At 68.7% G+C, this 54,752-nt stretch carries 56 protein-coding genes, 1 tRNA gene and 6 pseudogenes (1 of these 63 running past the window's edge); 28 read left to right on the forward strand and 35 right to left on the reverse strand.

The features are described 5' to 3' along the window. A pseudogene (locus ABT009_RS41185) lies at window positions 1–84 on the forward strand (transposase); the annotation flags it as partial. A gap of 8 nt (window positions 85–92) precedes the next feature. On the opposite strand, the pseudogene ABT009_RS41190 reads toward ABT009_RS41185, so the two are convergent. The 3 genes and pseudogenes from ABT009_RS41190 to ABT009_RS41200 all read right to left on the reverse strand — a co-directional run. Further along, window positions 93–389 (reverse strand): annotated as a pseudogene (locus ABT009_RS41190) (endonuclease); the annotation flags it as partial. A gap of 37 nt (window positions 390–426) precedes the next feature. Further along, window positions 427–762, reverse strand: a complete 336-nt coding sequence (locus ABT009_RS41195; RefSeq protein ID WP_351306752.1) for a DUF3140 domain-containing protein — start codon at window positions 760–762, stop codon at window positions 427–429. Window positions 763–850: 88 nt separating this feature from the next. Continuing rightward, window positions 851–1,333 (reverse strand): Dps family protein, encoded by a 483-nt coding sequence (locus tag ABT009_RS41200; RefSeq protein WP_351306754.1) that lies wholly within the window; start codon window positions 1,331–1,333, stop codon window positions 851–853. 195 nt (window positions 1,334–1,528) lie between these two features. Between ABT009_RS41200 and ABT009_RS41205 the strand changes: the two genes are divergently transcribed. The 5 genes from ABT009_RS41205 to ABT009_RS41225 all read left to right on the forward strand — a co-directional run bounded on the left by ABT009_RS41205 (window position 1,529) and on the right by ABT009_RS41225 (window position 5,790). Beyond that, entirely contained in the window at window positions 1,529–1,894 is a 366-nt protein-coding gene (locus tag ABT009_RS41205; protein WP_351306756.1) for a VOC family protein, read from the forward strand. 235 nt (window positions 1,895–2,129) lie between these two features. Continuing rightward, on the forward strand, window positions 2,130–3,158 hold the full coding sequence (locus tag ABT009_RS41210) for an NAD-dependent epimerase/dehydratase family protein (RefSeq protein ID WP_351306758.1): 1,029 nt from the start codon (window positions 2,130–2,132) through the stop codon (window positions 3,156–3,158). A 140-nt stretch (window positions 3,159–3,298) separates the two neighbouring features. Then, complete coding sequence (locus ABT009_RS41215; protein ID WP_351306759.1) at window positions 3,299–3,994, forward strand: type 1 glutamine amidotransferase domain-containing protein; 696 nt, start codon at window positions 3,299–3,301, stop codon at window positions 3,992–3,994. 118 nt (window positions 3,995–4,112) lie between these two features. After that, window positions 4,113–4,883, forward strand: coding sequence for a sulfite exporter TauE/SafE family protein (locus tag ABT009_RS41220; protein WP_351306760.1), 771 nt, complete (start codon window positions 4,113–4,115; stop codon window positions 4,881–4,883). 163 nt (window positions 4,884–5,046) lie between these two features. Beyond that, window positions 5,047–5,790 (forward strand): cobalt-precorrin-6A reductase, encoded by a 744-nt coding sequence (locus ABT009_RS41225; RefSeq protein ID WP_351306762.1) that lies wholly within the window; start codon window positions 5,047–5,049, stop codon window positions 5,788–5,790. An 87-nt stretch (window positions 5,791–5,877) separates the two neighbouring features. Here the strand turns inward: ABT009_RS41225 and cobF are convergent, their stop codons facing one another. Together cobF and ABT009_RS41235 are read right to left on the reverse strand one after the other, a co-directional pair. Continuing rightward, the gene (gene cobF / locus ABT009_RS41230) at window positions 5,878–6,654 is read right to left on the reverse strand and encodes a precorrin-6A synthase (deacetylating) (protein WP_351306764.1); all 777 of its coding nucleotides are present in this window, start codon (window positions 6,652–6,654) and stop codon (window positions 5,878–5,880) included. Window positions 6,655–6,767: 113 nt separating this feature from the next. Next, window positions 6,768–7,316 (reverse strand): DUF309 domain-containing protein, encoded by a 549-nt coding sequence (locus tag ABT009_RS41235; protein WP_351306766.1) that lies wholly within the window; start codon window positions 7,314–7,316, stop codon window positions 6,768–6,770. Between the two features lie 233 nt (window positions 7,317–7,549). Here ABT009_RS41235 and ABT009_RS41240 point away from each other — a divergent pair. Further along, window positions 7,550–7,623: transfer RNA gene (locus tag ABT009_RS41240), tRNA-Pro, on the forward strand. 679 nt (window positions 7,624–8,302) lie between these two features. Here the strand turns inward: ABT009_RS41240 and ABT009_RS41245 are convergent. Both ABT009_RS41245 and ABT009_RS41250 read right to left on the reverse strand, forming a co-directional pair. Beyond that, complete coding sequence (locus ABT009_RS41245; RefSeq protein ID WP_351306768.1) at window positions 8,303–8,704, reverse strand: integrase core domain-containing protein; 402 nt, start codon at window positions 8,702–8,704, stop codon at window positions 8,303–8,305. Window positions 8,705–9,505: 801 nt separating this feature from the next. Beyond that, window positions 9,506–9,673, reverse strand: coding sequence for a hydrophobic protein (locus tag ABT009_RS41250; protein WP_351306770.1), 168 nt, complete (start codon window positions 9,671–9,673; stop codon window positions 9,506–9,508). A gap of 709 nt (window positions 9,674–10,382) precedes the next feature. Between ABT009_RS41250 and ABT009_RS41255 the strand changes: the two genes are divergently transcribed. The 5 genes and pseudogenes from ABT009_RS41255 (at window position 10,383) to ABT009_RS41275 (ending at window position 12,705) form a co-directional block, all read left to right on the forward strand. Beyond that, window positions 10,383–10,661: a hypothetical protein gene (locus tag ABT009_RS41255; protein ID WP_351306772.1), complete on the forward strand. Its 279-nt coding sequence runs from the start codon at window positions 10,383–10,385 to the stop codon at window positions 10,659–10,661. A gap of 83 nt (window positions 10,662–10,744) precedes the next feature. Next, window positions 10,745–10,957: an ANTAR domain-containing protein gene (locus ABT009_RS41260; protein ID WP_351306856.1), complete on the forward strand. Its 213-nt coding sequence runs from the start codon at window positions 10,745–10,747 to the stop codon at window positions 10,955–10,957. Further along, window positions 10,948–11,082: pseudogene (locus ABT009_RS41265) on the forward strand (PRC-barrel domain containing protein); the annotation flags it as partial. The gene ABT009_RS41260 and the pseudogene ABT009_RS41265, both read left to right, overlap by 10 nt. A 40-nt stretch (window positions 11,083–11,122) precedes the next feature. Then, window positions 11,123–11,482 carry an ANTAR domain-containing protein gene (locus ABT009_RS41270; RefSeq protein ID WP_351306774.1) on the forward strand — a complete coding sequence of 120 codons (360 nt, stop codon included), beginning with the start codon at window positions 11,123–11,125 and terminating at the stop codon, window positions 11,480–11,482. 404 nt (window positions 11,483–11,886) lie between these two features. Next, on the forward strand, window positions 11,887–12,705 hold the full coding sequence (locus tag ABT009_RS41275; protein WP_351306776.1) for a SigB/SigF/SigG family RNA polymerase sigma factor: 819 nt from the start codon (window positions 11,887–11,889) through the stop codon (window positions 12,703–12,705). Between the two features lie 368 nt (window positions 12,706–13,073). Here ABT009_RS41275 and ABT009_RS41280 read toward each other — a convergent pair whose 3' ends face one another. From ABT009_RS41280 to ABT009_RS41320, 9 genes are all read right to left on the reverse strand, one after another. Beyond that, window positions 13,074–13,790: a GAF and ANTAR domain-containing protein gene (locus ABT009_RS41280; RefSeq protein ID WP_351306778.1), complete on the reverse strand. Its 717-nt coding sequence runs from the start codon at window positions 13,788–13,790 to the stop codon at window positions 13,074–13,076. Between the two features lie 79 nt (window positions 13,791–13,869). Continuing rightward, window positions 13,870–14,598 (reverse strand): ANTAR domain-containing protein, encoded by a 729-nt coding sequence (locus ABT009_RS41285; protein ID WP_351306780.1) that lies wholly within the window; start codon window positions 14,596–14,598, stop codon window positions 13,870–13,872. Window positions 14,599–14,841: 243 nt separating this feature from the next. Further along, window positions 14,842–15,054 (reverse strand): hypothetical protein, encoded by a 213-nt coding sequence (locus ABT009_RS41290; protein WP_351306782.1) that lies wholly within the window; start codon window positions 15,052–15,054, stop codon window positions 14,842–14,844. Window positions 15,055–15,287: 233 nt separating this feature from the next. Continuing rightward, window positions 15,288–15,713, reverse strand: coding sequence for an STAS domain-containing protein (locus tag ABT009_RS41295; RefSeq protein WP_351306784.1), 426 nt, complete (start codon window positions 15,711–15,713; stop codon window positions 15,288–15,290). A gap of 260 nt (window positions 15,714–15,973) precedes the next feature. Further along, on the reverse strand, window positions 15,974–16,357 hold the full coding sequence (locus ABT009_RS41300) for an STAS domain-containing protein (RefSeq protein ID WP_351306786.1): 384 nt from the start codon (window positions 16,355–16,357) through the stop codon (window positions 15,974–15,976). 115 nt (window positions 16,358–16,472) lie between these two features. Next, entirely contained in the window at window positions 16,473–16,748 is a 276-nt protein-coding gene (locus ABT009_RS41305) for a hypothetical protein (RefSeq protein ID WP_351306788.1), read from the reverse strand. A gap of 10 nt (window positions 16,749–16,758) precedes the next feature. After that, entirely contained in the window at window positions 16,759–17,463 is a 705-nt protein-coding gene (locus ABT009_RS41310) for a DUF5994 family protein (RefSeq protein ID WP_351306790.1), read from the reverse strand. A gap of 39 nt (window positions 17,464–17,502) precedes the next feature. Further along, window positions 17,503–17,850, reverse strand: a complete 348-nt coding sequence (locus ABT009_RS41315; protein ID WP_351306792.1) for a hypothetical protein — start codon at window positions 17,848–17,850, stop codon at window positions 17,503–17,505. Further along, entirely contained in the window at window positions 17,847–18,038 is a 192-nt protein-coding gene (locus ABT009_RS41320) for a CsbD family protein (protein ID WP_351306794.1), read from the reverse strand. The genes ABT009_RS41315 and ABT009_RS41320 overlap by 4 nt, the downstream gene beginning before the upstream one ends. 312 nt (window positions 18,039–18,350) lie before the next feature. On the opposite strand from ABT009_RS41320, the gene ABT009_RS41325 reads away from it, so the two are divergent. Both ABT009_RS41325 and ABT009_RS41330 read left to right on the forward strand, forming a co-directional pair. Further along, window positions 18,351–19,352 carry an acyl-CoA desaturase gene (locus ABT009_RS41325; RefSeq protein ID WP_351306796.1) on the forward strand — a complete coding sequence of 334 codons (1,002 nt, stop codon included), beginning with the start codon at window positions 18,351–18,353 and terminating at the stop codon, window positions 19,350–19,352. A 42-nt stretch (window positions 19,353–19,394) separates the two neighbouring features. Then, window positions 19,395–19,793 carry a DUF5994 family protein gene (locus ABT009_RS41330; protein ID WP_351306798.1) on the forward strand — a complete coding sequence of 133 codons (399 nt, stop codon included), beginning with the start codon at window positions 19,395–19,397 and terminating at the stop codon, window positions 19,791–19,793. Window positions 19,794–19,878: 85 nt separating this feature from the next. On the opposite strand, the gene ABT009_RS41335 is transcribed toward ABT009_RS41330, so the two are convergent. The 3 genes from ABT009_RS41335 to ABT009_RS41345 all read right to left on the reverse strand — a co-directional run bounded on the left by ABT009_RS41335 (window position 19,879) and on the right by ABT009_RS41345 (window position 21,545). Further along, complete coding sequence (locus tag ABT009_RS41335; protein WP_351306799.1) at window positions 19,879–20,403, reverse strand: DUF5994 family protein; 525 nt, start codon at window positions 20,401–20,403, stop codon at window positions 19,879–19,881. A 290-nt stretch (window positions 20,404–20,693) separates the two neighbouring features. Next, entirely contained in the window at window positions 20,694–20,867 is a 174-nt protein-coding gene (locus ABT009_RS41340) for a hypothetical protein (protein WP_351306801.1), read from the reverse strand. A 42-nt stretch (window positions 20,868–20,909) separates the two neighbouring features. Then, complete coding sequence (locus tag ABT009_RS41345; RefSeq protein ID WP_351306803.1) at window positions 20,910–21,545, reverse strand: TetR/AcrR family transcriptional regulator; 636 nt, start codon at window positions 21,543–21,545, stop codon at window positions 20,910–20,912. Window positions 21,546–21,657: 112 nt separating this feature from the next. Here ABT009_RS41345 and ABT009_RS41350 point away from each other — a divergent pair, with 112 nt between their 5' ends. From ABT009_RS41350 to ABT009_RS41365, 4 genes are all read left to right on the forward strand, one after another. Then, window positions 21,658–23,190 carry an FAD-dependent monooxygenase gene (locus ABT009_RS41350; RefSeq protein ID WP_351306805.1) on the forward strand — a complete coding sequence of 511 codons (1,533 nt, stop codon included), beginning with the start codon at window positions 21,658–21,660 and terminating at the stop codon, window positions 23,188–23,190. Between the two features lie 28 nt (window positions 23,191–23,218). Next, window positions 23,219–24,196, forward strand: a complete 978-nt coding sequence (locus ABT009_RS41355; protein ID WP_351306807.1) for a VOC family protein — start codon at window positions 23,219–23,221, stop codon at window positions 24,194–24,196. Next, window positions 24,193–25,053: an alpha/beta fold hydrolase gene (locus tag ABT009_RS41360; RefSeq protein ID WP_351306809.1), complete on the forward strand. Its 861-nt coding sequence runs from the start codon at window positions 24,193–24,195 to the stop codon at window positions 25,051–25,053. Before ABT009_RS41355 ends, ABT009_RS41360 begins: the two co-directional genes overlap by 4 nt. Window positions 25,054–25,457: 404 nt before the next feature. Beyond that, entirely contained in the window at window positions 25,458–27,239 is a 1,782-nt protein-coding gene (locus ABT009_RS41365; RefSeq protein WP_351306811.1) for a hydroxysqualene dehydroxylase, read from the forward strand. Window positions 27,240–27,740: 501 nt separating this feature from the next. On the opposite strand, the gene ABT009_RS41370 is transcribed toward ABT009_RS41365, so the two are convergent. After that, on the reverse strand, window positions 27,741–29,003 hold the full coding sequence (locus ABT009_RS41370; protein WP_351306813.1) for a MalY/PatB family protein: 1,263 nt from the start codon (window positions 29,001–29,003) through the stop codon (window positions 27,741–27,743). A 978-nt stretch (window positions 29,004–29,981) separates the two neighbouring features. On the opposite strand from ABT009_RS41370, the gene ABT009_RS41380 reads away from it, so the two are divergent. Further along, window positions 29,982–30,470 carry a DUF4396 domain-containing protein gene (locus ABT009_RS41380; protein WP_351306814.1) on the forward strand — a complete coding sequence of 163 codons (489 nt, stop codon included), beginning with the start codon at window positions 29,982–29,984 and terminating at the stop codon, window positions 30,468–30,470. A gap of 804 nt (window positions 30,471–31,274) precedes the next feature. Continuing rightward, window positions 31,275–32,342, forward strand: a pseudogene (locus tag ABT009_RS41385) (helix-turn-helix domain-containing protein). Between the two features lie 284 nt (window positions 32,343–32,626). Here the strand turns inward: ABT009_RS41385 and ABT009_RS41390 are convergent. Together ABT009_RS41390 and fdxA are read right to left on the reverse strand one after the other, a co-directional pair. Continuing rightward, a complete protein-coding gene (locus ABT009_RS41390; protein ID WP_351306816.1) occupies window positions 32,627–34,009 on the reverse strand; it encodes an FAD-dependent oxidoreductase in 1,383 nt (460 codons plus the stop codon). A gap of 2 nt (window positions 34,010–34,011) precedes the next feature. Continuing rightward, window positions 34,012–34,332, reverse strand: a complete 321-nt coding sequence (gene fdxA / locus ABT009_RS41395; protein WP_351306818.1) for a ferredoxin — start codon at window positions 34,330–34,332, stop codon at window positions 34,012–34,014. A gap of 474 nt (window positions 34,333–34,806) precedes the next feature. Between fdxA and ABT009_RS41400 the strand changes: the two genes are divergently transcribed. After that, entirely contained in the window at window positions 34,807–35,631 is an 825-nt protein-coding gene (locus tag ABT009_RS41400; protein ID WP_351306820.1) for an IclR family transcriptional regulator, read from the forward strand. A 107-nt stretch (window positions 35,632–35,738) separates the two neighbouring features. Here ABT009_RS41400 and ABT009_RS41405 read toward each other — a convergent pair whose 3' ends face one another. From ABT009_RS41405 to ABT009_RS41415, 3 genes are read right to left on the reverse strand one after another with little or no spacing between them, the layout of a single operon-like run. Further along, a complete protein-coding gene (locus ABT009_RS41405) occupies window positions 35,739–36,053 on the reverse strand; it encodes a hypothetical protein (RefSeq protein ID WP_351306822.1) in 315 nt (104 codons plus the stop codon). A gap of 17 nt (window positions 36,054–36,070) precedes the next feature. Next, window positions 36,071–37,000 carry a VOC family protein gene (locus ABT009_RS41410; RefSeq protein WP_351306824.1) on the reverse strand — a complete coding sequence of 310 codons (930 nt, stop codon included), beginning with the start codon at window positions 36,998–37,000 and terminating at the stop codon, window positions 36,071–36,073. Window positions 37,001–37,040: 40 nt separating this feature from the next. Continuing rightward, the gene (locus ABT009_RS41415; RefSeq protein ID WP_351306826.1) at window positions 37,041–38,678 is read right to left on the reverse strand and encodes a flavin-containing monooxygenase; all 1,638 of its coding nucleotides are present in this window, start codon (window positions 38,676–38,678) and stop codon (window positions 37,041–37,043) included. A gap of 177 nt (window positions 38,679–38,855) precedes the next feature. On the opposite strand from ABT009_RS41415, the gene ABT009_RS41420 reads away from it, so the two are divergent. Beyond that, window positions 38,856–39,797 carry an SDR family NAD(P)-dependent oxidoreductase gene (locus ABT009_RS41420; protein WP_351306828.1) on the forward strand — a complete coding sequence of 314 codons (942 nt, stop codon included), beginning with the start codon at window positions 38,856–38,858 and terminating at the stop codon, window positions 39,795–39,797. Window positions 39,798–39,942: 145 nt separating this feature from the next. Here the strand turns inward: ABT009_RS41420 and ABT009_RS41425 are convergent, their stop codons facing one another. Genes ABT009_RS41425 through ABT009_RS41440 form a run of 4 tightly spaced genes read right to left on the reverse strand, consistent with a single transcriptional unit; the run spans window position 39,943 to window position 42,495 of the window. Next, window positions 39,943–40,653, reverse strand: coding sequence for a TetR/AcrR family transcriptional regulator (locus tag ABT009_RS41425; protein ID WP_351306829.1), 711 nt, complete (start codon window positions 40,651–40,653; stop codon window positions 39,943–39,945). A gap of 6 nt (window positions 40,654–40,659) precedes the next feature. Continuing rightward, complete coding sequence (locus ABT009_RS41430; protein ID WP_351306831.1) at window positions 40,660–41,130, reverse strand: HtaA domain-containing protein; 471 nt, start codon at window positions 41,128–41,130, stop codon at window positions 40,660–40,662. Further along, window positions 41,127–41,735, reverse strand: coding sequence for a carboxymuconolactone decarboxylase family protein (locus ABT009_RS41435; protein ID WP_351306833.1), 609 nt, complete (start codon window positions 41,733–41,735; stop codon window positions 41,127–41,129). The genes ABT009_RS41430 and ABT009_RS41435 overlap by 4 nt, the downstream gene beginning before the upstream one ends. 4 nt (window positions 41,736–41,739) lie before the next feature. Then, window positions 41,740–42,495 (reverse strand): SDR family oxidoreductase, encoded by a 756-nt coding sequence (locus ABT009_RS41440; RefSeq protein WP_351306835.1) that lies wholly within the window; start codon window positions 42,493–42,495, stop codon window positions 41,740–41,742. A gap of 359 nt (window positions 42,496–42,854) precedes the next feature. Between ABT009_RS41440 and ABT009_RS41445 the strand changes: the two genes are divergently transcribed. After that, entirely contained in the window at window positions 42,855–44,084 is a 1,230-nt protein-coding gene (locus tag ABT009_RS41445) for an NAD(P)/FAD-dependent oxidoreductase (RefSeq protein WP_351306837.1), read from the forward strand. A 314-nt stretch (window positions 44,085–44,398) separates the two neighbouring features. Here ABT009_RS41445 and ABT009_RS41450 read toward each other — a convergent pair whose 3' ends face one another. Genes ABT009_RS41450 through ABT009_RS41470 form a run of 5 tightly spaced genes read right to left on the reverse strand, consistent with a single transcriptional unit; the run spans window position 44,399 to window position 48,695 of the window. Further along, window positions 44,399–45,628, reverse strand: a complete 1,230-nt coding sequence (locus ABT009_RS41450; protein WP_351306839.1) for a CaiB/BaiF CoA transferase family protein — start codon at window positions 45,626–45,628, stop codon at window positions 44,399–44,401. Continuing rightward, window positions 45,625–46,773 (reverse strand): thiolase family protein, encoded by a 1,149-nt coding sequence (locus tag ABT009_RS41455; RefSeq protein ID WP_351306841.1) that lies wholly within the window; start codon window positions 46,771–46,773, stop codon window positions 45,625–45,627. Before ABT009_RS41455 ends, ABT009_RS41450 begins: the two co-directional genes overlap by 4 nt. After that, on the reverse strand, window positions 46,766–47,188 hold the full coding sequence (locus tag ABT009_RS41460; protein WP_351306843.1) for a Zn-ribbon domain-containing OB-fold protein: 423 nt from the start codon (window positions 47,186–47,188) through the stop codon (window positions 46,766–46,768). Before ABT009_RS41460 ends, ABT009_RS41455 begins: the two co-directional genes overlap by 8 nt. Next, window positions 47,185–47,403: a ferredoxin gene (locus tag ABT009_RS41465; protein WP_351306845.1), complete on the reverse strand. Its 219-nt coding sequence runs from the start codon at window positions 47,401–47,403 to the stop codon at window positions 47,185–47,187. The genes ABT009_RS41460 and ABT009_RS41465 overlap by 4 nt, the downstream gene beginning before the upstream one ends. Next, the gene (locus tag ABT009_RS41470) at window positions 47,403–48,695 is read right to left on the reverse strand and encodes a cytochrome P450 (protein WP_351306847.1); all 1,293 of its coding nucleotides are present in this window, start codon (window positions 48,693–48,695) and stop codon (window positions 47,403–47,405) included. The genes ABT009_RS41465 and ABT009_RS41470 overlap by 1 nt, the downstream gene beginning before the upstream one ends. A gap of 510 nt (window positions 48,696–49,205) precedes the next feature. Here ABT009_RS41470 and ABT009_RS41475 point away from each other — a divergent pair. From ABT009_RS41475 to ABT009_RS41485, 3 genes and pseudogenes are all read left to right on the forward strand, one after another. Beyond that, window positions 49,206–50,192 carry a cyclase family protein gene (locus ABT009_RS41475; protein ID WP_351306849.1) on the forward strand — a complete coding sequence of 329 codons (987 nt, stop codon included), beginning with the start codon at window positions 49,206–49,208 and terminating at the stop codon, window positions 50,190–50,192. A 114-nt stretch (window positions 50,193–50,306) separates the two neighbouring features. Continuing rightward, window positions 50,307–50,762, forward strand: a pseudogene (locus ABT009_RS41480) (Re/Si-specific NAD(P)(+) transhydrogenase subunit alpha); the annotation flags it as partial. Window positions 50,763–50,764: 2 nt separating this feature from the next. Continuing rightward, window positions 50,765–50,893, forward strand: a pseudogene (locus ABT009_RS41485) (NAD(P)(+) transhydrogenase (Re/Si-specific) subunit beta); the annotation flags it as partial. Between the two features lie 436 nt (window positions 50,894–51,329). On the opposite strand, the gene ABT009_RS41490 reads toward ABT009_RS41485, so the two are convergent. After that, a complete protein-coding gene (locus tag ABT009_RS41490) occupies window positions 51,330–52,151 on the reverse strand; it encodes an SDR family NAD(P)-dependent oxidoreductase (protein WP_351306851.1) in 822 nt (273 codons plus the stop codon). 534 nt (window positions 52,152–52,685) lie between these two features. Here ABT009_RS41490 and ABT009_RS41495 point away from each other — a divergent pair. Both ABT009_RS41495 and ABT009_RS41500 read left to right on the forward strand, forming a co-directional pair. Continuing rightward, window positions 52,686–53,606: an SDR family NAD(P)-dependent oxidoreductase gene (locus tag ABT009_RS41495; protein WP_351306852.1), complete on the forward strand. Its 921-nt coding sequence runs from the start codon at window positions 52,686–52,688 to the stop codon at window positions 53,604–53,606. 321 nt (window positions 53,607–53,927) lie between these two features. Continuing rightward, a protein-coding gene (locus ABT009_RS41500) for a pyruvate carboxylase (RefSeq protein WP_351306854.1) crosses the window boundary here: on the forward strand, window positions 53,928–54,752 show its start. Its footprint extends 2,550 nt past the window's final position; the window shows 825 of its 3,375 coding nt (coding positions 1–825); the start codon lies at window positions 53,928–53,930; its stop codon lies beyond the right edge, outside the window.

The raw sequence follows: 54,752 nt of genomic DNA on the forward strand, positions 1-54,752 counted from the left end.
ATCCGCCGCTACATCATCTGGCGGAACAAGCACGCCGCCGACGAGCGGCTCCGCGAGGTCATCGACAGGGCGAACGTTGCTTGATGCGGCACTAGCTGCGTCGCCGTACGTTCGTCGTACCGCCGGTAGCCGCCGCGGCCGAGCGCGTCGACACGCTCCTGCCAGTCGGAGTCGGCCATATGGCGGGGATCGCGCAGCCCCGCCTCTTTCAGTTCCCTGGTCGATGCGACGGCGGCGCTGTTGCGGATCCGCGCGCTGAGCAGACAGGCCAGGACTAGTGTCTGGTAGAGCGGCTGCGGGGTGTTCTTGAGGCGGATGCCCGCATCCTCGGCATAGGTGTGACCGTAGGACGTGAGCAGCTCCTTGATCACCTTCTGCTGAGCGGGCATGGCACGGCCCTCCTCGTCTCACCCTGGCTTGCTCGTCTCACCCCGGCCTCAGTGGATCGTGTCCCAGGGTCATCAGCTGGTGGCGACGGCTCTCGTCGTCGGCCTTGGGTTCGTTCTCGATGTCGCTCTGTGCCGCGACCGTGTCCACGACCTGGTACATGACCTGGATGTCGGCATCCGTCAGGTCTGTACGCCGCTTCTGCAGGATCGCGAGGACGTGCTGCCCGAGGGGGTCGCCCGCCTGGTCCGGCAGGGGTTCGGTGTCCTCGTCCGCCTCGCTGACCCTGAGCCAGGCGCTCAGCTCCTGCGAGGTCATGTTCACCACGCTGTGGAACTCGTCCCACAGCGCGTCGAGTTCGAGTGCATCGGTCATCCGGGCTCCTCGGGTGGGTGCGTGACGGCCGGTGGTGGGGGTCTGCTCGGTCCCCGGGACTGGCTCCGTTTGGTCCCCGGACTCGGGTCTACGACCGCAGCGGCGAGTCCTCGGCCTGGAACATCCAGTGCTGCTTCTCGAGCGTGGCCGTGATGCCGATCAGGAGGTCCTGCGTGACGAGGTCCGCCTGCTCGGTGGCCGCGATGTGCTCGCGAAGCCGTCCGATCGCCGTGCCGAGCGCGTCGACGAGCAGCTCCACGACCTCCGTGTCCTTCATCCATCCGTCCTTCGCAGCGGGCAGGGCACTGGCCGTTGCGACGGTCTCGGGACGGCCGTCGGGGGCGACGCCCAGCGCGGCCGCGCGCTCCGCCACGGCGTCCGCGTACGACCGGGCCGAGTCGACCACCTCGTCCAGCTGCAGGTGGATGCTTCGGAAGCGCGGGCCGACGATGTTCCAGTGGGCCTGCTTCGCTGTGAGGGACAGCCCGAGCAGATCCACGAGTGTGCTCTGCAGTGCCTCCCCGGTGATCTTGAGTGCCGTGTCGGGGAGCGTGCTCTTCACAACGGCCATTCTCTCCATCTCCTTCGGGCGTACGACTCAGACGCTCGGGTGCCCGGAGGATGCGGGAGAAAACAGGAGCGTGTCTGAGGAAGCAGCACCCGGCCGGAAAGCGGTGGCGGCACCTGTCCGGAAATCTTGCAAGCTGGACGGCGGGCCGTTTGGGCCTGTCGGCCGGTGGCACCCGGGGTCGCAGGGAGGAACCCCATGACCGTTCGCAAGACGACTGTGCTCGTTCTCGACTGCGCTGAGCCGGAGCGGCTCGCGGACTTCTACGCCGGCCTCCTCGGCGGTACGGCGAGGCTGGGGCGGGACCCCGACTACGTGGAGGTGGCCGGGCAGGACGGCGTCTTCCTCGCCGTGCACCGGGACCACGGGTACGCGCCACCGACCTGGCCGCGCCCCGAGGACTCGCAGCAGGCGCATCTGCGCATTCTGGTCGAGCACGGCGACATGGACGCGGCCGAGCGCGAGGCGATCGGCCTCGGCGCCCGGCCCGTCGAGACCAGGGACAACGGCGGCCCCTGGGACGAACGCACCTGGCACTCGTTCTCGCTGGCGGTACGTACGTGAGGCTGCGGCGAGGTCGCGACTCAGCGAAAGGGTCATTTCCGACAGAATCGGGCACTTTTCTAGGGTGGCGGCGACTGCCGGGACGGTGACTCGTTGTCGGCAGCCACTCGGACACGCACCGTGACAGGCGCTGGAAAGGCACGGTACAGCCGCTGCCTTCAGGGAGAGCGCGGCAGGTGCCGAGGACACGCGGCACCTTCCGAGCCCCTGAGGGCGCCCTCGAAAGGAGCGGACCGTGAGCAGTACTTCCGGAAAGAGGATCGTGGTCACCGGAGCCACCGGAAACCTCGGCACCAGCCTGCTGCAGAGCCTCGCCGAGGACGAGACGGTCGACTCCGTGCTGGGGCTCGCGCGCCGGGTGCCCGACTGGACGCCCCCCAAGACCGAGTGGGCGTCGGCGGACGTGGCGAAGGAGGAGACCGACCTCGCCCAGCACTTCCGCGGAGCGGATGCGGTCGTCCATCTGGCCTGGCAGTTCCAGCCCGCGCGCGACCCCGCGGCGACATGGCGTACGAACGTCCTGGGCAGCGTGCGCGTGTTCCAGGCCGTCGCGGCCGCGGGTGTCCCGGTGCTGGTCCACGCCTCGTCGGTCGGTGCCTACTCGCCCAAGCCGAAGGACGGCGCCGTGGACGAGTCCTGGTCCACGCACGGCTGGCCCGAGGCGGCGTACTGCCGTGAAAAGGCCTATCTCGAGCGGACACTCGACGCCTTCGAGCCGGAGAACCCCGCAATCCGCGTGGTCCGCCTGCGGCCCGCGTTCATGTTCAAGCAGGAGTCGGCGAGCGAGCAGCGCCGCCTGTTCGCGGGCCGGTTCATGCCCGGGCAGCTGGCCCGGCCGGAGCTGCTGCCGGTCGTACCGGACGTGGCGGGCCTGCGGTTCCAGGCCCTGCACACCGAGGACGCGGCACGTGCCTGCCGACTGACCCTGAGCCGCACCGTGCAGGGCGCCTTCAACCTGGCCGCGGAACCGCCGATCGACGCCATGGTGCTCGCCGAGCTGTTCCACGCCCGGGTGGTACGGGTGCCGACCCGCGCGGCGCGGTCCGCACTGGCCGCCGCCTGGGGGCTGCACCTGGTGCCGGCGTCACCGCAGCTGTTCGACGCCGTGATCAGGCTGCCGCTGATGGACTGCTCACGGGCGCGGGACGAACTGGGCTGGCGGCCCGAGCACACCGCGATCGAGGCTCTCGAGGAACTGCTGCGCGGGATGCGCAGGGGTGCCGGTATGCCGACGCCTCCGCTCGCGGGGAGCAGGACAGCGTGACGCACCCGGGGAGGCAGGGCAGCGTGACGCTCGCGGGGAGCGAGGCCGCGTGACGTGAAATCGGGCAGGCGGCACGGTAGAACGCAGGGGTAGCACGGCAGACAGCAACCCACCGCAGACCGCAGGGAGCAACGGAACTCATGGCGAAGATCCTTTTCGTGGTCACCGGCTCGGACCACTGGACGCTGGCCGACGGCACCCGGCACCCGACCGGCTTCTGGGCCGAGGAGGCCGTCGTCCCGTACGAGGCCTTCAAGAACGCGGAACACGCGATCACGGTCGCCACGCCCGGCGGCATCGTGCCGACCGTCGACCAGGCGAGCCTGGCCCCCGAGTTCAACGGAGGCCAGGAGGGAGCCGACCGCATCGCAAAGGGCCTTGAGTCCTTCACCGAACTCCAGGGTCCGGTGAGCATCGAGGACGTCGACCTGGACGAGTACGACGCCGTCTACATCCCAGGAGGCCATGGCCCCATGGAGGACCTGGCCGTCGACGCCGACTCGGGCGCGCTGCTCACCCGGGCACTGGGCTCGGGCAAGCCCCTCGCCGTCGTCTGCCACGGCCCCTCCGCGCTGCTGGCGGCCCGGAACCCCGACGGCACCTCGCCCTTCGCGGGCTACCGCCTGACCGCCTTCACCAACGCGGAGGAGACGCAGGGCGGGCTTGCGGACAGGGCGAAGTGGCTGCTGCAGGACCGCCTCGTCGAGATCGGCGCCGACTTCCAGGAGGGCGAGCCCTGGGCCCCGTTCGTGGTCGTGGACCGCAATCTGTTCACGGGCCAGAACCCGGCGTCGTCCGCCCCGCTGGCGGCGGAGGTGCTCAAGGCGCTGGGCTGATCCGGCTGAGCCTCTCGTTGGGCTGAGCCGCGGTCCGGCGGGGCGGTACGGCGTAGTGGGCATCACGTCGGGTGCCCCTTACGCGCCAGGAATAGCCGGGCATAGCATCGGTGTCCGCATGGACACGATCACGCTCTGGCACATCACCCCGTGGGAGTTCGCCGCGCTCGCGGCGGCGGCCGCGCTCGTCGGCTTCTCCAAGACCGCGGTGAGCGGTGCCAACACCGTCAGCCTCGCCATCTTCGCCGCCGTACTGCCCGCCCGCGGTTCGACCGGTGTGCTCCTGCCGCTCCTCATGGTCGGCGACGTGCTCGCCGTACTCACCTACCGGCGGCACGCCCACTGGCCGACCCTGTGGCGGCTGTTCCCGGCCGTCATCGCAGGGGTCCTGGTCGGCACGCTGTTCCTGATGTGGGCGGGCGACGGAGCGGTGCGTACGTCGATCGGCGCGATTCTGCTGCTGATGGCGGCCGTCACCGTATGGCGGCGACGCAGTGCCACCGAGGCGGCGCCGGAGGAGGTGACGATGCGGGCGGGCCGCGTCAAGGCCCGCTCCTACGGTGTCCTCGGCGGATTCACGACGATGGTCGCCAACGCGGGCGGCCCGGTCATGTCGATGTATCTCCTTTCCGCAGGCTTCCGGAAGCTCAGTTTCCTGGGCACGTCTGCGTGGTTCTTCCTGATCGTCAACGCCTCGAAGGTGCCCTTCAGCGTCGGTCTCGGCCTCATCGACGGCCACTCGCTGCTGCTGGACGCCGCCCTGGCCCTGTTCGTCCTCCCCGGCGCATACCTCGGCAGGCTCACCGTCCACCGCATCAACCAGCGCGTCTTCGAGCAACTCGTGATCGCGGCGACCGTGGTGGGCGGGGTGCAGCTGCTGCTGCGGTGAGGAGGCGCGGGGCGCTTCGCGCGTGCTGCGCGCTTCGGGCGTGCTGCGCGCCGGTCGGGTCGGGCGTACTGGGCGTGGCGGGGGCGTCGGAGGTGCGTGCGGGCTGAGCCCGCGACTGGGCCCGCGTGCCGCCCCGCCACGCCGTCCCCGTACGCTCGACGGCATGTCTGCGCACGTCCTGGTCCTCGGCGGCACGACCGAGGCCCGCGAGCTCGCGGCCGAGTTGGCGGCGCGCCCGGGGGTACGGGTCACCACATCGCTGGCCGGGCGGGTGTCCCGGCCGGGCGCGCTCCCGGGCGACGTGCGCATCGGGGGCTTCGGCGGCCCCGACGGCCTGGCGACGTGGCTGCGCGAGCACGGCGTGGACGCCGTCGTCGACGCCACGCATCCGTTCGCCGCCACCATCAGCGCGCATGCCGCACGTGCCGCGACCGCCACCGGCGTACCGGCCGTTCTCCTGCGCCGACCGGGCTGGGAGGCAGGCCCAGGCGACCGCTGGCACGAGGCCGCGACACTCGCCGAAGCGGCGGCCCTGCTGCCGGGCCTCGGCCGGCGCGTCTTCCTGACCACCGGCCGCCTGGGCCTCGCGGCCTTCGCGCACCTGGACGACCTCGATTTCCTCGTACGGTCGGTGGAGGCGCCCGAGCCGCCCCTGCCGCGCCGGACCCGGATCGTGCTCGCCCGCGGCCCGTTCACGGCAGACGGCGAGGCCGCGCTGATGCGCGATCACCGCATCGACGTCCTGGTCACGAAGGACAGCGGTGGCGCAGCCACGGCCCCCAAGCTTGCGGCCGCCCGCGCACTCGCCGTCCCCGTCGTCATCGTCCGGCGGCCCCCCGCGCCGGACGGGGTGGTCGTGGTCCCGGATGTCGCGACGGCGCTTTCCCGGCTCGGGCTGGCCGGCTGACGCTCCGCTCCACAGTCGGCCGGGCTCCAGGAACCTGGCGTGTCAGGGCCCTGACGCGCCAGGCGTCCTAGTGCCCCACGGCTCCTGTCACCGCTGATCCCGCGGCCGCCTGCGGAGCAGATACGTGTCCATGATCCAGCCCTTGCGCTCCCGGGCCTCCGCGCGCACCCTCGTGATGCGCGGCGCCGCCTCGCCGAGCGGCCCGGATATGAGGATCTCGTCGGGCGTGCCGATGTAGGCGCCCCAGTAGATGTCGATGTCGTCGTCCGCGTACTTCTGGAACGCCTGGTGGGCATCCAGCATCACGACGACGTCGTCGACGCCCTCGGGGAGACCCTGCGCCAGCCTCCGGCCCGTCGTGATCTGTACCGGCCCGGCGACCCGGTTGAGCCCGGTCCGGTGCCTGGCGGCCAGCGCCGAGACACTGCTGATGCCAGGCACGACGTCGTACGTGAAGCTCACCGAGCCGCGCTCCAGGATCTCCTCCAGGATGCCCAGCGTGCTGTCGTAGAGCGCCGGGTCGCCCCACACGAGGAAGGCACCGCTCTCGTCCTCGCCCAGCTCGCGGGTGATCAGATCCTCGTAGATGTCGGCACGACGGCTGCGCCAGTCCCCGACGGCGGGGGAGTAGGCCGCACCGCCGGCGGCCCGGTCGCGGTCTGGATCGCGCGCCTCGACCAGGCGGTACGCCCCATCCGGTATGTGTACGTCGAGAATGTCACGGCGAAGCTGGACGAGGTCCGACTTCTCCTCGCCCTTGTCCAGAATGAAGAACACGTCGGTGCTCTTCAGCGTCTTGACCGCCTGAAGGGTCAATTGGTCGGGATCGCCCGCCCCGATGCCGATGACATGAATCTTTCGCACGCCCCGAGTCTGCCCCACGCCACTGACAGCCGACGCACCGCCCGGCCCGTCAGGGGCGATCGGTGACGGGCCCGCATCGGCCGCCGCCTCCCGACCGGGGCTTGTTTACTCACTCACCCACGCCCTGCCCCGCCGCCTTCCCGCTCACCTCCACGCAACAGCGGTGCCCAGGCCTCCGCGTCGATGGCCGACTCCTCGCGCTCCACGACAGTCGCCAACTTCCCTGCCCACAGAACAAGTTCCGATACAGCGATCCCGTACGGCCGGTCCCGTCGCGATGCCGAGCGCCAGTCCTCGATGCCTGCCGCGCCGCGCCGCAGCAGCCGGGCCCCGCCCGTCGCGTTACCGCGTGCCGCATGCGTGAGCCCCACAGCGAGCTGTGCCAGCCCTCGCCACAGCGCGCGTTCCTCCGCCGGGCCCGACTTCCAGGCGTCCTCGAACACCTCGTGGGCGTGGAACGGCCTGCCCGCGTCCAGCAGCGACTGTGCCTCGGCGACCGTCTCGCGGGGGTCGCGCGGCACCCCTTCAGGCTGCCGGGCGACCCCCTCCGCCCCGTAGGGCAAGGGCCGTCCGAGACCGTCCCGCGGCCTCGCATTACGTGCGCGGCCCTCCGCGTCACGGTCCCGTCCGCCGCCCGCGCCGACCCGTGGTGCTGTGCTCATACGGAGATTGTCGCGCGCACCACAGCTGCAGTCACGCCCCGGCCCGGCCTGCCCCCGACGACGCCACACCACCTCCGCCAGGCCGAGGCCCACCTCGCGGTCTCCGGTCGCCCGGCAAACATGCCCTCGCTGCCCGCAGATCGCCGAGTACCGCGTACCGGCTTCGGAGCACCCTCTGACGTGAGGTAATGTTCTTTCTGCGCGATCACGCGGAACACCCGCGGGAAGCGCACCGGGACGTGGCGCAGCTTGGTAGCGCACTTGACTGGGGGTCAAGGGGTCGCAGGTTCAAATCCTGTCGTCCCGACAGAGATGTCGGAAGTTTCCGCAGGTGAGGGGCGCTCTTCGGAGCGCCCCTCACGCGTGAGTGGGAGCAATGTGGGAGCCCTCTTCCGCTCCCTGTGCTCCCATCGCTCCCAGCCGCCGTTGACGGCGTCAATTTATGTTGACCACCTATCGCCCGATCCGGTCGAGTTGGCCGTGCTCCCAGAGCGACGGGCCTGCTGCTCCCAGCTTTTACTGGTCAAGGGGTCGGGATGCTCCCAGCCCTTCAAATGGGGTCGGGTGAAGGGGCGACCCCATGTCCGATTTCGGTGTCCCCTTGTCTGCGAGGGCTCCATGTCTGGGTGGGCAATTCATCAAGAAGTTGAACGCGGTTCCGGGGCGCTGCGCAGGTCGGAGGGGTTGCCAACGAGGTGCTGGTGCTCTACTGCGTCCCCTTGTCAGAGGGGGAGCGGCGGTAAGCGGCGATTACGGGTTGAAGGGAGCGGTTGCCAACCATGCCTTGGTGCGCGCAGGCGCCCTCGTTAGTGCACCGCGCCGCCGGGCATACGAGCGCAGCCTCAAGTTCTCGGTCGAGGTCGTGTGGTCGTCTCCAGCTGCCGCCGATCGACCGGCGATGACGTGGCGCTTGAAGTCCTCGTGCGTGACTGCTCCCAGCTGTACGCGCATCCCCAGGGCTGTGCGTGCCGACAACCCCCGTCACCCTATGCGACCTGTGCGTATTCGTGGATGAGGCCGCCGATGCGGTCGCGCCGGATGACACGTGATGGGTCGTCGATGGCGGGCGGTTCGGGCGCGCCGACACCGTCGGGGCATCCCTGCCCGAGTGATCGGTGAGGTCGATGTTCGTTGTGGTGGCCGGCGTACTCGTCGACGACGAGGCGCAGGTGCCGCTTTCCGGTGATCAGGATGCGGTCGGTGGCCTCGCGTCGGCATGATCCCACCCAGCGCTCGGCGATTGCGTTCATCCGGGGCACGCCCGGCTGGATGGGCACCACCCGGGCGCCGATGGTGGTGAAGACTGCATCGAAGCCCTCGGTGAAGTAGCCGGCGTTGTCTCGGATCAGGTACCGGATGCCGACGGTGCGCATGTCGTCCAGACTCATGAGGAGGTTTCTGGCGCACTGGGTGGCCGACGCGGCGGTGACGTGTCGGGTGACGCCGGCGATGTGGACGCGACGGGTGCCGTGGTCGATGAAGAACAGGACGAACAGGCGCCGCAGGAAAATCGTGTCTACGTGGAAGACGTCGACGGCGAGGATGCCCGTGGCCTGAGCCTTGAGGAAGCGGGTCCAGGAGCCGGCCGGCGCGCTGGGGCGCCGCGTCGATCCCAGCCTGCTTCAGGATCTCCCAAACGGTGGAGGCGGCGACCTTCCATCCCAGGTTGAGCAGTTCGCCATGGATCCGCCGGTACCCCCACCTGTCGTTCTCCCCCGCCAGGCGCAGTACCAGAGCCCGCAAGGCAGCGGACTTGCGTGGCCGCCCCGGCCCCCGATGCGGATACGTCCATTTCCGCTTCACCAGTCTGGCGTGCCAGCGCAGGACCGTGCTCGGGGTCACCAACAGTTTCAAGCTGAGGCGCTGACCCTTGCTCAGCAGGCGAACGAGGGCGGCGATCACCGCCCGGTCGCCGGGGGCGAACGCCGGCTTCGGCCTACCGCGTTCGAGGACGCTCAGCTGATGGCGCAGCACCAGTATCTCGAGATCCTTGGACGCGGAGGACCGTGACAGGAGGCGCAGTCAGCCGAGTAGGAGGCAGCCGAATCGGTAGACCAGACGGAACGTCACGACTACCAAGCGTGCGTCGACGGACTCGCGAACACCCTCAATGTGATCCCTTCGTGACCCTGATGCCGCAGCTCAGCATAGGTGACAGGGTTGTCGGCACCCACAGGGCGTGGAGTGGATTACCTGCGGCCGCGGCTGTACCGGCGCCTGCCACCGCTGGGCCCGAGCACGGCGAAGCCGACAATCCAGAGGACCAGCAGGACGGCCGCGACCCACCACAGGATCTGCATGGTGAAGCCGAACCCGTAGACCACCAGGATCAGCAGAAGGAGAAGAATCCAGAGCATCGCCGGGCCTCCGGATCGCGGGGATTTCCTTGATTCCGCGGGGTCCGGGCGAAGCGGGAAGGTGGAATGCTGCGGCCGAATGATCCGGAGTGGCATAGCCCTACGCCGTGCTGCCAGTCAACGCCCGCAACGCCCCTTGTCAACGCAGTGTCGACACTGAGGAGTTCTGGGAGCTGGGCAGGAGCCGCCGTGGCGAACGGAGTCTCGGCGGGGGCTTCGGTCGGCTCGGTCGGCGGCGACGGCAGGATGTGGTCCTCCCACCAGGACAGCCCCAGCACGGTGGCGAGCAGGACGAAGGGGGCCGAAGCGGGAACGATCAGCGCGTACATGTGTACCGCCTGTTGTGGGATGCGTGCGACGCGGCGGGCAGCAGATCGGTGCCCGCTTGGGACGCATCGGCGCGCGCCGGGATCGCGTGACGATGGGCGCGTGCGGGAACGGCCTCGCTCGTGACGCGGCGGGTTCCGGCACCGATGCACAGGGTGCGCCCTCTGGGGAGCGCGTTGGCGGTGCGACGCTGCCGGGGGCAGGGGCGGCATGTCGCACGCTAGCCCTCGCCGCAGTTCCCCGACAGGTGTCAAGTAGCCATCCATGCCGGGCAGGACGCGCTGACGTCGCACGGTATCCGCAACCCTTGGGCCGGACTACGCTGTGGGGTGAGCCCCAGTCCCCGGTTCGATGCTGTGTCCCGCTCCCGGGGAGGTCCGCCGTGTTCGTCCTGCTCCTCATCCTCATCGTGGTCCTGTTCGGCTTCGGCTTTCTCAATCCCATCTGGTGGGTGGCCACGGCGGTGTTGGTCTACGGCGCCACCCGCTACGGCCGCGATCGTGGCGGAGGCCGGAGCCGTAGCGGCAGTTCCGATCTCGGGGACTACCGGGACTACCAGGAGCGCCGGAATCGTCAGGAACGCTGGGACCGCCGCTACAGCCGTCAGAACCGGGCGCGCTGGCGGCGCGAGGACCGTCGGGACCACGAACACCGCGGGTGACCCGTGACGTGGCCCGGTAGCCACGGGTTCCGGGACGGCTTCAGCCAGCCCGGACGTGTCGAGATCGTTAAGACGTATATGCCATGCCACGCACAAGCCTGATCCAAGAGGAGTGGAGCGATCTGCGGGCCGAGGCCACGTGGGGGAAGGCGCCGGCGGGACAGGACGTCGTCGCACTGCGCTCCGAGAACGATCAGCTGCGGCGGGCGCTGGCCGCCCGTGCGGTCATCGACCAGGCCCGCGGCATGGTGATGGTCCTGACCCCCTGCCGCCGCGGGGCGGCAGGGACTTGGTGAAGCAGGCCCCTTCGATCGGCGCCGACGAGGTGCTGCCCGCCGAGCAGGAGGAAGCGATCTTCAAGCACCACGGACTGGCCTACAAGCCCGGTGCGGCCGGCGAACGGCAACTGGCGCGCCGCTGACCACCTACGGACAGGATGACTGCCCTGTGAGGTACGGACCATGCACCAGGTGACCCCGCCCCATGAAGAACAGCGGCTGTTGAGGACTGTGCCTTCAGCGGGGGATGCGGCTCTGCTGGCCGAGGTCGTGGAACTACGCGCCAGGAACGAGCAGTTGGGCCGCGCCCTGGCGAGCCGTGCAGTGATCGACCAGGCGTGCGGCATGGTGATGGCCCTGGCGCCGTGTTCCAGCGACCGGGCCTGGGACCTCCTGGTGGACGTGTCGCAGCACTGCAACATCAAGCTCCGTGACGTGGCTGCGGCTCTGGCCGCCACGACGAAGGACCGGACGCTCCCGGAACCGATACAGCGGGAGCTGCGCCGGGCGCTGCGGCGCCTCCATGCGGCGGACCGGAGATGACGGCGCACGCGCCCAGCGGACGGCACCGGAAGCTGTGAGCTCAACTCTCCGGTGCCTTCGTCCAGGACGGCCGTCGGACGCGTCTGTTGTGTAGCCCGCCTCGTGGACCTCAAACACCGGTCGTGCGGTTCCTCGTCCGTTCCGCCTGATGACTGCTTCGCTGTCGACACTTCGCTGGAAGGCATGACAGGCCCACCGGCCCTCCACGCTCTCCGCTTCACATCCCCTGTAGGCAGCCGCAGTTGCCCCTGTTTGAAAGCGGGCTGCCCGGGAACTCGTCCGATGTGCTTCAGACCGTCAGACCGGAGGCACGCCCGTGGGGGCAGCTGTCGCTGCTCCCCAGCGTGCTGCGGTCCGACGGCTCCCACGGTGAGCGACGCCACCGATCAGGGAGACACGTGCCCATGCCGTACGCACGCACGCAGAGCCCACGAAGCACATACCCCTACGACGACGCCCCGGACACCGATGCTGCGTTCCGCCGTATCGCCACCCTGCCGGACGGCCCGGAGAGGACCGCGCTGCGGCGGGAGGTGGTGTGCGCCTGGGGGCCGATGGCCGTACGGCTCGCCCGGCGCTTCCGTCACCGCGGCGAGTCCTTCGAAGATCTCAAGCAGGTCGCCCAACTCGGCCTGATCAAGGCGGTAACCCGCTTTGACCCGAGCCTTGGCAACGCCTTCCAGAGCTTTGCCATACCGACGATCCTGGGCGAAGTGAAACGGCACTTCCGTGACCACCTCTGGGGTGTGCACGTACCGCGACGCGTACAGGAGTTGCGCAGCCAGGTCCGCTCCGCCGGGAATGAGTGCGCTTCGCTCTACGGCCGCGAACCCTCCGTCCACGAGATCGCCACGCACGCCGGCCTCACCGAGGCGGAGGTGCGGCTGGGCGAGGGGGCGCTGGAGAGCTTCACCTCCCTGTCCCTGGATGCCGTACCCGGCCGCTCCGAGCACAGCCACCCGTTGACCGACACTCTCGGTGGCACGGAGCCCCGTTTCGACCTGATCGTCAACTGTGAGGCGCTCCGCCCGCTGCTGCGGGCACTGCCCGAACGCGAACGGCAGATCCTCTACATGCGGTTCTTCTGTGAGATGACGCAGAACCGCATCGCCCTGCAGCTCGGTCTCTCGCAAATGCACGTCTCCCGGCTGATCATCCGCACCTGTGCGCGCCTGCGCGACCAGGTGATGGCCGAGGCCCACGATCGGAGGAGGGCAGTGTGACGACGTCCCGGGTGCACGGGCGGCGCCGGACTGCGAGGGGGCGGTGTATCCGGCCATCCCCTGTCGCCGGCAGTGCCCTGCGTAACCCCTCTCCGGGAGAGGCACGCTGCGACGAGCAAGCAGGCCAACCAGGCCATGCACCACCCAGCAGTGGTTACGCACCGGAACAACCGTGCCGGAGACGTCCAACTGCGTATCGCCGACGCCATCACCAAGTTCGCCGGTTCGATGCCGTTCGTCATGGAAGCGATCTTCCTCTCAACGTTCGTCATGATCGGCCAGAACCGGCAGGCGGCCTTGCAGCAGACTCCACCGCCGTCTGATCGAGGACGGTGCAGAGCAGTAGCGGGCCCCAGCAACGGCGTGGGTCAGGACCCCAGACCGGCGAGGGGTTCCGAGTCGTTGATGAAGGCACGGGCCACGTCGGCCAGGCGCCGATTGTGAGCGCGGGCGTAACCACGCAGCGCGGTGAACGCCTGCTCCATGTCGATGCCCTGACGTTCGGCGAGCTTCCCCTTGGCCTGTTCGATCAGCACCCGGCTGTTCAGCGCCGTCTGCAGCTGCTCGTTGAGCACCGTGCTGCGGTGGGCGGTGCGTTGTTGCAGCAGGCTGATGGTGGCGACGTCGGCCAGCGCCTGGGCGACGAGTGTGGCGGCCGGATCGAAGGGGCCGGGCGCGGCGCGGAAAAGGTTCAGGGCGCCCACGGTCTCGTCCCGCAGGCGCATGGGCAGGGCCTGGACGGCCCGGAATCCGCTGCGGTGGGCCACCGTGACGAAGCGCGGCCAGCGATCGACCTCCCGGGTTAGGTCGTGGATGATCACCGGTACGCCGGTGCGGAAGCACTCGAGGCAGGGGCCTTCGTCGTTTTGGAGCTGGAAGAGCTCCAGCAGGCGCACCTGTTCGTCGGAGGCCGCCATGACCCGAAGTTTGCCGTCCCGGTCGGCGAGCAGCACCCCGGCGGCGCTCGCATCGAGCATGCCGACGCAGCGGTCGGTCAGCAGGCGCAGGAAATCGATGAGGTCGAAGTCGGCGACGAGGTTGTCGGCCAGCTCGACGAAGGTCTTGGCCAGAAGCTGTTGATCCATCGTGGGCACCCTCGATTGAGACTAGTCCCTGCCCGAAGGGGCGGGAAGTATGGCACGTTCCTCGGCCGGCACCGATACGTCAGGTTTCCTCCTCGGCCTGATCCGGCTTCGCGTCCGGGGAGAAACGAAGCCGATGGGCCACCACGTCCGCGGCCACGTCGGCGAGCCGGCGTCCCTGCACATAGGCGTAGGCGCGAAGCCGGACGAAGGCTTCTTCGATGCCGACTCCGAGTTGAACGGTCAGGATGCCGCTGGCCTGGTCGATTTCCGCCCGGTACGCGCCCAGGTCCTCGAAGCTGCGGTCCGGCATCGGCCCGCCGGTCGGCGCGCCCGTCTCGTCGATCCTTGCATCGAGCAGGAGCAGTGTCGCGAGATCGGCGAACGCCAGTGCGTCGGCCAGTTCCTCCGTGTCCAGTACGGTCGGAACATTGGCGTACAGGTCCAGAACTCCCGGGCTGATCGCCCCCATCTGCAGGGGGAGCGAGAACACCGCACGGGCTCCGGCTTCCAGGGCCGCGTCGGCGAACACGGCCCAGTGATCCTGCAGTTCAGTGGTGAGCAGATCGGGTGTCAGGACGGCCGAGCCGCGTGCAAAGGCATCCACGCAAGGCCCCTCAACCAGCATGAGCTGGAGCTCTTCCAGCTGCTCGCTGATGTCGTCGGTGCTGCACAGCGGATGGCTCGCCCCTGTCCGGGACATCGCCGACAGCCCGGCCCCGCCGACCGGCAGCGCGGCCACCGCCGCGGTGCACACGTCCACCACACCGACCCGGGCACCTCGTCGGACTGCCTGTTCGACCACCAGCATCTGAATGCGGGCCGACCGGCTGTCAGGCCCCACCCGAGCCACCGCCTCCAGGCATCGCGACGAGGCCCTCCAGCCTCGCCGTGGTCCGTTCCCCGAGGGGAAATACCAGTGCGCGGAACATGGTGGAGCCGGCCGGCCTCCGAAGCTCTCCGATGTGCAGCCACCCCCAGGAGCGAAGCGCAGCGAGGGTTGGGCGATCAGCCCGGTCCACCAAGGTGGCGCCGAGCGATGCCTGGTGGTCGGTCAGCAGCCGCTCCTGCAAACGACGGGCGAGCCCCGGTCCTGCGGGCCCGGCCGGATCATGATGTCGGCGAACGCGAAGACGCTGCCGGACACTGTGAGTTGCTCGATGCTGCGCGGCAATGGTCCTTTGAAGCCGAGCCACCAGGAGCCGTCGCCGCGTACCGGGAATCCGAAGGCGCATCCCAACAGGCTGTCCGTCCCGGCGATCACCATGGCGAACCCGGTCGGCGCATGTCCGTGGTGAGACGGTCCAAGAAGTTCTGGCGGCTGGGACGGCGGTATGGATCACCCGGCGCCGTTGCGCGGGACTCCACATACAGATCCGCCAGATCTTCACGCAGGCTGTCCACCAGCCAGCGGTTCACCCGACGCAACTTGCACCGGAGCCGTAGCGGACGGCTCGCCGCCTCCCGGCTTCCGTGACTGCCCGCGCCCGAATTCGGCCTTCACCGCGCATCGCCCGAGAGAACAGCCACGAGCGGGACAGAGCCGTGCGGCGGGGCTGGAGCGGGCGTGGCCGGGGTGTCCCCGAGAGGAGGTGGCAGGTGGTCGAACGGAAGCCCGAGGAGCAGGAACCCGCAGTCGGCGAGGTCGAGAATCCGAGCCAGGGTCGTCGGCGGATGGTGCAGTCGCAGGGTCCCTCCGACCACGGTGGTCTGTTGCGCAGCGCGGAGGAATGCGTTGAGTCCGCTGCAGTCGCAGAAGGTGACGGGGGTGAGGTCGACGTCGATGGTGCGGATACCGTCCCGCAGGCACCGTTCCAGGGACACGCGCACCACCGGCGCGGATTCGAGGTCGATCTCACCGGCCAGGGTGATCAGCGCCCGTTTCCTTCGGTCATGGCGGTAGACGGTGAGCTGTGGCAGGGGCATGACGCCTCGGTTTCGGAAGACCATCCGGCAGCGGGCGCGGTGGTGCCGGAGTCCCGGCCCTCTGGGCGCGCTCCCGGCAGGGGCGTATTTTCGGCGGAGGCAGAGCAACGGCCGGTCCGACAGCCTGCGCAGCAGGACAGAGGACCCACCCAGTTCCCTCCAGGGATGCGCCGGGTGACAGACGAAGAGTCCGCACCCCGCAGCCATCTTTGTTCAGCATCTCGGCCTGCCCGCGATTCACCGGCGCAGGCGGATCGCGTTCAGGAGGGCCGGCTCATCAACTCCCTTCCTCGGCGTCGCCGTTCCGGCCCGGTCCAGCACAGGAGCACGCGATCGGAGCCGGTGTCCGCGAGGAGCCGTGCGGTCTGCGGGGACGGGTGGTGCAGCCGCAGGGACGCATGGGTCTCGGCGGCGTGCCGCGACGCGTAGAGGAAGACGCGCAGGCCGCTGCCGTCGCAGAGGCCGACCGTGGTCAGGTCGACGTCGATGGTGGTGATGTCGTCACCCAGGCACCGCTCCAGAGCGGTCCGCACCTGGGGCGCGGTGGCCGGGCCGACCTCACCGGCCAGGGTGATCAGTGCTCGCCTGCCCCGGTCGTGCCGGTAGATGTTCAGCTGCGGAAGAGTCATGACGCCTCGGTTCATGGGTCCCGGCCGCTCCTCGCGCGGTCCATGGCCCGGGTGTAGGTTCCCGGGCGCACGCGTCGGTACGAGCCGAGTCGACGATCCGTGCGCGAGGCCGGTGACGGAAACCGGCTGGTCACCTGTGGTGAGTGGTACGGCTGCGGCGGCGGCGCGGCGGGAAGCGGCCACGGCCCCCGTCGCGGTGGTCCCGTCGTTCGCCGGCGGTCGGCGACTCGGACCGGTCCTGTTCCACCGGGGGCTGCGGCGTGCCGCGGCCGCGGCGGCCGGGCAGGGCGACGCTGTACCGGCGCACGGCGATTCTGTCGGCGTGCTGGATGTTGAGCCGGTGGATCACGTATGCCGCCGCTGCGATGAGAACCACGAAGGCGGCGGATGTCAGGAAGGCGTTCATGGCAGCCACCTCACATGCCGACGATCAGGCGACTGGTCTGACTGGTTCGGCGGGTCTGTTCCGGAACGGCCGCGGACACCGAGGAGGAGCCGCCTTCGTACTCCCATGCCTCGTCCGGGTCCAGTCGCTCGTCGGTCGCGGAGACGCCGTGCCGGGCCTCGTCCGCGGCGATGAGCGCGCTCGCGGTCAACGGCGGGCCGTCGTAGTCGGACGCGGCGGCCATGAGCCGGGCCGCCGACGCCGCCGCGCTCTCGGGCGGGATGACCAGGAGATCCCAGCGGCCGGTGCCGTAGGAGAGCAACAGCAGCTTGTGCGGGTCGATTTCCGGGGTGAACCAGCCGACCTTGACGATGTGGTCGTCCACGGGAACTTTGCGGGGGATGACCGGCCAGTACTTCGGGTTGACGGCGATGCGGGTGATGCGGCCCCACAAGGAGTCCAACACGTCGGTCAGTGCCGGCAGTTCGCTCAACAGATCCCGGGAGCGGGGCCACCAGGCACCGTCCAGGAGTCCGCGGGACGTGCCGTCGGTCTTCAATGCGAGACGCGCGGCCGGGGGTGCGACGGGCTCGTGGTGCGGCAGGGTTGGGTGCAAGGTCACCGACATGATGCGGACCTGTCTCCGGGCCGTCTCTGCGGCGGCCCGGGTTTCATCGTTCGCCGAGAACGACCCGGCGTGGAAGCCGGTGTGCGAAATGCTCTCGGTGCTGTCCACACTACTCTGTGCTCCGCCGCAGCGCGGACCAGCGGCCGCCTAGAGCTGGAGCAGCCGCTGGGTGATCTCCCGATACTGCCTCAGCGCGTGCCGGAGTTCGTCGGACTGTGTCTCGGGGGCCTGCTCCTGCCAGCCGGCGCGGAGGAGACGCCGCCGTTCCGCGAGGGCGTTCACGAGCTGGGCGGTGGCTTCGTCGTAGGCGCTCTCGGCTTCTTCCAGTGCCTCGCGCGGGGTGTCGGCGAAGGTGTTGAGGGCGTGCCGGAGGCGTAGGACGATCTTGTCCCGTTCGGCCGACGGGAGCAGCGGCTCCGGGCCCGGGGTGCGGCGTTCGGCGGGGCCCCGGGTTTGGCCCGCGGGCTGCTGGGCGCGTGTCTGGTCGTACATCATCGAGTGCCGCTTTCGTTGCGCCTGAAGGCGTCCTTGGTCTTCTCGACGGCCTGTTTCAGGCTTCCGGAGACCCGGTCGATCCTGCCTCGGCGCTGCAGTCGCCTGTTGCGGGTGACCCGGCCGAACTCTTCCGTGATCCTGCCCTTCATCGTCTGCGCCTTGTTCCTGATCGTCCGTTCAACGGTCATGGCCGGCCTCGCTGGTGTCCGGTAGGTGGGTTCCCGCGGGGTCTGGGCGAGGCGGGAAGGCGGAATGCTTCGCTGTCTGTTCCGGAGTGGCATGGCCCTGCGTGCCGCCAGTCAACGTCGGGCGACGGTCCGTGTCAACGCGGTGGCCGCGCGATCCGGCCCGCCTCGTTTCGGAGCGTGCGGGAGTACGGTGGAGGAAACGAGGACTCTTCGTATGCCGGTGTCCGAACCGGCCCCGTCCTCACGACTCCCATCACAGGGGCAGCCCGTGACCCCGGCCGCGCCACCCGCACCGAGGCCGAGGAGCCCCGTATGTCGTTCAGTTCCACCACGTCCACGACGGCGATTCCGTCGGACACCGCCCCGCCGCCCCCGGGCTATGACGGGACGTCCCCCTTCCCGCCGGACGGCCCGGTGCCCGCGCGCGACGGCGGGGAGCGGCTGTACGTCGCGGTGACGGCGGTGATCGTCGTCCTGCCGTTCGTGGCGCTCGGCCTGGCCGGCTGGCTGCTGTGGGGGCGCCTCATCCATCCCGCCGACATCCTGCTGGCCGTCGTTCTCTACACGGTCACCGGTCTCGGCGTCACGGTCGGCTTCCACCGCGGTCTCACCCACGGCGGCTACCGGGCCGTCCGCCCCGTGCGCATCGCACTCGCGGTGGCCGGTTCGATGAGTTTCCAGGGCGATGTCATCGGCTGGGTCGCCACCCACCGCCGTCACCACGCCTTCACGGACCGGCCCGGCGACCCGCACTCCCCGTACCGCTACGGCACGCATCTGCGCGGCCAGTTGCGCGGGCTGCTGCACGCCCATGTCGGCTGGCTGTTCCGCAACGAGCGTACGCCGGCGGAGCGTTACGCCCCCGATCTGCTGGCCGACCGCGACATCCGTGCCGTCGCCCGTGCCTTCCCGATGCTGTGCGTCCTCACCCTCGCGCTGCCGTTCGCGGCGGGTTGGGCGATCGGCGGTACCTGGATATCCGGCGTGACCGCCCTGCTGTGGGCGGGACTTGCACGGATCGCGTTGCTCCACCACGTGACGTGGAGTGTGAACTCGCTGTGCCACATGATCGGCGAACGCCCGTTCCGTACCAGGCGCCACGACCGGGCCACCAACCTGTGGCCGCTGGCCCTGCTCTCTTTCGGGGAGAGCTGGCACAACCTCCACCACGCCGACCCCACCAGTGCCCGGCACGGCGTCGACCGCGGCCAGATCGACCCGTCGGCCGCGGTCATCCGCCTCCTCGAACGCCTCGGCTGGGTGTACGAGGTGCGCTGGCCGACGCCGGCCCGTGTCGCAGACCGTCGTGCCTGACGTCAACCACTCATAGGTGTACGGCAATTGGCAGGAGCCTTCATGACCACCGCACTGCAACCCCCGCTTCCCTCCCACCCCGTCCTCCGCCTGCGCCTGGCCCCCCACGGCGGTCTGCCCCGGCCCATCGACGGCGCGTGGTGGCCTCGTTCGTACGACCTGCTCGCGGAACTCCCGCGACTGCTCGCCGGTTTGCCGCGTGCGTGGGGCCACATCAGTAGCGTTACCGTCAACGGGGCGAAGTGGTCCGCGACGCCCGGCCGGATGCTCGTCTTCAACCAGGTCGTACGACTACGCAGGACCCTGGCGGCATCCGCCCCGCACACGGTCGTCCTGCTCGCCCCCGGCCGGGGCCGCCGGGACCTGCTGGTCGTGCCGCCGGATACGACCGAGGAGGCCGCGGAACCGCTCATGGCGGCCGCGGCAAGTGGTCACGTCTGATCCGGCCCACCACGGACTCCTGCCCGGCGAATCATCAGGGCGCTGACGACCAGGGCGGCGACGACCAGGGCGGCGACGACGACCGTCATATCCCCACCACCAGTCGGTCGGGCCGGCCGGCGGCGGCCTCGTACGACGAGGAAGTGTCGTCGGCCTGTTCCGCCGTCATGAGGGCGGTCGCCGTCATCGGCGGGCCGGCGCTCGCGCTCGCGGCGGCCATCAGCCGGGCGGCCGAGGGGGCGCTGGCCTCCGGGGGGATCACCAGGAGGTCCCAGCGGCCTGCGGTGTAGGACAGCAGCAGGATCTTGTGCGGATCCAGCTCCGAGGTGAACCAACCGACCTTCACCACATGGCCGTTGACGAAGATCCTGGGCGGGATGATCGGCCAGTAGCGAGGGTTGACGGCGATACGGGTGATCCGCCCCCACAGCGGATCCAGCACGTCGGCCAGAGTGGAGAGCTCGCTCGTCAGGTCACGTGAATGAGGCCACCAGGCGCCGTCCAGTTCGACAGGCCCTCCGGAAGGGCTCACGGATTTCAGCGCGAGGCGCGCGGTCGGGGCCCTGAAGGGCACGGCCTGTAGCGGGGGATGGTCGGTGGTCGCGGACATCGCGCGAACCTGTCTCCGGCCCCTGCGCGTGGGCAGTGGTCCGGTGTCGTCGCTCACCAGGAACGACACCGGCATCGGGGCCGGTGTGCGAAGTGCTCCCGATGACGTCACGCTACTCCCCAAAGAGGCCGAACGGACCGCTCGTGGACGTAGGCTCACTTCGGCCGGCGCTCGTCCTCCGAGAAGCGGCTGGTCTCCAGCCAGGACCGCGCCGGTTCGGCCGCGCGGGTGGTGTCCACGGTGAGCTCGAGGCGGGTGTGCCGCGTGAAAACCTCGGTTGAGGTCGCTGATCAGGTCCTTTTCCTGGCCGGCGAGAGCAGCCGTGAGGCGATCGACCGGTGTACGTCCAGCTCCCCGGCGATCTCCTGGATGCTCAGGCCGTCGATCGCCGTGCCGGCAAACTGCAGGGTGCGCAGACTGCGGGCGAGCGTCTGGGTTTCAGCGGCGCGACGGGACTCCGCCATGCGTCGAAGCCTAGGACTGATGGTTGTGCCGGCTGATCCTGGTCATACGCGGAGCGCCTCTCTGCCAAGACTCGACAGTGCGCTGGCGAGTTGCTCCATCAAGTGCTCGTGCGCTGCGGCGGGGTTCGCCTGGAGTGCGAGGAAGGCGCCGTCGAAGCCTGCGAGTGCGAAGTCGACGGTGCCGTCGGCCACCTGCTCGGCCTGCTCGGGGGCGATGGTGGTGAAGGCGTGGGTGATCAGAGCGTGGAGGTTGGAGCGCCCGTGTGCTCGTACTCGTTCGATGATCTCGGTCGTCTCCGGGGTGTCGCTGCTCAGGAGTAGCAGCACGAACAACCGCAGGAACTCCGGGTGGTCGACGAACGCGGCACTGGCGGCGCCGAGGGCGCGGCGCATGTACACCTCGGGTGTGTCGCCCGGGTCTGGTTCAGGTGTGGTGACACTTGCGAAGAAGCGGTCGGCCCCGCGCTCCATGACGGCGGCGAGGATGCCCAGCTTGGATTTGAAGTGCCAGTAGATCGAGCTGTTGGGCAGCCCTGACTCTCGGGCGATGTCGGCGATGCTCGTGCCGTCGAATCCGCGGATCGACATCATCCGCGAGGCGGCATCGAGGATCTCATCACGCGAGCGCTCGCCCTGGAGCAGGCGCTTGTTGCGGCGTCCGGCGGTTGTGGTCGGCATACCCACATCCTATCTGGATCGTTCACTCCAGACCCTTGACAGCCTCTTTTGGGCCACTTCTAATGGCCCACGTACTTCTGTCTGGAACCTTCATTACAGAACCGAGGCATCCATGCGTCCTCATGATTACGACACCGACGTCGCGATCATCGGTTACGGCCCTTCGGGCGTCGCCGCGGCCAACGCGCTCGGCACGCTCGGCATCAACGCGATCGCGTTCGAGCGCGAACGCGACATCTACAGCCGTGCCCGCGCCGTGACAGTCAACGACTGGACGATGCGTCTCTTCCAGCAGATCGGCCTCGACGAGCGCGTCAAGGCCGACATGGATCCCACTCTCGCCCTGCGCTGGGTCACCTACGACGGCACCGAGCTGCTGCACCTGCCGTTCCCGCCGGGGCAGCTCGGCCACGCGACGGCGTACGCGATCTACCAGCCCACCATGGAGCAGGCCCTTCGCGACGGGGCCGCGCGGTTCGGCGACAAGATCCGGGTCGAGTACGGCGTCGAGGTGACCGACGTGGCTCAGGACACCGACGGCGTCGCGGTCACCGTCCGTAACCTCACCACCGGTGAGTCCTCCACGATGCGAGCCCGGTACGCCCTCGCCTGCCATGGCGGCGAAACCGCGACCCGCGAGCGCCTGGGCGTCAACCTTGTCGGCGACACCCTGGATGTCCGCTGGGTCGTCATCGACGGCAAGGTGAAGCGCTGGTGGCCCAACCGCCACATCCTCACCTTCTGGTCCGACAAGGAGCGCCCCGTCGTGGACATCGCGCTCGGTCGCGACAACCATCGCTGGGAGATCCCGCTCAGGCCCGGGGAGACCGACGCGGACTTCGCCACCCACGAGGATCTCTGGCCGCTGCTGGAGTCGCTCGGGGTCTCGCGCGACGACATCGACATCCACGGCCATGCCTTCTACAGCCACCACATCCGCTCCGCGGAGTCGTGGCGCATCGGCGAGCGCGTCTTCCTGCTCGGCGACGCCGCTCACCTGATGCCGCCGTGGGCCGGGTCGGGCATGCAGTCAGGCATCCGCGACGCGTTCAACATCGCGTGGAAGCTCGCCGGCGTGCTCGGCGGCTCGCTCCCGGCCTCGATCCTCGACTCCTACGAGGCGGAGCGCCGCCCCAACGTCGACTTCTACACCGAGGTCTCGGTACAGCTGGGCCGCATCATCAAGCAGGAGCTCACCGAGGAGGAGCAGGCCGCTCTGGCCGCGCAGTCAGAGGAACTGCCGCCGCTGCTCTGGCCGCCGTTCTACGTCGCCGGCTGGTTCACGGGTGGCGCGACCCCCGACAGCGCGGTCGGGAAGATGATCCCGCAGCCGCGAGCCGCCACCGTCAACGGCCTCATCGGCCGGCTCGACGATCTGCTCGGCAACGACTTCGTCGTACTCGGCGACAACATCGACCCGGCGACCGTGTTGTCAGCCGAGGAAAAGGCCGGCTGGGACGCCATCGGCGCGCGCTACCTCACCGTTCGCGCCGCCGACCAGGGCACCGAGCGTCCCGACGAGATCGTCGACATCGACGGCACCCTCATCGGCTGGCTGCGCGAGCGCGCCGCCCGCGTGGTCGTCGTACGCCCCGACCGCTTCGTGGCCGCAGCCGACCCCACCGGCCTCTCCGTTCCCGCCTGACCGCCACCCTCCGACTGAAGGAATCGACATGGCCGCAACGATCAAAGAACTCTCTTACGTCGGCATCGAGGCCGACGACCTCGACGCCTGGAGTAGCTTCGCCGGCCAGCTTCTCGGCCTGATGCCGGCCAGTCACGAGGACGACATCCGCACCTTCCGACTCGATGACTACATCCACCGCACGATCATCGTGCGGGGCCCGCGCAACGACCTGGCCTTCGCCGGCTTCGACTGCGGCTCAGATGCCGATCTCGACGAAGTCGTCACTCTGCTGCGCAGTGAGGGACACGACGTCACCGAGGGCGACCCTGAGCTCGCGGCCGAGCGTGGAGTGGCCCGCATCTACGTCACCGCCGACCCTGAGGGCAACTGCGTCGAGCTGATCAACGGTCTGAAGAAGGCCGACACGCCCTACGCCAACCAGGTCAACAAGTACGGCTTCCAGACCCGCCAGGGCGGCGCCGGCCACATGTTCCTGCTCTGCACGCCTGGCGGCGGCCGCGAGCGGATGCTCGAGTTCTACAGCCACCTCGGCTTCAAGCTGTCGGACTACATCAAGGATGAGGTCGCGCCCGGCGTCTTCGTCGATGCCGCCTTCACCCACTGCAACGGCCGTCACCACACGCTGGCCTTCGCGGAGATGCCGGCGCCGTTCAAGCTCCACCACTTCCTGATCGAGAACAACAACATGTCGGACGTGGGCTGGGCCTACGACCGCATCGTCGAGGCACGGGTTCCGCTGCTTCACACCATCGGCATGCACCCCAACGACAAGATGTTCTCCTTCTACGCCCACTCCCCATCGGGCATCGCGGTCGAGTACGGCTGGGGTGGCCTGATCATCGAGGACGACGCCACCTGGGAGGTCGCCGCGTACGACTCCATCAGCGCGTGGGGCCACAAGAACCCGATGGAGCTCGGCACGGCCCTCGTCGAGCTGGCCAAGCGCGGCCAGGAACTGCAGGAAGCGGCAATGAAGGCGGCGGCCGAGGAGGGCACCAAGTGACAGCGACCGCTGCCAGCGACCGCGAGGTCCGCAGCCAGGACATCCAGACAGGCGAACACCGACTGCGGGTCTACACCTGCGGTGACCCGTCCAAGCTCGCGATCCTCTTCATCCACGGCTCGGGACCCGGTGTCAGCGCGCCTTCCAACTGGGCGCATCTGATGCCGTCCTTCGCCGAGGACTACTACTGCATCGCACCCGACGTGTTGGGTTTCGGCGACTCCGAGCACCCGGAACCCGCCCCGACCGGCGGCATGCCGGAGTACACCACCCTGCGTGCCCGGTCGCTCATCGCGCTGCTCGACGCCCTGGGCGTCGCCAAGGCGCACTTCGTCGGCAATTCGATGGGCGGCATGATCACGCTTCGCGTCGCCCAGATCGAGCCTGCCCGGATAGACAAGATGATCCTCATGGGCAGCGGTGGGGCACCGATCCCGCCGAGCGAGGACCTGATGAAGCTGATCACCTTCTACCAGGACCCGTCGCCCGAGGCGATGGCCGACCTCCTCGTGCGATTCGTCGACGACACCGATCTCTTCGCCGGCAAGTTGGAGGAGATCGCGCAGACGCGGCTCGCGCTGGCCACCCGCGACGACGTGCGCCGCTCACACCTGGCGACCTTCAACCCTGAGCACGGGCCGGTCAAGTACACCGAGGACGAGTTGGCAGCCATCCAGCACCAGACGCTCGTGCTACACGGTCGTGAAGACCGGATGCTGCCGGTGGCGGCCGGCTATTACCTGGCCGAGAACCTTCCCAACGCCCAGCTCCACGTGCTGCCGCACGCCGGTCACTGGATCCAGATCGAGCAGGCAGCCCGCTTCACCGCACAGGCCAAGCTCTTCGTTGCCGGGTAGCACCCGGCGATTCGAGGGCCCCGGAACGATCCGGGGCCCTCTTCGTTCCGCGTGAGCGGCGACGGTGTCAGCGACGTCGGCGCGCAAGCGTGGAGCCCAGCGCTGCTGCCGCGGCACGCACGGCGGTTTCACGGGATTCGGGACGGAAGCGTCCAACAGAGCCGGTCACGCTGATGACGCCGACCCCCGTGCGCCGGCCAGGTCGTCGTGGACGGCGACCGGGAGTCCGGCCATGATACGGGGCGCCGGCCGTCCCGCCGCGGATGCGGCTGCACGGATCCGTGCGAGCGAGGTTGTGCAGATCAAGTGCTGCACCGGGACCATCGGTTCACCGACGTGCGGAAGATGCGAACAAGGCGAGCCAAGCGTTCCGATCTTGCGAGTGGCCCCCTAGCGTCCCGGCGATGACGCCGTCGAGCGGGGGGAACGCGATGCCGGGACGCAGGCAGATGCTGGGCTGGGGCGGATCACTGGCGGCAGCCGGGGCGCTCGGACTTCGGCCCGTGGAGGCGACCGCGGCGCAACGGGCCCGCACGAGAGTGGCTGTACTCGGCGGCGGTATCGGCGGCCTGACCGCCGCACACGAGCTCGCCGAGCGCGGCTTCGACGTCACCGTGTACGACCGGCGCGCGGAATGGGGCGGTAAGGCGCGCAGTCTCCCGGTGACCGGGACGGCCACCGGTGGCCGCCGCGACCTGCCCGGTGAACACGGCCACCGAGGCTTCTTCGGCTTCTACAGCAACCTTCCGGACACCATGCGCCGGATCCCCTTCGGCGACCGCACACACGGCGTCTGGGACAACCTCGTCACCGTCCCCTACTTCGCGTTCAACAGAGACAACGGCAAGGGCGACCTCTACCTCCCCACCATCCCGCCCGGCACACGCACCCTCGACCCCGCCACCCTCCCCGCCGTCATAGCGGGCCTGTTGCGCACCATCCCCCAGCTCCTGCCGCACGAATGCGTGTTGCTCGGCCGGAAACTCGCCGTCCTCATGACGAGCTGCGACGAGCGCCAGTTCGGGCAGTGGGAGCACACCGGCTGGCTCGACTTCATCGAGTACGAGGGCAAGTCGGACTTCTACCAGGTGATGTGGGGCGGCTCGGCGAAGGTCATCCAGGCTCTGCGCCCCGAGACCGCCAGCACCCGGACCTGCGGGCAGGGCATCTCGAAGATCCTCTACTCGATGCTCGGGATGGGGCCCGACGGCCCCTTCGACCGGATCCTCGACGGCCCCACCAGCGAACGCTTCATCGACCCGTGGGTGCGGCACCTCACCTCCCTGGGCGTCCGCTTCGTCACCGGGCATCTCGTCGAGTCCCTCGAACTCGGCTCCGACGGCCGTATCGCGGCCGCTCACGCCCGCACCGCGGCCGGTCCCGCCCGGATCGACGCCGACTGGTACGTAGCCGCTCTCCCCGTGGACCGCGTACGGCAGTTGTGGTCTCCCGAGATTCGGGCGGCCGATCCTCAACTCGCCAAGATGGACAGACTGCGCACCGCGTGGTGCCAGGGCATCATGTACTACCTCAAGGAGACCTTCCGCGGCCCCATCGCCCACCTCAGCCTCATGGACTCCCCTTGGGCACTGTGCCCGGTCGGGCAGTCCCGCTTCTGGTCCGAGCCCTTCACCGAGACCTGGGGCGATGGCACGGCCGCCGAATCCCTCTCTGTCGTCATCTCCGACTGGGACACGCCCGGCCCCCTCTACGGCAGACCTGCCAAGGAATGCACCCCGAAGGAGATCTCCGAGGAAGTCTGGGCGCAGATGAAGGCAGGCCTCGAGGACAACGGCGACGTCGTCCTCCCCGACGGCATCGTCCACTCCTGGTTCCTCGACCCGGCCGTCGCCCAGATCGCCGGCGGCAGGCTCGAGAACGACGACACCTACTTCCTCAACGACGTCTCCTCCTGGGAACTGCGTTCCGAGTCCGTCACCGCCCTCCCCAACCTCTTCCTCGCCGGCGACCACGTGCGCGCCCACAGCAACCTCGACTTCACGACCATGGAGACCGCCAACGAGACCGGCCGCCGCGCTGCCAACGGCGTGCTGGAGGCCGCCGGAGCCGACGGCGCCGACGAGGTCCGCCTCTTCGGCGGTGTCGAACCACCCGGATTCGCCGAGCTCAAGGCCGCCGACCGAATCCGCTACCGGCTGGGCCTGCCGCACGTCCTCGATTTCTGAGGACGGAGCCTTTAGCGCTCCAGAATGGCTTCACCAGGCCCGACCTGGCGTTTTGGCGGGGGGAGTCAACCGGCTCTGTGATACTCGTTGATGAGGCCGACGACGGCTTGGCGGCGTTCAATCCGGGCTGCATGCAGTGGGATGACGGTGGCAGATTCGCCGTTCGGGGCGAGCTGACCTCGGCCCTGGTGGGGCCGATGGCCGCTGGTGACCAGGTCGCGCAGCTCCGCCGGTAGGGACGGCCGTCCCCGCGCCGGGGAGCGAGGCCGCCGTGGGAGTGCCGTCCCGGACCGGTCGGTGTTCATCTGGCCCCTCTCGGGATCGTCCGATGCTGCCGACCATCCTGCGAGCCCGAAATACCCGCCACAACAACAGCAAACTGATTTGGCATCGCGGCAGCCGCAGCGGGGATAGACACGGCCGCGGGTGGCGAAGTCACGCATGAGTACTGCCAGGAAGCGTTCGATGAGGCCGGTATGCCTGCCGCCGGCCGGGGATATGTCAGGGGCGGGGGACTTGCCTGAATTCGGCGAGCGCGCGTCCCATTCTTGCTACTGCCTGACGCAGGATGGCTGGTGAGGTGGCGAAGTTGAGGCGTACGCATCCGGCGCCGCCGGTACCGAAGACGTGTCCAGAGCTGAGGGCGACGCGGGCTTGGTCGAGGAACATCTGTGCCGGTCCTGCGAGGTCGCTGACGATGCCGGGGCTGTCGGACGGGCTGCCGTCGTGCAGCCTCAGCCGGGTGCAGTCCAGCCAGGCGAGGTAGGTGCCCTGGGGCGGGATGTACCCCACGCCCGGGAGGTGTTCCTCGATCAGTTGGCCCAGCAGGCTGCGGTTGGCGTGGAGTCCGAGGAGGAGTTCGTCGAGCCAGTCGATGGCGTCACGGAACGCCGCTGTGTGGGCGAGGATGCCCAGGTGGCTGGGGCCGTGGCTGACCTCTTCGGGCATCCGTCGAAGGTCGTTCGCGGCGTCGGTGCCGGCGATGGCCATGGCGGCCTTGAGGCCGGCCAGGTTCCATGCCTTGGACGCGGAGGTGAGGGCGAAGCCGTTCTCGGAGCCGGGAACGCTGAGGAAGGGGGTGAAGTGGGCTCCGGGTAGTACCAGCGGGGCGTGGATTTCGTCGGAGACCACCCGGACGCCGTGGCTGCGGGCGAGGGCGGCGATCGCTTCGAGTTCGGCGCGGGTGTGGACGACGCCGGTCGGATTGTGAGGGTTGCTCATCAGGAATGCAGCGCGGCGGCCGTGGCGCCGGGCGCGTACGAAGGCGTCTTCGAGTGCGCCGAGGTCGACCCGCAGGTCGGGGCCGAGGCCGGCCTCGATGACGTCCCGGCCGTCGTGGGAGACGAACGCGTAGAACGGGGGGTAGACGGGTGAGCAGACGACGACCGCGTCGCCGGGGTTGGTGATGAGGCGGATGATTTCGACGATGCCCATCATGACGTCGGGGACGATCGCGGTGTTCTCGACCCGCAGGCCGTCCCACTGCCATCGCTTGGCGGCGAATGCGGCAAGGGATTCGGCGTAGGCGGTGCCGAAGGGGTATCCGGTGTCTCCGAGGTTGACGGCCCGGTGCAGGGTGTCGGCGATGGCGAGTGCGAGGGGGACGTCCATCTCCGCCACCCAGAGCGGGAGGACGTCTGCGGGGTGTGCGCGCCACTTCATGCTGGTGCGCTGTCGCAGTTGTTGCAGGGACAGCTGGACGAGAGGATCAGTCCGGCCGCTGTCGGCGAGCTCAGAGGATGCCTGGTTCTTGGCTTCGCTCACGTGGTGCTCCCAGTCCGAGAGGTCTCTGCCCTGTGCGTGGTCTTGCTGAACGGCGCTCCGGTCCAGAGTGTGCCGGAGAGGGTGTGGTGCGCGCTCGGGTGGCCCCTTCCCGTGCACGGCCCGAAGAGACGATGTTGTACGGAAGGGCCGCCGTCGCTGGCGGTCAGGCAAGGTAGCGGTCGACCCCGCTGCCCGGGCAGGCTTGGGTGGAGCGTCGACCTTCGACTGTGTGGCGCCTGGGCCGGGCCGGGGGCCGAGGTAGTCGGCCGACTTGGGCTTCGCTCAGCTCCGTGTCGCTCAACAAAGCAGGGCCGCCTGGCCGCCGTGCCGGGCGTGGTGTCGGCTCTGCTGCAGGGGGTCGTCCACCACGTCCCGGCTGGGGGCGGCTGGTGCTCCGGCGGATCGTCAGCTCGGCGATGCGCCCGGCGCAATCGACTGACGCATACTCGGTCGGCACGGCCACTGGGGTGAGGGCGGCCACCCCGTAGGGCGCGGCGAGGTGTGTCGGCCCGCCCGGCAGAAGCCCCCCTGCTGCACTGTCGCCTGTTGCAAACACGCGACACCTCGGTGGGCGAGTGGGCGGAGCAAGGGGCACGGTGGACATGATGGCGACCAGTGGCGGCGTCATCGGGACCCCGGCTGACGCACTCATGTACGTCTGGTTCTTCCTGGTCACCCTGTCCACCGTCTACGTCGCATTCGACGCGTTCACCAAGAACCCCGAACTGACGGTGATGAAGTGGGGTTGGGTCCTGGTGACCCTCTACATCGGCCCCATCGGTGCCGCGCTCTATGTGCTCTCCTGCAAGGAACCCCGGCCGGGAACCCACGAACGGTTTGTGGCACCCATGTGGAAGCAGGCCCTCGGGTCGACCATCCACTGTGTGGCCGGGGACGCCACCGGCATCATGGTGGCGGCCGTCATCGCCTCGGTGATCGGTCTTCCCGCTTGGGCCGACCAGTCTGCTCGAGTACGTCGTGGGCTTCGGCTTCGGACTGCTCGTGTTCCAGGCCCTCTTCATGCGCGACATGCTCGGTGGCAGCTACCTCCGAGCCGTCCGTTCGACGGTGTTCGCGGAGTGGCTGTCGATGAACTGCGTGATGGGCGCCATGGTGGCCGTGATCGTGATCATCCACAGCCACGTGCCGGGAGCTCAGGATGCCGCGGGTGTGCGCTTCTGGACGACGTTCTCACTGGCCGTCCTGGCCGGTCTGGCGTTCGCTTATCCCGTCAACGTCTGGCTGGTGGCCAACCACTTGAAGCACGGGATGGGAATGGTGCGTGTACTGGGCGAGGGCGGCGAACCGGTCCACGAGCCGCCGGCCGGAGCCGCCCCGGCCGGGGCCGGAATGACCATGCCGCAGACCGAGGTGACCGGGGAACACAAGGCCGCCATGGCGACGCTGACCGTCGTCTTCCTCGCGTCCGGCGTGCTCCTGGCTGCGATCTTCGGACGCCTCGGCTGACGGCGACGGCGGCGCCTCCGCGAAGGATTGCCCGAACGATGCCATACGTACTTTGACTGTGCCGTACGGCTGCCGGCAGACGTTCAGGTATTCACCACGTGATCGGCCGCATTGCTGGGGGTCAAGGGGTCGCAGGTTCAAATCCTGTCGTCCCGACAGAGATGTCGGAAGTTTTCGCAGGTTAGGGGTACTCTTCGGAGGGTCCCTAACGCATGTTTGGGAGCGGATTGGGAGCCCTCTTCTGCTCCCTGTGCCCCCATCGCTCCCAGTCGCCGTCGGCGGCGTCAATTCACGTTGCCTGGTGATCGCCCAATCCGGTCGAGGTGACTGTGCTCCCAAACCGGCGGGCCTGGTGCTCCCAGCCTTTGCTGGGCAAGGGGTCGGTCTGCTCCCAGACTTTCAAAGGGGTCGTGGGAACGCTCGACTCCTTGTCCGATTCCTGTGTCCCCTTGACAGCGAGCGCTCCATGTCTGGGTGGTGCGTGCACCAAGACGTTGAACGCAGTTGTTCGCAGTTGTCGGCCGCTCTGCGCCAGAGGGGGATGTAGTAGGGGGTGCTGGCGGTGCTGTGTGTCCCCTTGTCGGCGGGGAGTGGCGGTACGCGGCGATAGCGGGCCGTACGGCACGGTTACCGGCGAGGCCCTCGTGTGGGCTTGTACCTCGTGCTTGCTGCGGAGTGGTGCCCTTGCCGAAAACCTCATCCTCCCTGGTGGAAGCCGGTGTTCGCGGTGCGCGGGATCTTGGTGGTGGTCGCTCGAAGCGGGCTCTGGCGCGTTTGCCGATGGCTGCGGCAACATGATCGATCGTGCTGCTGCGCTTGGCCTATCTGGGTGTGACGAACGCGTTTGCCATGCTGCGTCTGCTACCGATGAGCGACCGGGACAAGGACGTGGAAATCCTGGCGCTGCGCCATCAGATCACGGTGCCGGAGCGGCAACTGGGTGGGGGTAGGCCGCGGTTCGGCCCGAGTGATCGGGCGTTCCTGGCGGCGTTGCTGCACCAGCTTCCTCGGAACGTGCTGCGCAAGGTGCGGCTGTTGGTGCGCCTTGACACTGTTCTGCGATGGCACCGCGACATGGTCGCACGTCGCCACGCAGGCACGTCTCGGCCGAAGCACTCGGGCCGGCCACGGACCGTCCACTCGATCCGCGCCCTGGTGCTGCGCCTGGCACGCGAAAATCCCACGTGGGGCTACCGGAGAGTGCACGGCGAGCTGCTCGTGCTGGGGATCAAGGTGGCCGCCTCTACGGTATGGGAGATCTTGAAGGAGGCCGGGATCGACCCGGCGCCCGAACGGAGCTCCAGTACCTGGGCTGACTTCCTGCGCTCCCAGGCCGATGCCCTGCTGGCGTGCGACTTCTTCGAAACGGTCACGCTGACCGGAGCTCGGCTGTACGTGTTTGCGGTGACCGAGCACGCCAGCCGCCGGGCTCGGGTCCTGGGCGCGACCGCTCACCCGTCCGCGGCCTGGGTGGTCCAGGCGGCGCTCTCGTCATGGACGTGGAGGACGCGGGTTGCCGAGCGCGGTTCATGATCCGGGACAGGGACGGGAAGTTCCCTGAGCTGTTCGACGCCATCTTGGAGGATGTGGGCATCGAGGTTGTGCTGAGCGGCGTTCGGATGCCGCGAATGAACGTGTCGGCGTGAGCTGCTGGACCGCACGTTGATCTGGAACCAGCGGCACCTCTGCCACGCTCTGCGGGAGTTCGAGCGGTTCTACAACTCCCATCGGCCCCATCAGGGCATCGCGAACGCCCGACCGCTGCACCCCTTGCCCCTGGCGATCAACGCCCCAGGGCAGATCGCCCGCCTCGACATACGGAGGCGTGAACGCCTGGGCGGCATCCTCCACGGATGCGAACATGCCGCGTGACCTGGGCGGACGAGGTTTCCGGCAAGGGCACGGTCCCGTGCCGGCGCGGCGCGGCGGGGTGCGGGGCCGAGGTCGCCGCTGCGCAGGATGCGGCGGATGGTCGAGGCCCCGACCCGGTGGCCGAGGCACCGCAGTTCGCCCTGGATCTTGGTATAGCCCCACGTGAAGTTGTCGCGGGCTAGGCGCACGATGAGGGCGGTGAGCTCCTCGGAGATCGGCAGCCAGCCCGGTGCGCGCGGGTTTCTGCTTCCACTGAAGCTCGCCCCCGGGCCGCGTCGACCCGGTCACCGAGCTGCCGAGGCCCCCAACGGCAGTTCGGTCCGGGTAGGCGAGGAGGCCGCCTGCGCCGGGACTACCCCTGCGGCCACGAGCATGTCCGCTCGGTCGTGGAGTTTGATTCGGTCCCGGCCGGACGCCCGGCCGAGCTCCATTTCCGCGGCCTCGATCGCCAGCCACCGGCTCCAGTCCACCACTGCCACCCCGCGCGAGCGCAGCAGGTCGTCGATCGCTGCGGAGCCGGTGCCGCGCTCCGGGACTGCCGCGGCGTCCGCCAGGACGGCCGCTGCGGTGTCGGCCGCGCACAGCCGATTCGTCCCGATCACGCCACTCGGACCGCGCTTCGCCCATCCGACCACGTAGAGGCCGGGAACGATGTCGTCGCCGTCGATCACCCGGGAGTCGCGCTGGGGGATCGTTCCGGTCGCTTCGCTGAACGGCACCCCGGTCAGGGGCACGCTGCGGTAGCCGACCGCGGGCAGGACCAGCCCGGTTGCGAGCTCTTCCACGACCGAGGGATCCGTCGTGCAGGCCAGGCGAACGTCGGCGACGGACGCGTCGCCGACGAAATCGACCGGTGTGCGGTTGAAGAGGAACCGGATGGAGCGCGGCTGCCCCTGCGGCTCCCGGTCGGCCACCTTCCGCAGCGAGGCAAGCAGTCGCGCGACGGCGGGTTGGCCGGCCACGCGGGCCTGATGTTCCTCCGCGAGCGCCAACTCCTCCGGCGAGACGAGGACGTCCGCACCCTCGACGCCTGCCAGTTCCAGGAACTCCTTGTTCGTGAACTTGGCGGACTCGGGGCCTCGGCGCCCCACGACGCAGACCTCGCGAACCGCGTGGTCGGCCAGGGTCTCGACGACGTGCGCGGGGACGTCGGTGCGACGCAGCTCGTCCGGTGTGCGGACCAGCATGCGTGCCACGTCGAGCGCGACGTTCCCCACACCGACGATGACCGCGCGCTCCGCGGCGAGAAGGGAGGTGTCGAAGTCCGCGTCGGGGTGCCCGCTGTACCACGACACGAAATTGCGGGCCGCGACGACGCCCTTGAGGTCCTCGCCTGCGATCCCCAGGCGTCGGTCGAGCGGCGCGCCGGGCGCCAGCACGACGGCGTCGTAGTGCTCACGCAGTTCGTCTACGGTGACGTCCGAACCGACCGTAACGTTGCCGAGGAAGCGCACACCCGGCGTCTCGAAGATCTCTCCCAGCGAAGCGGAGATCGACTTGATCTTCTGGTGGTCGGGGGCGACGCCGTAGCGCACCAGGCCGAATGGTGTGGGGAGGCGTTCGAACACGTCGACGGAGACCTTGTGGGCGGTCTCCTCGGCCAGGATCTGGGCGCAGAACGCTCCGGCGGGGCCGGAGCCGACGACTGCAACTCGTAGCGTGCGCACCGTCAGCCCGCCTTCCGGGGAAGGGCGGCTATGACGTCGACATCGTGGTCGATCTTCCCGAGCCGGCGACCGCCGCGCGCGGACTCGACGGCGTCGAAGAACCGCTCGTTGATTTCGAGGAACTTCTCGTTCTCCGGCGTCAGCTCCATGTCAAAGGCGATGGCCGCGGTCGGGCAGACCTCCTGGCAGGCGCCGCAGTCGATGCACTGGTCCGGGTTGATGTAGACCATGCGGCCACCCTCGTAGATGCAGTCGGCCGGGCAGACCTGGATACAACTCTTGTCCTGAATATCGACGCATGCCTGCGTCACCACGAAGGTCACTGCTTCTCCCTGAGTTTCTGTTCACGATGGAAGCGAGCCGAGGCAGGATGGGCGCCATCGACAGCGAGGTGGAGCGCGACACCAGGTGTGTCGTCTAACAGAACGGGCGATCTTTTAAACGAAAGTGTTGTGCGCATTGCCAAGAGGTGTCAAGCACCAGGTGCATCCGTGCCCCGCGCGGCGGGGCTCGCGGGATCACAGCCGGCGCCGCGCGTGACGGCCCTGTGTGCCCCGCTAGCTTTGGCTTTCGGGCGTACGGCGCCCGCGGATGGGGGGCCGCCCGCCATTGGAGCTGACAGGACACGGAAGCGCTCCGACGCCTAGGCTTCAGGGAGTCCGGGGCACGAGCAGTGATTCCTGCTAGTGTTTTGTTTAAGGGAACCGTAATTCGGCTGTGCGGGATTGCTCTTACCTCGCCGCTGGCCGGACACGTCCACGGGTCTATGTCGGTCGGCGCGCAGGAGGAGCAGGAGCGTGGAGACGCAGGAGAACGAAGTGGTCGCGGGCGCTGCCGACCGGCAACGGCATCCACTCGCCCGAGGGATCGAGATCCTCACGCTCATGGTCGACAGCGGCAAGCAGACCTACGGCGTGCGCGAGCTCGGCAACTGCCTCGGGGTCAGCGCCAGCACCGCCCACCGCCTCCTCAGCGATCTCGAAGAGCTGGGCATGGTGGCCCGCACTCCGACGGGCAGCTACCGGCTGGGGATGGAGTTCCTCAGGCTGGCCTGGACCGCCAACACGCGCTTCCCGCTCCGGGAGGCCGCCGACGACATCCTGGCCGAACTGGCCGAGCGCAGCGGCGAGTCCTCCTTCTTCGCCGTGTACAACGAGCAGCGTCGCCAGATGATGTTCGCGGTGTCCGTGGAGTCCTCCCACCCGCTTCGGTACATGGTCCCTCAGGGGGTCTGGCTTCCGCTGCACGCGGGGGCGAGCGGTCTGGCGATCCTCGCCTTCCTGCCGCAGGAGGTGCGGAACGAGATCACCCGCGGCAGCCTCGACGCGCTCACCGAGCGGACGGTGGTCGACGCGGACCAGCTCGACGAGCGGCTCGCCCACATCCGGCGGGACGGTTATGCCATCTCCCACGGGGAGCGGATCGACGGGGCGATCGCCGTCGCCGCTCCGGTGATGGGGCCGGCCGAGGTCGTCATCGGCGACGTCGGCATCACCATCCCGGAGAGCCGGTTCAACGCCGCCACCACCTCGGACCTCACGGTGCTGGTGAGGCAGTCGGCGGACGCGCTGACGCGGCGCTTCACCGGAACCGAGGCCTCTCTCGTCGCGCGGAGGCCGTGAGTGAAGCACCGCCGGACGGGGGCGTCCTCGGTGGGCTCGGGATCGGGTCGCGGTCCCGACCCCTTCCCTCAGAGGACGCCTCTCGTGCGTGGCAGAAGTGCCCGCGGTCACAGGGCGGGTGGCTGCTCGTCCTCCACGAGGAGCGGCACCATGACGACGCTCGTGGTGTCGAGGGCGTCGCTGGAACTCAGCCCCGCGGTGAACAGCGTTTCGAGCGCTGCTTTCGCAGAGCCCTCGACCTCGTAGACCGTCGCGTAGCGGTAGGGGACGCCGACAGCGCCGTCAGCGGCCCGGCAGCGTCGTGCCGAGACGAAGCCAGGGAGGTCGAGTATCTCCGGGATGTGCTTCCCCCAGTACCACTCCCGGAATTCCTCCTCCTTTCCCTCGACCGGATTGGTGAGCGCCAGCAGGACCTCGCGCATCGTCTGAGAACCTTTCGTCATCGGATGCCGCCGGATGCGGGATCCGTCGTGAAGCCCCACGGGACGCCGAGGCTGGTCGCCGGGTCGGTCACGAGGGCGGTGTCCGAGCGGTGCGCGATGCGCACGCCCGTGGATTCCAGGTGTTTCGCTGCCCGCTCCAGATCGACCACCTTCCAGGTGATCGCGTGGTAGACGTCCAGAGGCCCGCTGCCCGAGGCATCCGCAGCGGCCTTGCTGCCGGGCCGCGGCGTGGCGAAGTGGAACACCGCGTCGGCGAGCCGGACGTACGGGCCGGTGACACCCCGCAGGTCGTCGTCTCCTGTGTGCACGACTTCGCCACCCAGGACGTCGACAGTGAGCTTGAGCGCACGTTCCGGACGGGACGTCAGAATGGTGTGGTGTGAAGCGCGTTCGATGCCGAGCGGGTCGTCGTCGGAGATATCCGGGATCGTCCACCCCTCCTGGACCCGCGGGTCGAGGGGGAACGGGAACACCTCGAAGAAGGAGTACGGCAGACCCGCGTCGCCCTTGAGGCTGTAGAAGGGCGACGGGCCTCCGGCCCACTCGTCGGCGTCGAGGATCTCGTCGCGCGCGTCGACGAGCCGGAAGCCCTGGGAACGGAGCTCCTTGTACAGCTCCCTGACCCCCTCGACGTACCAGCCGGTCGTTTCCAGGTGCGGCGATTCGACGTCGGGGTACCGCTGGACCCCACCCGTGAGGTACAGCTTCGGCGCCAGGCTGTCGATGAGCACATCGCTGATCGCGGTGAACGTCGAGTAGCCGACGGAGTGCCCTGGCGCCGGCGGGTTCGGCATGACGACGGAGAAGTTGGTGCTCCGGCGGCCGAAGACCCGGGTGAAGAAGTCCTCCGCCTTGTCGAGGCTCGGGACGTGGATCCTGGGGTGGTAGAGCATCCTTACGCGGAAGGGGCGGTCGGTGCTGGTCATGAGTTCTCCTTGAAGGGGTGCTGGTCCGGGCCGCTCGCCGTCATCCGGCGCTGACGGCCGCGGTCGCGGAGGAGAACGCGCCGCCGTAGTCCTCGGTCGAGGACATCTCGTTGAGGAACTCGTGGAGCTTGCCTCGGCCGCCGGGGTTGAGCAGGAACTTGCGCACCTTCCCCTGGACGTTGGCCCCGTAGTAGTGGCTGTGCTCCGCGGAGAAGATCGACTGCGGGGCCAGGGTCTCCACCATCGTCATCCACTTCTCCTGGTGCGCCGCGGTCGGCTCGAAGACGTCGAACCCGTGCTCGCGCGCGTGGACGAGCGTGTCGGTGATCCAGTCGACCTGGTCCTGCGAGTACCGGGGGTAGTTGCCTCCTCCGGCGCCGTGCGGGCCGCCGGGGAAGAAGAAGTTCGGCAGCAGATGCGCGCTGAAGCCGCCGAAGTCGGACGGCCCGTCCTCCCAGTCGACGCTGAGGTCGAGGCCCTCGCGGCCCTTGACGCCCATCCGCGTGAGCGCGCCCGTGCCGAAGTCGAAGCCGGTCGCGTACACGATGATGTCGTACTCCCGGTGCCGCTCCGTGGTCTCGATCCCGGTGGCGTCGACCCGCACGATCGGGGTCTCCCGCAGCGCGATGAGGGAGGCGCTCGGCTTGTTGAAGGACTCGTAGTAGTCGGTGACGAACGGCGGGCGCTTGGCGCCGAAGAGGTGGTCCTCGGGGATCAGCCGCTCCGCGGTCACCGGGTCCTTGACGATCGAGCGGATCTTGTTGGCGAGGAACTCGCAGAACTCCAGGTTGACTTCGCGGTTCGTCGTCATGTCGTAGTAGTTCGAGGTGAGCTTGGCGAAGCCGGGGCTCCGCCAGATCTTCTCGTAGAAGGCCTGCCGCTCCTCGGGCGAGTCGGCGGTGGAGAACTTGCCGGCCGGTTCGTGCATGAAGCCCGTCGGCGACGCGGTCAGGGTCCGCACGATCTCGTCGAAGTTGTCGCTGAGCCACGCATGGCGCTCGTCGGAGATCGGGGCGTTGTTGAGCGGGGTGGTCCAGGTCGGCGTGCGCTGGTAGAGGTCCACCGCCTCGACGGTGTCCACGATCGCCGGGAGGAGCTGGGCGCCGCTCGGGCCGTTGCCGATGATGGCGACGCGCTTGCCGGCGAAGTCGACGGGTGTGTGCGGCCAGGCGCCGGTGTGGTACGCCTGCCCGCGGAAGTCGTCGCGGCCGTCGATCTCCGGGTAGTGCGGGACCGACAGTCCACCGGTCGCCGAGATGACCCAACGGGCCCGGACCACACTGCCCTTGGCGGTCGTCACCACCCACGCGCGTCGCGTCTCGTCGAACACCGCCGAGACGACCTTCTCGCCCGTGCGGATGTGTCGACGGAGGTCAAAGCGGTCGACGACGAAGTTGAGGTAGCTCTCGATCTCCGGCTGCGTCGCGAACTCCTCCTTCCAACGCCACTCGTCGAAGAGCTTCTTGGAGAAGATGTAGGCGTACGTGTAGCTCTCGGAGTCGAAGCGCGCGGACGGGTAGCGGTTCCAGTACCAGACGCCGCCGACGCCGTCGCCGGCCTCCAGCGTCTGCGCCGAGAACCCGGCGTCGAGCGCCCGGTAGAGCGCGTAGATGCCCACCACTCCGGCGCCGATCACCAGCACATCGACATCAACGTCGTCGTCGAACTGTCCTGCCATCTTGGCTCACTCCCACTCAGTCACGGCCGCCCTGACGGCAGCCAGCGTTATGTAAGCATGAGTGCTGCAAAGTGACAACAGCCTGCGGATACATAAGTCACCAGCCGGAAGCATTGGTATTGCTCTATCTGAGCGTGCGTGCTTAGATCCAGCGATCAGCTACCCGCAAGGAGAACGATGAACGCCACCCCTGACTTCCGATTCGATGGACGAGTCGCCGTCGTGACCGGCGCCGGTCGCGGCCTCGGCCGGGCGCATGCGCTCCTGCTCGCGGAGCGCGGCGCGAAGGTCGTCGTCAACGACCTCGGTGGTACCAAGGAGGGAGAAGGCAGCGACGCCGGTCCGGCGAACGACGTCGTTCAGGAGATAACGGCTGCGGGCGGCATCGCCGTCGCCGACTCCAACAACGTGGGCACGGAGGAGGGATGCCATGCCCTCGTCGACACCGCCATACGCGAGTTCGGGCGCGTCGACATCGTCGTGAACAATGCCGGCATCTCCCGCTTCGCCACGTTCCCGCAGGCCGACGCGGAGAACCTGGAGCGGACGCTCGACGTGCACGTGCGCGGTACGTGGCACACGACCCGTGCCGCGTGGCCGCACATGGTGAAGCAGGGGTACGGCCGGGTCGTCACCACGACGTCGACCGGCATGTTCGGCCTGCCGGACAACCTCGCCTACGCCACCGCGAAGGGAGCGCTCATCGGGTTCACCCGGAGCCTGTCCGTGGAGGCCGCGTCGCACGGCATCCTCGTCAACTGCATCGCGCCGAACGCGATCACGCGCCCCAGCACCTCAGCGGCGAAGCCGAACATCACGACTACGCCGCTGGACGACGCCCGCATGCAGGCGATGCAGACCGATCTGGTCTCACCGATGGTGGCCTACCTGGCGCACGAGGACTGCAAGGTCAATGGGGAGATCCTCGTGGCCGGCGCCCGCAGGTTCGCACGATGGTTCCTCGCGGTCACACCCGGCTACCGCTCCGACAACCCCGCTGTGCCGACGGTCGAGGAGATCGCGGAGCACTGGGACGAGGTCAACGACCAGACCGGCTACTACGTGCCCGAGACCCTGCACCACTGGGCATCGCAGTTCATGGCCCACCTCGGCGCCTGATCGGCAGCTGCCCCCCGGCCCGCCCAGGCCGGGAGGGGCGCTGACCTCCTCGGGCTGCGCACAACGCCGAAGCTCCTGGCGGACGGGACCCCGATCCGCCAGGAGCTTCGGTGCGCTGATGCGCAGATGACGAACGGCTCGGCTGTCAGTCCGCCGAGCCGGTCCTGGGATCGCCCTGGACGGGAGGCGCTGTGAGCCCGGCGCTGAGAAAGGCGACCAGGTCGTCGACGAGGACGTCGATCTTGGCGGGGAGATGCGCGCGCTTGCGCTGAGCCGAGTGGTACCGGGCGAGCGCGTGCACGGCACTCGTGAGTGCCACCCACCATCTCTCCTCGAGTACTGCTTCCGGGATCTGCGGCACGAGCCGGCTGAGAAGGGTGCGCAGCGTGATCACCGACGCGCCGGTGCGGACCTCGCCGAGACCCTCGTACCCGCCCTCTTCGGTGATGTACAGCGAGAGGAAGGCGAGGTAGTGGTTGTCCGGCTGGAGGTGAATCGCCAGTGGCCGCACGAACGCGTTGACGACATCGGGAACAGTGGGCTTCTTCCCACCGAGCATGATGTCGGCGACCATGTCCGTGCGGCTGGCCTCGCTCTCGGCCCCCCGGAACTCCATGATGGCCCGCACCACTTCGTCGCGGTCCCCGAAGTGGTACTGCACGGCGGCGTGATTGCGCTGGCCCGCGGCGATGCCGATGTCCCGCAGCGGCACTGCCGAGATCCCGTGCTCGGCGAACAGGCGCTCGGCAGCTGTCAGGATGAGCTGCCGAGTCACCTCGCCTCGGACGTTCTTGCGCTGTCCGCCAGTCCGCGAGCTGCTGCGCCGCACAGAGCGCTCGGGCGAGGTTTGAGACATGATTTCTTAATCTAGCAGTACGACGGCATCGAGCGGGGCGAGCTCGGAGCCGACCGGATAGACGTTCCCGAAGATCTCCGCCCCGGCCTCGGTCAGGCAGGGGACGAGCCCCGGCCAGCGGAGCCCGCCGTCCTTCACAGGGACGGCGGGCTCCGCGGTGGCGATGGTGACGCGGGCGCCCGGCGCGGCCTCGACGGTGAGGTCGACTCCGGCTTGCGTGAACCGCAGCTCCAGGCCGCGCAGGTCGACGTCGAGGAACCCGCGGTGTGCGAAGAAGCGCGCACCCCCGCCGAAGGAGAGAACCTGGCAGCCGTTGTCCTCCGCCACCCCCATCAGGGGGAATGTGAACGTCCCGTCGGCGTCCACCTCGGCGCCGCCTACGGCCTCACAGGTACCCGCCGCGATCGTCCGGACGTAGTGGACGAAGGACGACTTCACCGCCCAGCGCAGCGACCCTCGTCGCGTCGGGGCGCTCAACGGCTGCGCTGGTGGTCGTCAGGGAATCCGGTCATACCGGCTTCCAGCTCGAGGCCGAGGGCGTTGAACACCGTGCAGTGCATGTCGTAGGTGCCCACCGTGAAGACGAAGTCGATCAGCTGCTCGCGCGAGAACTGCGTCTCAAGCTCGCGCCAGGTCGCGTCCGAGACGTCCTTCGTGGTGCACAGCTCGTCGATGGACCTGACGACCGCGGCGTCGCCGGTCGACCACTCGGCAGCCTCGGGGCCCTCGGACAGTGCGTCGATCTCGGCGTCGGTCAGCCAACCAGCCGCCCGGCTCATCCGCACGTGCTGCGCCCACTCGTACTCGCCGAAGCCGAGCCAGGTCGTCCGGATGATCGCCATCTCGCGCACACGGTCGGAGAGGGTCGAGTGGCGCAGGTGGTTCGAGAAGGGCATCCAACCGCGGATCAGTGCCGGATGCCACGCGTAGATGCCGAGGATGTTGGACCGGGGACGGGCGGCGGGCCCGCCGGACGCGGCTGCCTGGCTGCCTGGTACGTGGGCCCGGAGGGCGGCGAATGCCTCGTCGATTTCGTCGGTCCAGTCGTCGACGGGGCGGGGAGGGATGCGTGGAAGACTCATGAGATCACCCGATGAAGGAGCCGCCGTTGACGCTGACGGTCTGACCCGTCACGTACGACGCCTGGTCGGAGACGAGATAGGCGACCGCGGCGGCGATGTCCTCACCGGTCCCCATCCGTCCTACAGGAATGAACTTTGCCATGTCCTCCGCCGACGGCATGGCGCCTGTTGCGCGCTTCTTCTGCACGCTCGGGGTGTCGATCGAGGACGGTGCCACCGTGTTGACGGTGACGCCCGTCTTCGCGAACTCGACGGCAAGAGCCTTGGTGAGCGCCATCTGGCCGCCCTTGGACGCCGCGTAGTGGGCCATCTTCGGAGCCCCTCGCTGGGCGCTCGACGAAGAGATCAGCACGATCCGCCCCCACCCCGCGTCCACGAGGTCGGGGAGGGCGGACTGGACGACGTTGAACGTCCCGGTCAGGTTGATCGCCAGCGTGCGATTCCACTGGTCGAGCGTCATGTCGAGGAACGGCTGCTGCGGCGCGATCGCGGCGTTCGCGACCACGGCCGCCAACGGTCCCAGGTCCGAGCGGGCCGCCTCGAGCGCCGCGTTGACCTGTTCCCGATCGCTCACGTCGGCGCGGTACCCGCGGGCGACTCCGCCGGCGTTCTCGATCGACTTCGCGGCCTGTTCCGCGGCGCCCTCGACGACGTCGAGGATCGCGACCTTGAACCCGTCCTTCGCGAGGCGCTCGGCTATCGCCACACCGATACCGGCGGCGCCTCCGGTGACCACGGCGACCTGGCCCGCGGCCGTCATCGGGTGCCTCGCCGGCAGGGTCGAGAGATGTGCGCACTGGTCATCAGGATGCGTCCCCCATCCTCTTCATCATGGCGTTCCGATTAACGAAACGAATGTTCTGTTGTTAGGGCGCCTCACGATTGCATGCCGCAGAATGGCGTGTCAACCCCTGGTAAGGCCGTCGACCTGGGCCTGCCGCAGTCGTGGCAGCTTCCGGTGTGCGCTCCTGTTGACACCTGCGACGGTCCGTGATCAGTATAGGTCCGTTTTCTTATAGGGGCTTCATGTTCCTTTGAGTGGGACGGAATGTCCCATGACGAACACACAAGGAGCCCCGACTCCCGCCCAACCGCCGCCGGCACAGAAGGACTCGGACGATGACCCAAGCAACCGTTGACCGACATGTCGTCATCGTCGGGGCCTCGCTCGCCGGGACACGGACCGCACAAGGCCTCCGCGCACTCGGCCACACCGGCCCCGTCACCCTCATCGGCGCCGAGGCCGAGCTCCCCTACGACCGTCCGCCGCTGTCGAAGCATCTACTGAAGGGGGAGTGGTCGGAGTCCTCCGTGGACGGGATCCGATTGGCCACCCGGGCCGAGCTTGAAGAACTGGGCGTCGAGCTCCGGCTCGGGTCGGCTGCGGTCGGCCTTGACGCGGGCGCACGGCTCGTCCGCCTCGCCGACGACACGACCGTCCCCTACGACGTACTCGTCATCGCCACCGGGGCCGCGGCTCGGCCGTCCCCCTGGCTCCCCCCGTCGGGCGTCCACCAGCTCAGGACGCTGGAGGACGCGCGTGCGATCGCCGCGCGGCTCGCGCTCGGCGAGCCCGTCGTCGTTGTCGGAGGCGGTTTCATCGGGACCGAGATCGCGGCCGCGGCGCGGGCGCACGGCTGCGAGGTCACGGTCGTCGATCCCGTCCCCGAGCCCATGGCCAGGCTCGTCGGTCCCGAGATCGCCGGTAGCCTCGTCGCTCTTCACCAGCGCAACGGCGCCCGGACCCGATTCGGGGTCGGCGTCGTCGGCATCGAGGGCAAGGCGGGCGACCTCACCGTCGAACTGGACAACGGGGAGCGCATCTTCGCATCGACCGCGGTGGTGGGCATCGGCTCCGTACCGTCGACCGACTGGCTCACCGCCTCAGGTCTCACGCTCGACAACGGCGTGGTGACCGATCATTTCCTCCGCGCGATCGGTGCCGAGGACGTGTATGCGATCGGCGACGTCGCCCGCTGGCCGCATCCGGGACGGGGCGTCGGCGTCCGTGCCGAGCACTGGACCAACGCCGGCGACCAGGCGCGGTACGTCGCCGCTGCTGTCACGCAGGGCGTCGAGGCGGGGTATGAGCCGACCGACTACGTGTGGTCAGACCAGTACGATTGGAAGGTGAACGCCTTCGGCTGGCGCGATGCTGCGGGCAGTTCGGTGGTCATCGGCGACCTGGACGTGGACGGCAGGGCGGCCGTCGTCCACACCGACGCGGACGGTGCCCTGTCGGGAGCGGTCACGGTGAACTGGGTACGGGCCCTGAACCAGGCGCGTCGGCTCCTCGCAGCCGGTGCGTCGGCCGAGGCGGTCGTCGACGCGATTGGGCAGTTGCCCTGACCGCCTCCCCGTCCGTCGGCACAGGAAAGGCGCCCGGCTGAGGATCTCCTCGGTCCGGCGCCTCGCCGTTTTCATGAAGGACACCGGCACCCACGGCTCCCTGTTCCGGGCACGGGCTGCGGCCGGCTGTCGTCCAACGGTCCGTCAGTGGCATCCGGTCAGGCCCCGCCTGCCGCGAACCGCAACCGGCGCCACTTCGACGCGGTGCACGAGTCTGCCCTGGACGACGCGAGGGGCCGGTCCGACTTGGTAGGACCGGCCCCTCGCGTCGCACACCGTCACCGACGCGGGTGACGTGCGCCAGAGCATTGCGCCTACGCCACGGGCTCCCCGAGCGGGGCTGCCGCGACGACATGGTCGGCGATCAGCTCCTCGACCTCCGACTGCGAGAGCCCGGCTTCGCCGAGCAGGATGTCGACCGTGTCGCCACCCAGCGCGGGCGGGTAGGCGGGTTCCACGTCCGCGGTGTCGACGAAGCGGATCGGGGTCGCCACGTTCTCGAAGGAGACCTCGCCATCGCTGACGACGACAAGGCTCCCGTCATCGGCGGTCCGCGCGTCGGCAAGCGCCTCCAGCACGTTCTTCACGGGGGCGACAGGAACGGACGCCTCGGAGAGGAGGTCGACCCACTCGGAGGCCGGTCGTTCGGCGAACCGCGCCTCCAGGATCGCCCACAGCTCCTCCTTGTTGCGTAGCCGGCTGGCGGCGTCGACGAAGCGCTCGTCGCGGACCAGTTCCTCGACGCCGAGGGTGCGGCAGAGACCCTCCCACATGCGCGGGGTGTTGGCCGTGACGACGAGCTCGCGGCCATCTCCGCCCTTGAACGAGCGGTAGGTGGCGATGGAGTCGTGGGCGGCTCCCTGCGGACCCGGGGCGACACCCTTGAGGTAGGTGTACAGGGCCTGGTAGGAGAGCATGGCCAGCTGGCCGCGCAGCATGGACACGTCGATGACGCGGCCCTGGCCCGTCTCGTGTCGTGCCTGCACAGCGGCGAGGATGCCGATCGCGGCGTACAGGCCCGCCACGACGTCGCCGGCCGGGATGCCCAGCCGCGCGGCGGGGGCGCCCGGGTGGCCGTTGAGGCTCATGACGCCGCCGAGGGCTTGGACGACCATGTCGTAGGCCGGTCGGTCGCGCAGAGGACCGTTCTGTCCGAACCCGCTGATCGACGCCCACACGAGCGTGGGCTGGCAGGACACGACCGCCTCCGGTTCGATGCCCAGCCGCGTCGTGACACCCGGCCGGAAGTTCTCGACGACCACGTCGGCGCCGGCGATCAGACGCTTCAGCACCGCGAGCCCCCGTGGCGCCTTGAGGTCGATCGCGATGCTCCGCTTGTTCCGGTTGTTGGCCAGGAAGTAGGCGCTGTCGCCCCGGACCGTCGGCCCGACGATCGCCCGGCTCGAATCCCCGTCGAGTGACTCGACCTTGATGATGTCCGCGCCGAGGTCCCCGAGGAGCTGCGTCGCGGAGGGGCCGGAGAGGAACGTGGTCAGGTCGATGATCCGCAGGCCTTCCAGGGGCGGACGCTGCTGGGTGGTCATGCTGCCTCGAAGATGTGGATCGTGCAGGCGCCGTGGTCCAGCCCCGCGGTGCCGCCGCCGGTGACGTGGGTCAGCGCCCAGCGGGCGTCCTCGATCTGCCGTGCTCCGGCCTGCCCGCTGAGCTGCCAGAACGCTTCGGCGATCTGGGCGACGCCGCTGGCGCCGACCGGGTGCCCCTTGGCGAGGAGACCGCCGCTGGGGTTCACCACGACATCCCCTCCGAACGTCGTCCTGCCGTCCCGCAGGAGCGCCACCGCGCTCTGCTTCTCGGTGAGGCCGAACGCCTCGTAGTAGACGAGCTCGGCGATCGAGAACGCGTCGTGGAGCTCGATCATGTCGAGGTCCTCGGGGCCGATGCCGGCCTGGGCGTAGGCGTCGTGGGCGGACTCGTAGGTGATCTCCGGCTTCGTCATGTCGCGGAAGCCCTCCTCGACCTGGCCCGAGTGAAGGACCGACGCGGCGACGCGCATGCCGCGCGAGGCGCCGATGCGGTTGCGGGCGCGCTCGGAGGCGAGCACGACCACCGCCGCTCCGTCGCCCGTCGGGCAGCACATGAGCAGGGTGAGCGGGTCGGCGACCGGCCGCGCGGTGAGGACCTGCTCGACCGTGACCTCCTGGCGGAACTGCGCGAACGGGTTCAGGGCGCCGTGCTTGCGGGCCTTGACGCTGACGCGCGCCAGGTCCTCGACGGTGGCCTCGGTCTCGTACAGGTAGCGCGTCGCGCGCATCGCGTAGACGGCCGGCATCACGATGCCCTGCTTGACCTCGCGGTCCTCGGGGGAGAGGGGCAGCGTGCCACCGCCGAACTGGGTCAGCTTCTCGACGCCGATGACGACGGCGACGTCGATGAGGCCCTGCGTGATCGCCGTCCAGGCCTCGTGCACCGCGGTGGCTCCGCTGGAGCAGGCGTTGTCGACGTTGACCGTCGGGATGGTGCCGAGGCCGATCTCCTTGGTGATCCGCTGACCGGTCATCATGCCGCCGTAGGAATGGCCGACATAGACGGCGTCGACATCGGACTTCTGGATGCCGGCGCTCTGGAGCGCGTCGATGAGCGGTGACACCGCGAGGCCGACGTACGACGAGGTCCTGTGCTTGCCGAACGGGATCATCGCCGCGGAGATGACGTACGCGTTCTCACTCATGGGGGTTTTCCTCTCGTCCTTCGCCGACGACCGGAGCGAAGAACCAGTCGTCGCCGTCGACACCCAGCTCGACACGGATGTTCGGCTGCAGCGCCGTGGAGCCCTCGCGGATGTCCGCGAGCGTCCGGACACGGACACCGCCGTCGAGATCGACGTAGCCGATGGCGCGAACGCCGTCGCTCCCGACGTGAAGCCGAGTGAAGGAATACAGGACTCCGCTGGTGGGGAGCGCGACGCGGGAGATCTCGCGGCTGACGCACGAGCTGCACACGACCCGCGCGCCGATCATCGTCCGGCCGCACCGGTCGCAGGCCGTGCCGACGAGGCGCCGGCCTTCGGGGAAGGAGCCGAGAAGGCTGTCGCTCTCCAGGTCTGCGATCGGCGCCGACACCGGCGCCTCGGTGCGGACCGTCATGCCGTCCCTCCCGTGCTCGCGCCGGCGGCCACCCGGGCGATGGACCGTGTCGGGCACACGCTCATCGCCATCTGGACCTTGTCGTCGCTGTCGCCTTGCTGGTCGATGACGACCGCGATGCTCAGGTCGTCGAGGTCGAAGGTGTTGGGGGCGTAGAAGGTGCACTGCCCGGACCCCATGCATCGGTCGCGGTCGACCGTGAGCTCGCCCGCCATCAGTTGCCCTTCCGTTCGGTGTACTGGAGGTAGAGGTGGTTGTGCCCGCGGAACTTGTAGCTCGGCATGAGGTCCCAACGGCGGTCGTCGGCGGGGCCGTGCCGCTCCTCCGAGATCTCGATGCGCTCCGTGCGTTCGAGGAGCCGCTGGATCGAGAACACCGCCTCGGCACGTGCGAGGGGGGCCCCGGGGCAGGTGTGGATCCCCCGGCCGAACGCCAGGTGCTGGCGCGCGTTCGACCGCTTGACGTCGAACTCGGCCGGGTTGTCGAAGACGCGCGCGTCGCGACCGGCCGCCCCGTGCAGCAGTAGGACGACGGTGCCGGGCGCAAGGTCGAGACCGCCGATGCTGGTCGCCACCTTCGTGAGCCGGAAGGACCCCTTGATCGGCGCCTCGACCCGCAGGGCCTCCTCGATGAACTTCGGGATCAGCGACGGCTCCTGGCGCAGCAGGTCCTGGAGCGCCTGGTCGCCGGCGATCCGGGCGAGCGAGATCCCCAGGAGCTGCACGGTGGTCTCGTTGCCGGCGGCGAAGAGGTTCGAGGCGATCCGGGCCACCTCGATCGGCTCGGGGAGCGTGCCGTCGGGGAAGGTCGCCAGTGACATCCCGGTGAGGATGTCGTCCGTCGGGCTCTCCCGCCGCTCCTGGATCTTCTCGATGAAGTAGTCGTAGAGCCGCTCAAGGCTGTTGTGGTGCGCGACCTGGAGGTTCAGGTTGCCGAGCATCGGCCCCTGCTTGGTCGCGAGGAGTTCGAGGAGCATCGGATGGTCCGCCTCGGGGACCCCGAGCAGGTCGGCGACGGCGAGGATCGCGTAGCGCTTGCCGTACTCCCAGATGAACTCGCACTGCCCCTTCGGCAGCAGTTCATCGAGGAACCGGTCGGCCGTGCGCTTGAGGAACTCCTCGTTCTCCTTGAGGCGCTTGGGCGTGATGAGGCCCATCAGCAGGGCCCGGTGATCGGTGTGCATCGGCGGGTCGAACGTCACGATCTGGTCGTTCGACGGGAAGTGCTCGCGGTACTGCTCCAGGATGTCCGTCAGGTCGTCTCCGACCAACTCGACCGGAAGATCCAGGACGGGTCCACCGGTCCGGTTGATCGAGGAGTACACCTCGGGCTGGTGGTAGACCTGCAGTGCCTCTTCGTAACCGGTGACGATGACGACTCCGTACTTCGACTCACGCCAAACAGGGTGGTTGGCGAGCATGTGGTCGAAATACGGCACGGAGTCCGCCGCCACCGCGGCGTCGGTGAAGTAGTCGATCTCCGTCGGATCGATCTTCACGGTGCTCATCCGTACCCCTTTTCTTGCGGCGTGCCTTCGGCTACACAGGTCCGAGCCATCTTCGCTCTGTTCTGTTGTAGGAAACGCACGTACGCTTGGACGATGGCCACAGCATGATCCTGCGTGTGCTGGGTGTCAAGAAGTGAGGCCTGGATTCCGACGCCTTCGCGTGCCGAAGGGGCCGTTGGTGGCCGTTGACAGCGACTCCCGGAAGGGGCAAAATCCCAGCACTGTTGCGTTGTAGCGCATTAGTGTTCTGTTGGATGTGCGGGATGTCGGCCGATGGATTACATCCTCGCTGAGGATCCCCTCGTGTCCAGCAGACGGCGGGGTGTAATTCGGTTCCCGCCGCATTCGCTGATCCGCACAGCAGAACAACTGTCGAGGAGCAAGCGCGCTCAATGCGCCGGGCGCTGACGGGGGGCGCCTGCCCGATCGGCCGCGTCGTTCCCGAGGACCCAAGCAAGACACACGTCACTCGCCCCAGACACGAGTCCTGGGAGACATGGAGGAGAAAAGATGGCTGAGGACCTCGGTCCGGATCCGCTCGCCCCGTGGGTGCGCGATATCGCGAAAGCGCACGATGCCGCCCGGCACGTCGACGGCGTGCAGTGCCGCGGGTCGGTGGCCCTCATCGATGAAGCCGCCCGTCTTCGCGGTGTCGCCCAGGTGAGGCTCGGCAAGGCCATTTCCCTCGAGCGCGAAGTCGAGACGCGCCCTGCCCGCCTCGCCGAGCGCAGCGAGAAGGCCGAGGCCGAGAAGCGCGACTGGCAGCGACTGGGGGTGGATGAGCTCCGGGACGGTCACGGCGGCGTCGAGCTTGAGGTGCAGGTCGGCATTCACGGCCGCTACGCCCACGGAGGCGATGTCATCAAGTACGACGCCCACGGTGTCCACAACACCCACCTCGACGGGCTTGCCCACATCGGAGCCGATGCCACATGGCACGGCCCGATCCCCGCCATGGCCTCGAAGACCGACGAGGACACCATGGTGAACTGGGCGCAGCACGGCATCGCCACCCGCGGTGTCCTGCTCGATGTCGCGGCAGCGCGTGGCGTCGACTGGATCCCCGCAGAGGAGCCGGTCACGGCCGCGGATCTCGACGCCGCGCTCGCGGCGACCGGTGTCGCGCTCGAACCCGGCGACGCGCTGATCATCTACCAGGGCCGTGACCGGTACGAGGCCGCCGGCAACGTGTACCCGAGTGGCGCGGCGGCTGTTCGCCGACCCGGAATCGGCGAGGACGGCTCGAAGTGGATCGCCTCGAAGGATCCCGGCCTGGTGCTCTGGGACTTCCACGACGCGCGCGACAACCCGACCGGCTCACTCGAAGTGCACAACCTCATCTTCGCGATCGGGCTATGCCTGATCGACAACTGCCTGCTGGGCCCTGCCGCCGCCGCACTGAAGGCGGCGGGCACGTCGACGGGCCTGCTTGTCGCCGCACCGACGGCGATCCACCGGTCGACGGGCGTGATCATCAACCCGCTCCTCCTGTACTGATCCGCGAGCGAATCGGTCCGGTCCCCGCCCGGCAGTCCCGGGCGGGCACCGGACCTTTGCCGTGTCCCTTGCGCGCACAGGCGCGGCAACGCCCATGTTCTGAAGGGACCATTCATGCTCATCGGAGTCACCCGCGAGCCGACCGGGGAGACCCGCGTGGCCGCGACGCCAACGACTGTCAGACAGCTCATCGGCCTCGGGTACGACGTGGTGATCGAAGCCGGGGCCGGTGAGCTCTCGGCCTTCACCGACGCCGCGTACGCCGAGGCCGGGGCCGCCATCGGATCCGCCGCGGACGCGTGGGGCGCCGACGTCGTCCTCAGGGTCAACAGCCCGGCCCTCGGTGACGTCAGCAGGCCGAGGGACGGCGCGTACCTGGTCTCGACGCTGGCCCCCGCGCTCAACCCCGAGCTCGTGGATGCGCTCGCGGCACGGGACATCACCGTTCTGGCGATGGACGCGGTGCCGCGTATCAGCCGTGCCCAGTCCCTCGACGTCCTGTCGAGCATGGCCAACATCGCGGGCTACCGCGCGGTGGTCGAGGCCGCCCACGAGTTCGGCCGCTTCTTCCGTACGCCGGGGTGCAGAACCCGCTCTTCTTCCGGGACAACGCCGCGATGCTCTTCGGCGACGCCAAGACCAAGGTCGACGAGATCGTCAGTGCGCTGGCCGCGGCACCTGTCACCCCCGTCTTCGCGTAGAGAACTCAACCGCCGGTTTGGGGGGGGTGACGTCCCGTCAGCATCGCTGGCGGGGCCGTTTCGGTTGGTGTGCTCGACCGTCGCCGGACGAGGGACGGGTGGTAGCGCCTGCTGCCGCGGCAACGGGGGCACCCCCGCGGCTGCGAGATGGGGTGCAGCCGGTCCCGTCGATCTTGAGCTGCTGTCCGGTGACCCACCTGGACTCGCCCGGAGCGAAGGAGAGAACGGCCTCCGACGCGTCACGCGGCGACAGCCGCGGGGTGCCCATTGGGGTCTTCGCCACGAGTGCGGGGATCATGTCCTCGCGCGTCGGATTCTCGACGTCCGGCCGGGACACGTGGTACATGAACTCGTTGTTCCCGCGCGGCGACCTGTGACAGCACCGTCAAGTCGAGACCGTCCCGGATCGCGCGCAGCAGGGCACCGCTGTACGCAGTCAGCGTGCGGCGACGGGTGGCACAGGCTGATTCGCCACCTCGTGGAGCAGGCGGTCGACTTTACCCCGAATTCGCACGAGAGGATTGACAGCCGGTACCGCGTATAGGTAGTCGGCCTCGATCGCTGCGAGTGTGATCTCTGCCGCGTCCCTGGGTTCAATGGCAGGAACCGTCGGAATAGACGCTGTTGGCGCATTGGCGCCGCCGGCAGGACCCTCTTCGCGCTGCGCGCTCATGGGAGTGCGCACAATGCCCGGGCAGAGGACGGTAGCGCCTACACCTGGCGCTGAACCAGCCAACTCGGCGCGCAACGTTTCGGTGAGTGCTACAACCGCGTGTTTGGTGACGATGTAGTCGGCGATGCCGGGGACGATGGAGAGACCGGACATCGAGGCGGTGTTGAGTACGTGGCCCGAGTTCTTGTGAACGAGATGCGGAACGAACTCTCGGATACCGTTGATGACACTGCGGAGATTCAGGGAGAGCAGTCGCTCCCATTCCGCCGACGTGATCTCCCATGACGGACGCTGCCTATTGGCCGCTCCGACGTTGTTGCAGACGATGTCGAAGGTTCCGAACCGTTCGAGAGCTGTCTGGCCGAGCCGCGCGACCGATTCGGCGCTTGTGACATCGGTCGGTACGGCGACTACCTCGACGCCCAGCGCTGTCAGCTCATCGCGGGTGTCGCAGAGCCCGTTCGCGTCGACGTCGGCGATCACGAGATTGAGCCCGCGGTGTGCGAACGCCTCTGCGAGCGCCTTCCCAATGCCGCTTGCTGCGCCAGTGACGACTGCCACCTGGCCGGGAACCAGTCTGGTCACCGGACATCACTCCTTCTTCATCCTGGCCGGGCAAATCTGCCTCGCGGCCTTCAATGAAACGGTCATTATCTTCAGTGCATCGTCAGCGCACCGAGTGTGAGGAGCCTTCGTCCCAGTAGTCAAGTGGCGGAGCCGAGCTGCGCGATAAGGCGGGTTCGACTCCGAGGGACGCGGCGATCGCGGTTCTCGGTATCGCTGCGGCACGATCAAGTAGGCGCACTGTACTGCAGGGACATCACGGGCGCCGGGGTCGTGTTCGGTTCTTGCGTGCAGTCACGATCGAGGCCGGGCATGGCGCGACGGCTACCGGGAAGCTCTGTCCGGCCCGTGCTCTTGACATCGCTTGGAAGCCCTAGCCATCCTGGCTCTCTGCGTACAACGATACGATCGTTCCGCTCTAGAGAATACATCAAAGCGGCAGGACGACGGCTTCCGGAGGCTGGCGGCTACCGCCAGGGACGCCGCGATCACCCGGGCACGTCGCGCAGCCATCGGCGAGGGTCGCGGCTGTACCAAAGGAAGAAGGAGCGTTCGGTGGAAATAGTCGAGGGAACAGCTGCGGTCGTCACTGGTGCGGGCGGTGGCATGGGGCGTTCGATCGCCCTGGCTCTTGCCGGACGAGGGGTCGACGTCGTCGTCGCCGACATCGAAGGCGCCGCCGCCGAGTCGGTCGCGAAGGAGATCGAGGCGCTCGGGCGGCGATCGATCGGTGTGCAGGTTGACGTGTCGCAGCGAGACGCTGTGGAGAAGCTCGCTGACCTGGCGTACGACTGGCACGGGTCGGTCGAGATCCTCGTCAACAACGCTGGGGTCACCTTGCGCCCGTTTCGGGCGTCCTGGGACACCAGCTACGAGGACTATCGCTGGGTCATGGGCATCAACTTCTGGGGAGTGCTGCACGGCCACGCCGCCTTCGTGCCACGGATGCGAACGACCCCGGGGCCCAAGCACATCGTGAACACCGCGACGATGGGCACCACGGCCATGAGCGCCGGCCATTCCGCGTACAACGTCTCCAAGGCCGCCGTGGAGGCATTGTCTCTGACCGCACGTCAGGAGCTGCGCGGGCAGGGCATCGGTGTGTCGCTCCTGCATCCCGGCGCAGTTCGTACACGGATCACGACCAGTGAGAGGCTGCGGAGTTCTCAGAACCGATCGGATGAGCGCGGCGTGACCCCGTGGTCGACCTATGTCGAGCAGGTGACAAATCCGATTACTGACGCCAAGCCGGAAGACCTGCAGCCGAGCGGCGAGGACCCCGATGTCCCGACGACCTGGTCGGATTACATCACGCCGGCGGCCACGGGGTGGCTGGTGCTTCGCGGAATCGAGCTCGATCTTCCGCACATTCTCACCCACCCCTGCCCGAACGAGGCGTTCTTTGCTCGGGCGGAGGACATGATCGCTGGCCTGCCGGACTACACCGAATGGCCTGGCGCATCGTCCGCATCCTGATCGCCACCACCGATCAGGCCCAGGCGCCAACCGTTGGACCGCGCCTCAGGGCCGCCCGGGCGGCGCCGGCCGGCTCGGCTGGAGCAGGGCCCTGATCGAGCCAGGGTGGCACTGGGTGTCGTATGTGAGCGAATGTCAGTCGGCATTGATCTGTCGGCAAGTACCCTTTTCTGTCATTTTCTCCTCTTCAGGGTGGTAGTCGCCGCGTAATCAGGTGCGCGATGCCCTTTTCATTGGCACGCAGTGCCACTACGGTTCTCGTGGCTCCCAGGGGCGCTGAGAGCCGATCGACAGCCCGACCGAAGAAGGGATCGGACAGCGATGTTCCGGAAGATCCTCGTTGCCAACCGTGGGGAGATCGCCATTCGGGCGTTCCGTGCCGGCTACGAGCTGGGCGCGCGGACGGTCGCGGTGTTCCCGCATGAGGACCGCAACTCGTTGCACCGGTTGAAGGCTGATGAGGCCTATGAGATCGGCGAGCCGGGGCATCCGGTGCGGGCTTATCTCTCGGTCGATGAGATCGTCCGTGCGGCGCGCACGGCGGGTGCGGATGCGGTGTATCCCGGGTACGGGTTCCTGTCGGAGAACCCGGACCTTGCGCGGGCGTGCGAGGAGGCGGGCATTGCGTTTGTCGGGCCGACCGCGGAGATCCTTGAGCTGACGGGGAACAAGGCGCGTGCGGTGGCCGCGGCCAGGGCGGCCGGAGTCCCGGTGCTGGGTTCCTCGAAACCGTCCACCGACGTGGACGAGCTGGTACGCGCCGCGGAGGAGCTCGGCTTCCCGGTATTCGTCAAGGCCGTGGCCGGTGGCGGTGGGCGCGGCATGCGGCGGGTGGAGAACTCGGGGACGCTGCGCGAGTCCATCGAGGCGGCATCCCGCGAGGCCCAATCCGCTTTCGGCGATCCGACCGTCTTCCTGGAGCAGGCCGTTGTCGAGCCCCGGCACATCGAGGTGCAGATCCTCGCCGATGCCGAGGGCAACGTCATCCACCTGTTCGAGCGTGACTGCTCGGTGCAGCGCCGCCATCAGAAGGTGATCGAGCTGGCGCCCGCGCCCGACCTGGACCCGGCGCTGCGCGAGCGGATCTGCGCCGACGCGGTGAGGTTCGCCCGGCAGATCGGCTACCGCAACGCGGGCACCGTGGAG

Source organism: Streptomyces sp. NPDC002896, from assembly GCF_040295225.1.
Lineage (GTDB): Bacteria > Actinomycetota > Actinomycetes > Streptomycetales > Streptomycetaceae > Streptomyces.

Coding starts and splice junctions, on each gene's coding strand:
- ABT009_RS41195 (WP_351306752.1), bottom strand. CDS start 762: ATGACCGATGCACTCGAACTCGACGCGCTGTGGGACGAGTTCCACAGC.
- ABT009_RS41200 (WP_351306754.1), bottom strand. CDS start 1,333: ATGGCCGTTGTGAAGAGCACGCTCCCCGACACGGCACTCAAGATCACC.
- ABT009_RS41205 (WP_351306756.1), top strand. CDS start 1,529: ATGACCGTTCGCAAGACGACTGTGCTCGTTCTCGACTGCGCTGAGCCG.
- ABT009_RS41215 (WP_351306759.1), top strand. CDS start 3,299: ATGGCGAAGATCCTTTTCGTGGTCACCGGCTCGGACCACTGGACGCTG.
- ABT009_RS41220 (WP_351306760.1), top strand. CDS start 4,113: ATGGACACGATCACGCTCTGGCACATCACCCCGTGGGAGTTCGCCGCG.
- ABT009_RS41225 (WP_351306762.1), top strand. CDS start 5,047: ATGTCTGCGCACGTCCTGGTCCTCGGCGGCACGACCGAGGCCCGCGAG.
- ABT009_RS41235 (WP_351306766.1), bottom strand. CDS start 7,316: ATGAGCACAGCACCACGGGTCGGCGCGGGCGGCGGACGGGACCGTGAC.
- ABT009_RS41245 (WP_351306768.1), bottom strand. CDS start 8,704: ATGAGTCTGGACGACATGCGCACCGTCGGCATCCGGTACCTGATCCGA.
- ABT009_RS41250 (WP_351306770.1), bottom strand. CDS start 9,673: ATGCTCTGGATTCTTCTCCTTCTGCTGATCCTGGTGGTCTACGGGTTC.
- ABT009_RS41260 (WP_351306856.1), top strand. CDS start 10,745: ATGCCACGCACAAGCCTGATCCAAGAGGAGTGGAGCGATCTGCGGGCC.
- ABT009_RS41270 (WP_351306774.1), top strand. CDS start 11,123: ATGCACCAGGTGACCCCGCCCCATGAAGAACAGCGGCTGTTGAGGACT.
- ABT009_RS41275 (WP_351306776.1), top strand. CDS start 11,887: ATGCCGTACGCACGCACGCAGAGCCCACGAAGCACATACCCCTACGAC.
- ABT009_RS41280 (WP_351306778.1), bottom strand. CDS start 13,790: ATGGATCAACAGCTTCTGGCCAAGACCTTCGTCGAGCTGGCCGACAAC.
- ABT009_RS41285 (WP_351306780.1), bottom strand. CDS start 14,598: ATGCTGGTGGTCGAACAGGCAGTCCGACGAGGTGCCCGGGTCGGTGTG.
- ABT009_RS41290 (WP_351306782.1), bottom strand. CDS start 15,054: ATGGTGATCGCCGGGACGGACAGCCTGTTGGGATGCGCCTTCGGATTC.
- ABT009_RS41295 (WP_351306784.1), bottom strand. CDS start 15,713: ATGCCCCTGCCACAGCTCACCGTCTACCGCCATGACCGAAGGAAACGG.
- ABT009_RS41300 (WP_351306786.1), bottom strand. CDS start 16,357: ATGAACCGAGGCGTCATGACTCTTCCGCAGCTGAACATCTACCGGCAC.
- ABT009_RS41305 (WP_351306788.1), bottom strand. CDS start 16,748: ATGAACGCCTTCCTGACATCCGCCGCCTTCGTGGTTCTCATCGCAGCG.
- ABT009_RS41315 (WP_351306792.1), bottom strand. CDS start 17,850: ATGATGTACGACCAGACACGCGCCCAGCAGCCCGCGGGCCAAACCCGG.
- ABT009_RS41320 (WP_351306794.1), bottom strand. CDS start 18,038: ATGACCGTTGAACGGACGATCAGGAACAAGGCGCAGACGATGAAGGGC.
- ABT009_RS41325 (WP_351306796.1), top strand. CDS start 18,351: ATGTCGTTCAGTTCCACCACGTCCACGACGGCGATTCCGTCGGACACC.
- ABT009_RS41330 (WP_351306798.1), top strand. CDS start 19,395: ATGACCACCGCACTGCAACCCCCGCTTCCCTCCCACCCCGTCCTCCGC.
- ABT009_RS41335 (WP_351306799.1), bottom strand. CDS start 20,403: ATGTCCGCGACCACCGACCATCCCCCGCTACAGGCCGTGCCCTTCAGG.
- ABT009_RS41340 (WP_351306801.1), bottom strand. CDS start 20,867: ATGGCGGAGTCCCGTCGCGCCGCTGAAACCCAGACGCTCGCCCGCAGT.
- ABT009_RS41345 (WP_351306803.1), bottom strand. CDS start 21,545: ATGCCGACCACAACCGCCGGACGCCGCAACAAGCGCCTGCTCCAGGGC.
- ABT009_RS41350 (WP_351306805.1), top strand. CDS start 21,658: ATGCGTCCTCATGATTACGACACCGACGTCGCGATCATCGGTTACGGC.
- ABT009_RS41355 (WP_351306807.1), top strand. CDS start 23,219: ATGGCCGCAACGATCAAAGAACTCTCTTACGTCGGCATCGAGGCCGAC.
- ABT009_RS41365 (WP_351306811.1), top strand. CDS start 25,458: ATGACGCCGTCGAGCGGGGGGAACGCGATGCCGGGACGCAGGCAGATG.
- ABT009_RS41405 (WP_351306822.1), bottom strand. CDS start 36,053: ATGCGCGAGGTCCTGCTGGCGCTCACCAATCCGGTCGAGGGAAAGGAG.
- ABT009_RS41410 (WP_351306824.1), bottom strand. CDS start 37,000: ATGACCAGCACCGACCGCCCCTTCCGCGTAAGGATGCTCTACCACCCC.
- ABT009_RS41415 (WP_351306826.1), bottom strand. CDS start 38,678: ATGGCAGGACAGTTCGACGACGACGTTGATGTCGATGTGCTGGTGATC.
- ABT009_RS41420 (WP_351306828.1), top strand. CDS start 38,856: ATGAACGCCACCCCTGACTTCCGATTCGATGGACGAGTCGCCGTCGTG.
- ABT009_RS41425 (WP_351306829.1), bottom strand. CDS start 40,653: ATGTCTCAAACCTCGCCCGAGCGCTCTGTGCGGCGCAGCAGCTCGCGG.
- ABT009_RS41435 (WP_351306833.1), bottom strand. CDS start 41,735: ATGAGTCTTCCACGCATCCCTCCCCGCCCCGTCGACGACTGGACCGAC.
- ABT009_RS41440 (WP_351306835.1), bottom strand. CDS start 42,495: ATGACGGCCGCGGGCCAGGTCGCCGTGGTCACCGGAGGCGCCGCCGGT.
- ABT009_RS41445 (WP_351306837.1), top strand. CDS start 42,855: ATGACCCAAGCAACCGTTGACCGACATGTCGTCATCGTCGGGGCCTCG.
- ABT009_RS41450 (WP_351306839.1), bottom strand. CDS start 45,628: ATGACCACCCAGCAGCGTCCGCCCCTGGAAGGCCTGCGGATCATCGAC.
- ABT009_RS41455 (WP_351306841.1), bottom strand. CDS start 46,773: ATGAGTGAGAACGCGTACGTCATCTCCGCGGCGATGATCCCGTTCGGC.
- ABT009_RS41460 (WP_351306843.1), bottom strand. CDS start 47,188: ATGACGGTCCGCACCGAGGCGCCGGTGTCGGCGCCGATCGCAGACCTG.
- ABT009_RS41465 (WP_351306845.1), bottom strand. CDS start 47,403: ATGGCGGGCGAGCTCACGGTCGACCGCGACCGATGCATGGGGTCCGGG.
- ABT009_RS41470 (WP_351306847.1), bottom strand. CDS start 48,695: ATGAGCACCGTGAAGATCGATCCGACGGAGATCGACTACTTCACCGAC.
- ABT009_RS41475 (WP_351306849.1), top strand. CDS start 49,206: ATGGCTGAGGACCTCGGTCCGGATCCGCTCGCCCCGTGGGTGCGCGAT.